The sequence below is a fragment of the Desulfosediminicola sp. genome (genome assembly GCF_048381775.1).
Lineage (GTDB): Bacteria > Desulfobacterota > Desulfobulbia > Desulfobulbales > Desulfocapsaceae > Desulfopila > Desulfopila ganghwensis.
This window is the reverse complement of sequence record NZ_JBLXGE010000001.1, coordinates 1-57183: the sequence shown is the minus strand read 5'-3', so window position 1 is coordinate 57183 and position 57183 is coordinate 1. Positions and strand designations below refer to the sequence as shown.

Genomic DNA, 57183 nt, shown 5'->3' with positions numbered 1-57183 from the left:
GTCGGTCTCATCACCATGACCGGTGTTATGAGTCGACACGTAGTGACCTTTGGAGCCCTGTTTCTCGTCCTGGCGGGTCTGGTGCCAAAAGTTGGTGCACTCATTTCGGCCATGCCTATCGCTGTTCTTGGCGGCGGTGTTATTGTTATGTTTGGCATGGTTGTCTCCGCCGGTGTGACGATGCTGAGTGAGGTGACCTGGGATAGGCGCAATATGCTGATTCTGGCGATTTCCCTTTCAATCGGTATTGGCTTGCAGGCTGTTCCGGATGCGCTGCAGCATGTACCGGCTACAGCAAAAATCCTGTTGACCTCAGGTATTTTGCCGGCTGCTGTATTGGCAATTTTTCTGAATATGGTGTTGCCTGAGAGGCTTCGTGATTAATCAGTGTTTCTGGGACATTGTAATTATACGCCTGAGTTGAGCTGAAATACGGGTTAAACGGAAAGAGGTGTATGAATAGAAAATGGCCGATGCGGTAAAAAACCGCATCGGCCATTTTTTTGGTGGAGAAGAGAACGAACTATTCAAGTTCGGCAAGTATGGCGGCAGCATCTTTTACCTGTCGCATATGCTGAAGTGACCCTTTATTTTTCACCAGCAGAATTTCACTCATGATACTGAGGGCGATCTCCCTGGGCAGGATGGAGGCGATATCAAGGCCCATCGGGGCGTAGAGTTTCGCTATTTTTTCTTTGGCAATCCCCTGCTCAAGTAGATAGTTGAAAGTGTGTCGTACTTTCTGGCGACTGCCGATCATGCCTATGTAAGGGGCGTCGGTTTTCGTAGCCGCGGCCAGAGCCAGCTTATCCAGTTCGTGGGAGCGGGTGGCGATGGTGATGAAAGTGTTGGGGGTGATGGTGAGTGCGCTGATTGCCTGGGGGATATCGTCGGTAACTATTTTATCGCCTCTGCTGAATCTCTCGCTATTGAGAAGATCGGGTCTGTCGTCTATTACTACCACTTCAAAATGCTGCTGCAGGGCGAGTTGATACAATTCCAGACCGATATGGCCGGCGCCGACGATGACCAGCTGCGGCAGGTTGCCGAAAACCCGTATGAAAAGTCTGAGTTCTCCACCACAACGCATACCAAGGTCGCCGCCGGGGCTTAGGGAATAGTGCATCTCAGTGCTTTCACCATTTTCAAGACAGCCGAGTGCTTTGGCTATAACCTGATGTTCCAGGTTGCCGCCACCTATGGTGCCGCAGGTCTCACCATTGGGCTGCACTGTCATGATAGCACCGGGCTTGCCGGGTGAGGAACCGGTGTTGGCGATTACTGTGACCAGGGCCACGGGAATATTGTTTTCAATACAGGTGGTAAGTGTCTGAATGACTTGGTGTTCCATGATGTTGTGGAAGTGCTGTGGCGTTAAGGTTGCCGGAGTGGGTTATTGTTCCTGTAACTTAGAGACTGGTGTTGCGAACTTGTAGCGCAAGAAAGGCTTCGAGCACACTACCGCCTATGCTACGGGCTTTGTCGGAGATAGTCCAGCAGTTCTTCAACTCGTCCAGGCGCGGGTCGATATCGGCAATTTTCAACCCCTTGTGTACGGTGGCTCCATCGCGAAGGATGCCCCGGACCAGCCCTGTGAATGGGGCGATAACCGGGGAGTTGCCTATTTTTGCCAGCAGTTCATCCTGGTACACGACGCTGCCGATATCTCTCATCAGCCTGAACGTGCCGGCTTGGGTGGCATACAGCACCCGCTCTTTGGAAAAACCGCCAACTTCAGCCGGAATGCTGGTGTTGGCCGTGGCGCTACCCGTGTATATAATTCGGCCCAGGTCATGTCCGCGGTTGGTCTCTATCACTGCGTGGACGTCTAGGCCAGCGGTGAAACCCGGGCCGATCCCGATGGTTATCGGTGCCATGTTGATGGTGGTACCGAGGTTTTTTTTTGCCAGGATGGCATCAACGATACAGGAGGGCTGGGTGGCAAGTGTACCGAGGCAGTCAGCGTTCGGGTCAACTAAGACCGGTACCCGGCTATTTTGCCAAATACGCTCGCAATCTGTCACTCGCTCAATACGCTCTGCCTTCACCCCTTCGACGTTATGGCTGCCAAGCTGCAGGGTTTCGCTTATGGAGACAGTGCGGCGGATTGCTGTCGGGTTGGCAACCTCCAGCACCAATAACCTGAAACCGCAGTTATGAAGACGGCAGATGGTCCCTGTGGCAATATCGCCGCCGCCCCGGACAATGATCAGTGGTGATTGGGCCATTGTCTCAGGAACTCCTGATACTCTTCGGGAGTATCGATATCAAAAAACTGGTCTGCAGAGTCGAGATCGAGCCAGGTGACCCGCCGGTTATGGTGCCGGATGATTTCCCTGCCACCTGAGTCTCCTGCCAGCCCGGCAAGCTCATCTCGCAAATCGGCCGGGAAAATAACGGGATTACCGGGGAGAGAATTAACTCTGGGCTGAATAATTGAGCCTGGATTTTCTGAAGACATTTCAACGAGACGCGATATCGTTTCATGACGTATCAGCGGCTGATCAGCCACACTGAACAGGATAGGGTTTCCCGGTGTCGTGTTGGCAAGGCCAAGGTGGATGGAATGGGCCTGCCCCGTTTCGGGTGTGTCGTTATGGCAGATGCCAACGGGAAAGTTCCGGCAGATTCCTGCGACCTCATCTTTTGCGACAATAACTGCTGTTTTGGTAAAGAGCGAGAAGGGGAACCGGGATAGAAAAGTACCAAAGAGTGTTGAACCGGCAACCGGCAGCAACAGTTTATCACACCCCATCCTTTTGGAGAGACCGGCAGCAAGTATAACCGCGTCAATGCTACGAGCCATAGATCGTTCCCTGCTGAACACTGCCTGCCGTGACCTGTACGTTTTCGATCTGAGTTTTAAGGAGATCGGTCTGCTGTTGATCTGCCCGGCTTTCGACCTTGTTGATAAACAGCTTTTCCGCTCCAACAGAATCTTTAAACAATCCCTCACTCTGGGTGATGACTCGCAGGAGATGACCAAGGCTGACCATGTCGCCCTCGGAGCCGCCGGTCAGCAGGGAAAACAGGCCAGGCCTGTGCACCAGTGAGTCGTCTATGGTTCTGCCGATGGTCTGGATGTCGAGCACTCCGACTGTGCTGCTGGTAAAGTGCGGAACAACCGGTTCGGTAGCTTGCCATCCCTTCAGGGGTTTACCGGCAGAGCCGTCGGCCTCTATCAGTACCAGGTCAAAACGATTCAGGTGATAGTAGAGCAACTCCATGGCAACACCCCGCATTTTGGCGGGATCGCTATCAGGAACTCCGGCAACATAAATGCCGGGCGGGAGCGAATCTTTATCAGCCAGGATTCCGCCGCTGAGGTCGAGCAGATCATACTGCTCTGGTCTTGGGGTGAGAATGCGGGTGCTGGTTGTTACCAGCACCCGCCAGTCGATAGCTCTCCCCTCTTCGGCGAGCCTGTACATCAGCGAGGTTTTACCTCCGGCACCGACCAGGCTGATCACTTCGCCCCGGCGGATCTTCAGGCTGCTCAGAAATGACTGGTGTTCACTCATGCTCTGTTTCTCTTTTCCTGATGTATGCCAGCAGTACATCTTCTGCCAGGATGGGCAGTTTTCTATGCCACTGGCCGGTGGCGTTGGCAATTGCATGGGCAATGGCCGGTGGCGGAGTATTGCAGACCACTTCACCGATGGACTTGGCGCCGTAAGGGCCGGTTGGCTCATGGCTCTCTTCGAATTCGACACGGATGCGGCCAAAATCTTCACGTGATGGAATTCGGTACTCCATAAAGGATGCTGTCGCCAGTCTACCTTTGGAGCTGAAGCGAACATCTTCATATAAACCCATGCCGATACCCATCACGACGCCGCCTTCCACCTGGATGCGCGCGAGATTCTCATTGAGCACCTTACCGCAGTCAACCACCGCCACGTAATCGGTGACCATCGACTCGCCGGTCTCAAGGTCAACCTCAACTTCGGCAAAACCTGCTATGAAAGGTGGTGGAGAGGTGTCGCTGCCGAAGGTGCCTTTACCGACCAGGATGTCCATGCCACCCTGGGAGCAGAGGTGGGCGGCCAGCTCGGAAATGGTCATGCTCTTGTCATCGCTGGTGAGCACCCCTCCGGCATATTCAACGCTATCTATAGTAACATTCAGTGCTTTAGCAGCTGACTCGCACATCTGGCGGACCAGGTCATGTGCGGCAAGCAGGGTGGCATGGCCGGTGACGTAGGCGCCGCTTGAGGCATAGGCACCAGGGTCATACGGGCTGGTGTCCAGGTCAAAGCTGGTGACGACCACCTGCTCCATTTCTACTTCCAGAATTTCGGCGGCGATCTGGTTGAGGACAGTATCGGAACCCTGGCCCATGTCCGAGGCGGAGTGGGAGAGGGTGAAGAAACCGTCTTCATTCAGCTTGATAAGTGCCGAGGCGGTGTCGATTCCGGAAATTCCGGAGCCCTGCATGGTGACCGACATGCCATAGCCGCGGACTTTATTCTCGCTGATTTTTACAGCCGGGTAGTTTTGGGGCCAGCCTATCAGTTCACGACCTCTTTCTATACAGCGGTGCAGGCTGCTGCTGGCCAGGGTAGCGCTCTTCTCCGGGGAGGAACCGCAAAGCTCCGGATGGGACTCGCCTTCATTCAGCAGGTTTTTCAGTCGTAACTCGGCCGGGTCTATATCCAGCTCGGCGGCCAGTTGGTTTATGGCAGACTCCAGCGCAAAAGTGCCCTGGGTTGCGCCATACCCGCGCAGTGCGCCAGCAGGTGATTTGTTGGTGTAAACAGCATGGCCGTGGTAACGGCACGATTTTGCCTTGCCGTAAAGGGGCAGGGTTTTCTGACCAACAACCCAGAATACAGTGGGGGCGTGTTCGCCGTAGGCACCGGTGTCGGAGAGGCAATAGATGTCCACTGCACGGATGGTACCGTCGCGGTCAGCACCGAGACGAACCTTGAGCTGCATGGCGTGTCGGCTGGTGGCGCAGGCAAACGTTTCCGGGCGGGTGTAGACGATTTTGGCCGGCTTGCCCGTCTTCATGGTGACGATAGCCGGAAAGAGCTCGACAGAGGCGGTCTGCTTGCCGCCAAAGCCACCACCCAGGCGGGGCTTGAGGATCTTGATCCTGCTCTTTGGGATATCGAGTATCCGGGAGAGATGCCGACGCACGTGGTAGGGAATCTGGGTTGAGCTCATGACCTGCAGACGACCGTTGACATCAAGCGAGGTGGTGGCACGGTAGGTCTCCATCATGGCATGGGCCTGGGCCTGGGTATTGTATATCTCTTCAACCACCACATCACTCGCGGCAAGTTCAGCTTCTACATCGCCCTGCTCGCTGTAATGGCTGGCGGCAATGTTGCGTGTGGCGTCATGGCCGATGGGGAAGTTGGTGTGCACCTCATAGTCGTGCACCAGGTGTTCGCTGTCGATGGCTTCGTTCAGGTCGAGCGCCGGAGTTTCAACCTGATAATCAACCTTGATCGTGGCAAGTGCCTCCATGGCAGTGGCTTCGTCCACAGCTGCAACGATGGCAACTTCGTCGCCGACATAACGTACCCGGTCATCAAGAATCCTGCGGTCGTAGGGGGAGGGCTCGGGAAATGACTGACCGGCAAGGGTGAAACGGGTTTTCGGTACATCTTCGTGGGTCAGGACACACTCGACACCGGGCATGGCCAATGCCGTGCTGGCGTCGATGCCGATAATTCTCGCCTTGGCATGGGGACTGCGCAGGATCTTGACGATCAGCGCATTGTCGTTGATATCAAGGTCACTGGTATACGCAGGCTTGCCCTTTACAAGTGCCAGGCCGTCAATTTTGGGGATTCCTTTTCCTACATACTTCATTACTTCACCCCCATATATTTTTTGATTGCCCGCATCTGGCCCTGGTAACCGGAGCAACGACAGAGGTTTCCGGCAAGATAATGGCTGATTTCTTTTTCGTCGGGGTCAACCAGTTCCCGTTTCATGGCCAGCACGGTCAGGGTAAATCCCGGGGCACAGAAGCCGCACTGCTCTGCACCTTCGGCAACCATAAAGCGACCAAACTCTTCGGCCTCAGTCTGAAGGGCCTCTATGGTGGTAATTTCTTTGCCACCGCATCGGGCTGTGAGAGTGGAACAGGAGAGAACAGGTGAGCCATCAAGCCAGACGGTACAGAGGCCGCATGAACCTGTGTCGCACCCTTCTTTCACGCTCAGATATCCGTAACGCCTCAAGGTTTCAGATAAAAATTCACCTGCAGCAAAAGTCAGGGGTACCGGTCTGCCATTGATTGTTGTTTCAAGCTGCATTCATAACCTCCATCAGGGCACGTTGTACCAGTACCGGGCAAATCGCTTTTCTGTAGTCACCGCTGCCGCGCGGATTGTCTCCAAACTTCAGCTCATCGGCGGCGAGTCGGCCGGCCTCCAGAGCACTTTCACCGGTAAGGCCGTGCTCATTCAGGTAATTCTCTGCCTTGACGGCAGAGGCTGAACGTCCGGGGCGGCAACCGACAATAATCTTGAAATGGTCGTTTTTCCGGGTAACGGCGGTGTTTAAGATGGCGTAATCGGTATGCGAGCGGCGAACAGACTGATATGCTCCCAGACTGTCGCTTTTCGGGATGACCACTTTGACCAGAATATCTTTTACTCCTTTACCCGCCAGAAAATCTTTCAGACTGATCCTGCCATGGTTATGAAAGACCAGCACCGCTTCGAGTGCCATCAGGGCCGTGATTGGATCTGAGAAAGGGTACCGACCGGCCACAGTGCCGCCTATGGTGACACCATTTCTCAACTGGATACCGACTATGTTGGCGACGCTTTTTGAAAGTACCCTGCTCGAGAGCTGTTGGATGAGAGCAGCAGTCTCCAGAGTCCTCAGGCTGGTCATGGCGCCTATTTCAATGTCCTGGCCGGTTTCGCGGACGTAGTCAAGATCCAGTCGGCTCAAGTCGATTGCCGTGGCAATCTTCCGGCCGCCAAGTCGCAGGTAGCCACAGCCGCCCAGGATGGTGGCGCCTGATTGTGTTTGCAGAATATCATAGGCCTCTTGCAGGCTTTCGGCATACACATAATTATCTATCTGAAGCATAGTGGTTCTCTTGAATTATCGATAAATTAGTGGGTAATTTTTGAGATGGCAGCATTTTTATCACTGCTCCGGGTGGGGATGATCAACATAATAAAAATAACAATTGTAGATTCATACAAAAGGATGAGCATACTCTAACTCAGGACTCTTTTCCTGCAAAAAACAAGATCTCCTCAACACGGTGCGACAATCTAAAGCATAATTAAGCAATGTGCATTGTCTTTGCGATATTATTTCCCAGTTTCAGGCATCGGTGAACGTTGATTTGTAGAGGTTCAATATTATTTTTTTTAAGAATCAGGTTTTTCATATACTGCATGGTGCAGGGGGGAGGCAGCCCTTGCCGGAAGGATAGCGCAAGGAGCCTTTTAGGGTACTCCTTTCTCTCCCTGCTATTGGTTATCGAAAAAGAAATTCATATTTGCACTAGCGGTAACGTGTTCAGCACGATTTCTTAAGAAATGTAATGCACTGGATGTATACAAGTAAATCGTCTTAGAGGAGAATAAGATGAAAACATTGATTTTCCTGTTGCTGTTGGTATTTCCGGCGTCAGTGTTCGGGCAGGGCCGGACAATTGAATACACGGTGGATGGTAAGCCCTATGAGGGATATTTCGTCAGCGCTGGCGAAAACAGCCCCTTTATCCTGCTTGTTCATGATTGGGATGGGCTTACAGAGTATGAGATCAAACGGGCTGAAATGCTGGCTGATGTGGGGTACACGGTGTTTGCTGCGGATCTCTTCGGGGCGGGGGTACGGCCCACTGAGGTAAGCGATAAACGCCAGCATACAGGTGAGCTGTACAAGGACCGGCAAAAAATGCGTTCTTTGATGAACGGGGCGATAGAGACTGCAGGGTCTCTTGGGGCAATGGTTCATAACGGAGTGGCCATGGGCTACTGTTTCGGTGGTGCGGCGGTGCTTGAACTTGTCCGTTCAGGTGCTGACATGAAGCTCTTTGTCAGCTTCCACGGTGGATTAAGTACCCCTGATGGTCAGGATTACAGCCAGGCAAAAGGTGAAATTCTGATCTTTCATGGTACCGCCGATAGTGCCATAACCATGCAGGACTTTGCCGATCTCGCTGAAGAACTCGAGAAGGCAGGGGTTTCACATGAGATGACCAGCTATTCCGGAGCCCCCCACGCCTTTACCGTTTTTGGCTCAGAAAGGTATAACGAGGATGCCGACAGAAAGTCGTGGCAAAGATTTCTGCAGGCTCTCGGCGAGGCAACGGTTCATACGAAGTAGTTCAGCAGCAATGGTGTCGCCATCGCTTGCAGTGCGCTGAAAATTACTGAAACAGCAATAAAATACCGAAGATCCCAAGCGCCAGCCCGAACCATACAGCTTTGGGCTGGCAGTATCCCTGCTTCACCGCGATCAGGATGCCAAAAAGCGGACAGGTTCCAAGCAGGGCCTGGGCGCTGCCGGCGTTGGTGAATTTTACCGCCAGCTGCTGGAGCCAGATCGCCAGGTACGTTCCAATAAATACAGCTATAACAAGATTAATAAACACCCCTCTATCGCGTAGTGCATGGATCGCCTGACATAAAGACATGGTGTTGCCGCTTGTATTTCTCCCTGCTCCTATCGATTTTCGTAACCAGAACCAGCATGTCAGGAACAGCACACCCGCGCTTAGCCGGATGAGTCCTCCTGCCAATGGCTCGATATTCTGCCCATCCAGAGCCATTCGAGACAGAACAATTCCCCCAGCCTGGCCGGTCGCGGCCAATAGACCGAAGAGAACGCCAGTCAGGCTGGTGTGGTATTGACTGGACCCGATGGAGTACCTGACTACCAGGACTACTCCAAGGGTGGTAACAGTGATACCGCTCCAGGAAAGCAGTGAGAGATATTCGGCATAGAGCAGCAGAGCCAGCACTGCGGCTATGAGGGGAGAGGTCGATTCGAGCATCAGGCCCTTTTGCGGGCCGACACGCTTCAGGCAGGCGAAGTAGGCTGTATCGCCGATGGCAATACCTATCAGCCCGCTGACAAACAGTAGTAGCCAGCCTTTTGTGGAGATGGCCCGGACGGTTTCGAAGCTGATGCTGGAAATCTCGAACAAGCTTCCCGCCAACAGTGTCAGCGACATCAGTAAAATTGCGGCAATTCCTTTCAGCAGGTTGAGATTCAGGGCACCAATCCGCTGGCCGATATCAGCATAGTAGATACTGGCAACGGCCCAGAGCAGGGCGGCTGTGAGAGCGGAGATCTCCCCTGCAAAAAGTGTAAGGTTGCTGATCATATGATATTCGTAACCGTTTCTTCGTTAAAGTCGCAGGTCGTGCTGAGTGAACCGGCATAAAGGGATGAGCCGTCAGACCAGATTATTTTTTTGCCAGTGGCAATCTTTACGTTGTTTGCCGAATCGATGAAGTCTGCCATCAGCAGGGCTTTTGCTGGCGGTCACTTTACCCTCTATGAGCGCAAAACACCAAAGGAAGTCTATGCTTGTGATTATAATATATTGAAACAACTACGTTTTAATGGTTTATCTGAGGCGGAGATCCGGGGCTGAAAAAGAGAGGGTGGGGATGCATACTTTGCTGGACAATTATGACAACAGTGGCTTTTATCGCTGGGTGATCGTGTTGGCCGGAGTGCTTGGGTTATTTGCGGCACTCGGGCTTGGACGGTTTTCTTTGGGGATGATGTTGCCCGCCATGGCCGAAGGGGTGGGGATGAGCTATTCCCAGATGGGGGTGGTGTCTACCCTGAACTTCTGCGGTTATCTGGCGGCTGTACTGGTTTGTGGCAGGTTGAACCGTCTGTTGGGCGCGCGGGTACTTATATTCCTGGCGCTATTGCTGGTAGGCGTGTCCATGGCGTTAATAAGCTGCCTGGACTCCTACATTGGCATTGTGCTGCTCTATTGCTGTACCGGGGTGGGTACAGCACTGGCTAATGTGCCGATAATGGCCTTGATATCAACCTGGTTTGAACCCGGGATGCGAGGCCGGGCAGCGGGAATTTGTGTAATGGGCAACGGACTGGGGCTGGTCTTTTCAGGTCAGCTGGTTCCACTGCTCAATGAGATGGCCTTCGGTTGGCGATCGAGTTGGCTGGTGTTGGGAGGGGTCGTGGTGGTTATCGCTGTAGTTGCCCTTTTGCTGATACGTAACAGTCCGGCTGAAAAACGAAGCACCTGGCTGGATTCTGCCAAAAATTCGAGAAAGCACCAGAACTACCGAGTTGAGAGGGCGGCCTCCGGGCAGCCACTGCATAGAAAAAAGGCTATTCTCCATTGCGGGCTGCTCTATTTCCTCTTTGGCTTCACCTACGTCATTTATGTCACTTTCATGGTGACTTTTCTGGTTGAAGAGCGCGGCTATAGTGAGTATGGAGCTGGCCAGCTCTGGGCCTTAGCCGGTTTGTTCAGCCTGGGTTCAGGACCGTTATTTGGATATTTTTCAGATAGATATGGTAGAAAATCAGCCTTAATGGTGGTGTTCGGCCTGCAGGCTTGTGCCTATCTGTTAGTTGGGTTTTCATTGCCCCCCGTAGCGATTTATGCATCACTGGTGTGTTATGCCATTGTGGCCTGGAGCGTGCCGTCTATAATGGCGGCGCTGGTGGGGGATTATGTGGGTGCAGAGGGGGCGGCAGCTGCGTTTGGTTTTGTTACCTTTATTTTTGGAATCGGGCAGATTGCCGGACCAGCCCTGGCGGGAGGTCTTGCGGAGAAGTGGGGAAGCTTTCAGCCTGCTTTTCTGGCCGCAGCTTTTTGCGTAGCTCTGGCGGGAGCTTTTTCAGCCGGATTACCAGGCAGTTCAACAGGAAAGGAGAAAGGGTAGGGACGTGTTAGCATATCGGCGACAGTGCCGATATGCATCTCATACGCGGTTTTGCTATTTTTCTTCAGAACCTTCGATGGGGCCGGGTGCGCAGAGGGCTCCCAGCTCGTTGGCCATGGTGCCGCAGTTGCCGCAGACAAATTTAGGGTCTTTACTGAGTCGGTCGATTTCGTCGTGCCTTTCTGCATACTTCAGCTCGCACATGTGTGCTTTATGATTCTCCGGGTTGGTGCAGAGATTATCTACTTTGGGCAGTCTGTCGCTCATCTGGTTGCCTCCTGACATTTTTTTCGAATGATTGTCACAATATGAATGTACCCGGCAGGAATGGATCCCGCCGGGTACTTTTTTACGAGTGTTACTTTTTGGCGAGAGCCTCGGCCATCAACTCCACGGTGTGCACACAGCGGATATTGGGGTTGGCCTTACCCATGGCACCTTTGAGCATGATCATACAGCCCGGGCAATCCATGGCAACGGTCTTGACGTTGGCATCCTTGATTGCCTCGATCTTGTCCTTGGTGATCTGTTTGGAGATCTGCGGGTGACTCAGGAACGAGTAGGTGCCGCCGAAACCGCAACAACGATCGCTGTTCTTCATCTCCTTGATCTCAAAACCTGAAGCGGAGAGCAGGGCACGTGGTTCTTTGTACACGTTGTTACCGCGCTTCAAGTGGCAGGAGTCATGGTAGGTGATCTCGCCAAGCTGGCTCATTTCGCCGAGCTTTTCAGAGGCACCAAGCACGTTTTCAAGAAAAGCTGATGCATCCAAGGTTTTGGCCGCAAGTGCTTCCGCCTTGGCTGACCATGCAGGATCATCGGCCAGACGCTCGCAGAAGTCGCGCTTGACACCCATGGTACAGGTCGGGCAGATGGAGAGAACGTAATCCAGGTTATGTTCGGAAAAAGCCTCAACGTTTTGTTTTGCCAGCTCGACACCGGTACCGGTGTCACCGGAGTAGAGCGCCGGGATACCGCAACAGTTCTGTTGTTGGGGGAAGACAACTTCCACATCCAGGGCGTTTAACACCTTGATCAGGCTGGTCCCCACTTCAGGATAGACAAAGTCCGCGCCGCAACCGACGAAGAACCCAACCTTGTATTTAGGGTTGGTGACATCCTGCTTGATATCCTTGAACATATCACGGAAAGAGGTTTCGGCCACGGAAGGCAGGTCACGCCATTCGGTGAAATCTCGATCCATGAAATGCATCGGAAGATGGCGGATTACCCGCTTCTCGGAGTTGTCACGACCCTTTTGGGTGACCGGGCGTTGCAGTTTGGAGGCGGCACGAACCATGGAGTGGAACAGGCCCCGGTTTTTCATTACTGCCTTGAAAGCCACGTTCTTGATCAATCCCATGCCGTATTCACTGGTCACCTCGTTACGCAGGTGGAGGATGATCTCTTCAAGGTCGATATTTGACGGACAAACGGCGGTACAGGAGCGACAACCGATACAGGCACGGGTGATTTCCTTGGCTTTATCCAGACCTTCGTAGAATGCGGTGAGGATGATGCCGATGGCTGAGATGTAAATGGAGCCGAACACATGGCCGCCCACGGTCTGGTAGACAGGGCAGACGTTGGCGCAGGCACCACATTGAATACAGCGCAGGGCGTCCTGACATGCTTTTGACTCGTAGAGCTTCTCACGACCACCGTCGATCAGAACGATATGCTGCTCTTTGGTCTTGTCGTCGCTTGGTACGGTGCCGCGGATCCAGGTAACGTAGGAAGTCAGCAGCTGGCCGGTGGCATTACGGGGCAGCAGGCGGGTGGCCTTGATGGCGTCTTCCATATTGCGGACCAGCTTGTGGATACCGGCAAAAACGACGTGGGTGTCCGGCATGGTAGCGCAAAGACGGGCGTTGCCCTCGTTGGTTACCAGGCCGATTCCGCCGGTGTTGGCCACCAGGAAATTGGCTCCGGTGAGGCCGATGTCGGCATCGAAGTACTCCTGGCGCAGACGCTTACGGGCGACATCTACCAGGGTTTTGATTTCAGGGTCCAGCTTCTGGCCGACCTCCTTACCAAAAAGCTGTGCCACATCTTCCTTGAACAGATGGATAGCGGGCATAACCATATGGCTGGGGCGCTGCCCGGCAAGTTGCACGATCCACTCACCGAGATCGGTCTCGGAGGCACGGATACCTGCGGCTTCGAGGGCTTTGTTCAGATGAGATTCCTCACTGACCATCGACTTGGACTTGGCGACAAGCTTGGCACCTTTCTTCTTCGCCAGGTTGACCACGTAATCGTTGGCCTCTTTTACATCCTTGGCGATAAATACTTTAGAGCCGGCAGCTTCTGCATTCTTGATGAATTCTTCGAGCAGCTCTTTACGACGTACACGTACGTCATCTTTAATCTCAGCCAGCTCCTTGCGCATACTATCGAAATCGAGGCCCCGGTAGGCATTCTCGCGAGCGATAAGGTAGGCGTCTCCAAAGAGATGAAGGGCTTTGCTCAGTTTCGGGTTGTTGATCGCGTCGTCGACGCTCTTTTTATATGATGGATTGGTGGCCATGTCAGCTCTCCCTGTTACAATCGAAAATTATATCTCTTAGATTTCCATGAGGTCGCTGGAAATTCCTTCAACCACCAGAATGTGAAGTTCTCTTGGACCGTGGCAACCAATGGTCAGCACGCGCTCAATATCGGCAGTACGGCTGGGACCAGTGACATAGGCCATAAATCTGGGCTCGTTGCCCTTGTGCATCTGGGTCATGGGTGCGACAGCTGCGAGGTTGTCCTCCAGCACGGTCTCCGGATCGACTATGACAAAGTGTTTTTCAGGCAGCGTGGTTGCAAGACGAATATCCTCCATCGTGCTTTCCAGAACCACGGTACCGGTATCCGCCATGGCAAAATTACTGAAGGTAACACCTGCACCCGGGAAATTGCCTGCATTGCGGAAACTACCTTCATGGACATCGACGCCAGTCTCTTTTAACAGACTGCCAAGGCTGTACTTTGCCGCGAGGGCAGTATCAGGAACGAGGGCTTTGCCGGTGGAGTTTGCTGCAACATAGTCGGCAACATTCTGAAGGCCTTCCAGTTGTGTTACTTCAGCACCTACCCTGCGGGCGGCTTCCATGAAGCGGGAGAGTTGAACGTTTGTGGGCATGAACCTACTCCATTGTTCGTGTTTAACTTTTACCAACTCTGGTATGTCCAGTGATGGTAGTTAGACCAGGAATCACTTCACCATGAGTGAACGAAAATTCTTGTCGTATCGGTATTGCCTGGCAGTCATGGTCCGGGGGGTTATTTCCCTGGGTGGCCAGGGGGAAAAGCCGAAGCGAAAGCACCTCTGAACACAACCTATAAACCAGGTTTTTCACTAGCCTGTATTCTTTGCAGGAAGTGTACCATGAAAACGTTATTGTGGCCACGGCACGGTAATGCAAGGGCTTAGCCGGATTGGGCTGAAGCTCGGCAGGTGAATCATGACCTGTTCCGCCCGGTAACTGTTACGATCATGATAGCAAAAAACAGTGAGGTTTGGGTATGTCTCAAATTATTGTTGGGGTAACATGCCGAAACAAAGTGAGAAAATTAAATAATAACCAGAAGAACAGGCTGGCTGGCGGGTGGTCTGATCAATAACATTCTGTCTGATTTATCGGACAGGATGTCGTTCAGCAGACCAAAAACGATCAGTAGTGTTCAGTTCAGCAGATCGGAGAGTGATTCTACAGTGAGAGGCCGTACTTTTTCAGAAGGGAGTAGAAGTGAGAGCGGGAAAGCTCAGATTTCTTTAAAATTGGCGTAATTTCACCGTTACACTGGCGAATCATTTCGCTCAGGTAGATCTTTTCAGTCATGCCTTTGAACTCTTTTAGAGGGGGTAGTGGCCGGTCAAAAATATCTTTGAAAATCTCTTGTCCAATTTTTCGGACACCGTCGTTGGCAGAGTAGGCTTCATCGCTGGTGACTTCAGAGCCGGTCATCTGCTTGATCTGGGCTTTGGCAACCTGTATCCGCAGTTCCCTGGAGAGGTGGACGCCATAGAGAGTGTTCTCCTCATCAGCGTTGACCATGGCTCGTTCCAGGATGTTGAAAAGCTCACGTACATTGCCTGGCCAGTTGTAGTTCAGCAGGGTGTTGAGGAAATCATCACCAAGCTTCTTGGGAGTCAGACCATATTCCTTTTCGAGCGTGTTCATCCGGGAGAGAATGAGCGGCTTGATATCCTCGGTACGTTTTCTCAGAGGCGGCAGGCGGATGTGCATGGTGTTGATTCTAAAGAGCAGATCGCTCCTGAACTTCCCCTGTTCCACCATCATGTCGAGATCCCTGTTTGTTGCTGCAATAAGCCGGAAGTTGGAGGTGTCCTCCTGCGGCGCACCAACGGGCCTGAAGTGCCGTTCTTGCAATACCCGCAGAAAAACTTTCTGCAGGGACAGGGGCATTTCCCCAACTTCATCAAGGAACAGGGTACCGCCATCAGCAAGTTTAACCAGCCCGGGCTGATCACTCTGGGCACCGGTGAAGGCGCCTTTGCGGTGGCCGAAAAGCGTTGATTCAACCAGCGATTCGGTAAGGGACGCGCAGTCGATAACCACAAAATTCTGGTTTGAGCGCCTGCTGTTCTGGTGAATAGTACGGGCAAAAAGTTCTTTACCCGTACCAGTTTCACCGGTGATGAGGACATTGGAGTCTGAGCGCGCGGCCTTGGAAGTGAGCTGCACGCAGGTCTTGATGCCTGGGCTGACGCCAACCACCAGGCTGAGATCGAGCTGTTGTTGCTCGCTGCGGGCATTCTTTTCCAGCCTGTATTTCAAGGCCCGGTTGAGGGTCAGGGTAATCTCGCGTACACTGGAAGGCTTCAGGATATAGTCCCAGACGCCACCCTTGATGGCGAGTTCTGCACCGTCAGGGTCACCTTTGCCCGTGAGGATTATCACCTCGGGCGGGTTGGGCAGGGCCATTATCTCCGGCAGGATGTCGAGGCCGTTGCCGTCCGGAAGATGGACATCTAAAAAGACGACATCATAGCTCTTGGTTTTCAGGAGATTCAAGCCGACTTTCAGGCTGTGGGCCATGTCGCAGCTGTGGGATTGCCTGGTGATCAGGCTCTCTATGGTCTCGCAAGCTTCTATGTCATCATCGAGTATCAGCATTTGGTTCATCGCTTACTCCTTGTCATACTTGGCGCCCAGTGCAACTTTCAGGTCCTGTTTATCGTAAGGCTTGATAATTGTTTTAATAATATTAGGCTGTTTTTTTGCCGCAATTATCGCATCTTCCCTGCCTGAGACCAGAATTATCGGGAAGTCTTCCAGAGTTTTAGCCAACTGCGTTCCGTTCATGGCCGGCATGTCGTAATCGGAGATAATAACATCTATTGCATCTTTTTGAAGCTGTGCCTGCTCAATGGCGATAATTGGGTCCTGAATAGCAATGACAGTGTGCCCCATCTCACGGAGAATCCGCGGGACACTGTTGAGCTGGTCTTCATCATCTTCCACAAAGAGGATGGTGAGATTGCCCTGATCGATCGTGATGGTGTCAGCATCTGCCGGGAAATCGTTGTCTTGGCTCTTGGGCAGGTATATCTCAAAACAAGTGCCCTCACCAGGGGCGCTGTGCACCTTTATGGCTCCCTTATGGCCCTTGATGATACCATGGACAACAGCGAGACCCAGACCGGTCCCTTCGGTAATGTCTTTGGTTGAGAAAAAGGGGTCGAAGATATTGTCAATAATTTCGGAGTCTATGCCGTGACCCGAATCGGAGATTGTCATTTTCACATATTCGCCATCCGTAATGTTCATGGTTACAGCCTGTTCAATGTCGAGGCAGACGGTTGACAGACCAATCCCGAGCGTACCGCCGACTTCCCGTAAAGCATGGAAGGCGTTGGTACAGAGATTGAGGATGACCTGGTGAATCTGGGTCGGGTCACTGTTGACCATCATTTTCTCAGAATCAATCTCCAGGTTGACCGCGATGTTTGCAGGCAGGGAGGCGTCAAGGAGGCCGAGCACCTCATGGATGATCTGGGCGATGTCCGTTGGCTGAAAACCTTCACTGGACGGTCTGCTGAAAGAGAGAATCTGCTTGACCACCCGGCTTCCCCGACGGGCAGCCCGCAACACTCTCTGTAGATCCTTTTCGGTCTGGGAGCCTGGCTCAACGTCGCCCATGGCGAGCTCGGTGGAGTTGATTATTGAGGTCAGAATGTTGTTGAAATCGTGGGCAATACCGCCAGCCAGGGTGCCGATCGCCTCCATTTTCTGGGACTGGATGAGCTGTTTTTCCAGGTTCTGTTCTTTGGTGATATTTTCAGCAGTGGATAGAATGCCGACAATTTTTCCGGCCTGATCAAGCAGCGGTACCTTGTTTACCTCAAGCCAGCCTGAAGTGCCGGAGTGATCAATAAGGTGCCTGCGCATCTTGCGGAATGGTCTGCGCTCTTTGATAACGGCCGCATCAGCCTGGGTGGACCAGTTCCCGTAGTCCTTGTCCGACACCACATCCTTGGCGGTCTTGTCGCGCATGGATTCAATACTGTCAATACCGAAAAATTCAATGAAAGTCCTGTTTGCACCGAGGTATTTTCCCTGCAGATCCTTCCATGAAACCAGCTGGGGGATTGAATCCATAAGCGTCTCAAGAAATGAAAGTTGTTCCAGCGCCTGACGCTCCATTTTGCGTCGCTCAGACATGGCTATGAGCAGGAACAGGAGTGCAGTAAAGAGCAGAAAAAAGGAGATCATGATAGTCCAGAACAGCTCTTTCGACAGCTCGTAAAAAATTTTGGGACTGTTGATGATGGTAGCGCCCTCAGGTAGCAGCGATTGATCTATATCGAGGCGGGTCATGACGTTGTAGTCGAACATATAAGAGCCGGCCTCCTCGATCATAATGGGTATGGTTTCAGCTTCCTGGCCGTGCAGTACCTGCAGAGCTATCTGCGCTGCCGTGCTACCATGTTTGGCCCCGGAAAGCATGCTGCCACCCACTACACCGTGACCTAGCAGGAAATCCCAACTGGTATAAAGCGGCACCTTGGAATGAGCATAGATCTCCTCCATTACTTCTTCAGTGGTGAAAAATCTGCCATTGACGGTCTGATACCAGGGGGTGAAAAAGAGGAATGTGTCATCAGGGAGATTTTCGACTCTTTTTACTGTTTCTTCGACAGAAAGTGAAAACCAGAATTCGACGTGCAGATCGGGATCGGAAAGCAGCATTTTATTCTCGACCTGCTTGGCGATCGCGTGACCAGTGATAGAGTCATCGCCAAAAACGATCATTCTTTTTTTGTGAGGGTGGAGTTCGCGGGCGATATCCAGGGTACCGGCCAGGTCGAAGTTTTCGATGACCCCGGTAATATTTCCCATGGCCAAGTCAACTGTTTCTATGCCGTTGACTCCACAGAAAACGATGGGAACATCGGGAAAAAGTTTATCGCGATATTCGTGGACAAAGCTGAGAGCATCGTTGTCGGAAACAAGAACAACATCAAAGATTTCGTACTTGAATTTCTCCTTATACAGGGTGTACAGCGTAGTCTTGATAATATCGTAATTGTACTTTTTGACGTCCATATATTCGATCTGCAAATCGATCATGTATTCACTTTCAGTCAGAACATTGCGAATACCCTCAAGGACGTTATCAGACCACTGGTAACCATCGTGGTAGGAGTTCAGGTAGAGAACGGTTTTTTTCTCTTTTTGCGCCATGGTTGCTGAAGGATTCAGCAGCGAACATATGACAAAGAGTAATGAAATGGCAAAGAAACGAAGCCTGAATTGCAGCATGTGTATCTAATGTATATTAGGTGATTAGTATAAGAAAACAGCCCCTTATGGTCTTTCTGTAAAAAGTCTCATAGACATCCCTGCCGTGGCACTGGTTTGAGAGCATACTAGAAATGTCCTGAAATTGATAATATAAGAAGCAACGATACTTTTTTTAGGGCAGCTGAAGCATTGTCTCCAGTTGGTTCTGAAGGAGGAGTGGAGACTTTTGGGAAAAAATCACCGGGTCCGGATATCTTCAAGACGTTTGCAGAGAAAATCGTAATTCTGATCAAGTTCGTGATGGGTTCGTGCGTGGGAAGCGGCATTGCCGCCAAGGGCCCGACGCAATTCCTGATCGGCAACAAGATGTTTAAGGTTTTGGGTGAAAAGATCCGGTTCCGATACGCTTGAAAGCAGCCCTGTCTCACTGTTTCGTATAACCTCGCCACCACCCCAGTCTTCATAAGCCACTACCGGCAACCCGCATGACTGGGCTTCGAGATACACCATACCCAGAGATTCTTCGACACCGGGAAAGGCAAAGATATCTGCTGCGCTATAGTACTGATAAAGCTCATTTCGTGGAATTTTCCCTAAAAAAGTTATGTTCTTGCCGAGTAGCTGATTGCCGGTTTTTTTGAGTTGAGCCCTGCTGTTGCCGTCTCCGGCAATGAGAAGCTGGATGTCAGCGCCCTCTTTGACCAGCTTGGCACAGGATCTGATGACTGTGGTGAGTCCATCAGTTTTTACTCCGGGGCGGAACATGGCAGCGCTCATGACAACAACTTTATCTGCGAGTTCATATTGGCTGCGAAGCCGGCTTCTGGCCTCATTGCTGAAGGTGAAGTTCCTGGTGTGCAGGCCTGGGGCGATATACGAGACCCGGTCAGGGGGAAGCAGGCGCAGCAGGTTACGGTGATCGCGTTTCTTGTTGGTAAAGATCAGGTCGGCAGCAGATAGGGTTCGCCGGTTGAGATAGAAGCCGGGCAATGTTTTAAGCTTGCGACGCCGTTTGGTAGAGTAAATTCCCTGAAATATCACATATGGTATGCCCAGCTTTTTCGCGCAGTACGGGCCAAGTAAATCCGGAGCCTTATAATAACTGTGATAGCTCAGCCAGAGATCAACAGGGGCTGTGCTTAAGGATTGCGAGACCTTCTTCTGCTCGGCAAGCAGTCTCATTAAAGCAAACGGGCGCAGATAAATCCAGCGGCACCTCAGCCGACTGGCAAGTTGACAGTTGTGGCCTGCTTTTGTGAGATAGTTGTAAAGCTCCGTTCCCGCAACAAGGTCACCGGATGGATTGGGGTGGCCCAGGGGCTTGAACGGCATATAGTACGCAATATTCATAGTCAGTTTGCAGAGGGGAAGCGGTAAGATGGAAAATGTACCAGCAGGAGACAGAAAACCAGATATTACTGGAAATTGCATGATAATTCCAGGCATGATCATGTTTACAGATCGTGCCTGTAGTGTATGATGGAGCGAAAATCGCCAGAATTCCTATTTAAACCGGATTTGTTGGCAGAAGTTCAATTCTGCCTGTGAGATAGATGCAAACAGAAGCCCCCCGACTCGATATTCTTATTTACGCCCATGATGGCCGCGGACTTGGCCATGTCAGCAGAAGTGCGGCCATTGGTATGGCCATCCGGCGCTTGTATCCTGAACTGAAGGTGCTGCTGGTGACAGGAGCATCACTGACCCAGGATCTGATAGGTGACCGTCATCTCGATTGGTTGAAGCTCCCCTCATATGCCACGGAAGTCGTGGATGGAGTATCGCGGGGGATTGCCGGATCAAGCGGATTTGAGGATAGCGAGCTGGGTACGCTGAGGTCGAGACAGCTATTGCAGGTTGTGGAGTTGTATCGTCCAAAGGTGGTCCTGGCAGACCATACTCCTCAAGGCAAGCACAGGGAGCTGCTACCGGCGATGCAGCACAGTTCCGTTAAGATCGGTGGCAAAACCCGCTGGGTACTCGGTGTGCGTGGAGTTGTGGGCGGCGTGGCCCAGGCAGGTTCAGAAACGGCCCGAGCCACATTTGAGGTCTATTATCAAAACCTTTTGTGGTATGGGGATAGTGGAGTGCTCGGTCAGGATCATCTGCGGTTGCTTGAAAATTTTTACAAAGTCGTTCCCAATGAATGCGGGTATGTGGCACGGCTTCGGGAAGTGTCGGCAAACACGGCGGCGGACGCCAGGGCTTCAGGGCTGGCTGCGACGGTATCTATTCCGTGGCTGGGTGAAAATACCGGACATTTCGCCAGGCAACTTGCTCAGGCCATAAACACACTGGGTGATGAGCACGGTGCCTGGAATATTTTTTGCGATCCCCAGATTCGTTCTGTTTTCAGTTCCATCCCGCGTTGCCAGGTCTTTTCTTTTTCGGGAGCAGCTTATGTGAACTCGTTAAAAGCCTCGCGTGCAGCTGTGATTTTCGGAGGCTACAATTCTGTTGTGGACGCACTTTCTCTTGGCATTCCGGCGCTGGTAATCATGCGGGAGATGGCGGACAGGGAGCAGCAGATTCATCTGGAGCGACTAAGTGGCAGCGTCGGGGAAAAGTTGCAGGCCCTTGATGAATCCCGGGCGACAACAGCGCTCCTGCAAAACACTCTCAAGCGCATCTTCCAGTTATCCAACCCCAAAAAAGCCAGCCGCCCTGGGATTATTCCCGAGGGAGTTGCTACTAATGGACTGACTCAATTTCGTACTGCCATTAACCTGAATGGTGCTGAAAATGCGGCTATGAACCTGAAGCAACTGGTAAAAGAGCAGGCACTCCGGTAATAAACCGCGGAGTGATGTAATCGCCTGCCTCCGGGTTGTGATGTTTATAGCGTGTTTCTCCAGGTGTACTTCTGCATAAATGCCTCCCACAGGGCAAGGTTAGATCATATCTATTAGAAATATATCGATGTACTACCTGAGGTCTGATTCTGCCCTGGCTTTCTGATTACAACTCGCATCAGCTTAAGATATGTGAGGGTACGGGAGAAAGGAATCAGGAGTGAGACTTAATCAGAGTCAGCTTGGGCTATATTTGCATTAGGATGTAATATCAATATGTTAAGCTTTTTGTGTATTGCCTCGACACAGACCGTCCGTACGCCAGCCATCTCCCGCCTCACTCCTCACCAGCCCATTTGATTTTCAAGGAAAAATAACCTGTTTGCTTGCAACATTTTGTCAGGCATTATATACATTTAATGATGACCACGTGTAATCTGCATAAATTCGGCACGATTCACACCATGTGAATTCAGGAGAAACGGCGCTGTGGTCACTCATCTTTAACTGTAAAATCGATATTGCCTGCCATGCGGAAAGCAGAGACAGCGCATTTTGCGCAAACACGTCTACGCAGATGAGTAGTTGTGTGCAATTTTTCTATCTTGGACCGTTGTTCTGAAATGTATCGAATAACCGGAAGGTTGTATTGATGATAAACGCTGGCTGACCATACATTTCACAGATGGTCTTGAGATGAAGTTTCGTTTTCCAAGGCAATCTGTCGATAGCAGAAATATGCAAGGCATGATGGAGAAAATGCCTCAAAGCAATCAGGTAGTTATGGAGGTAGAAGGGGTGATGTACATGTTCCCTTATACTAATATCAAGTATATCCGGGTGTCACCCTGTCCGGATGTGTTGCCGGAGGTGGCTATTCAGGGTGTGCAGCTTTCAGGAGAGTAATGTCATAGAGGTATAAACGTTTGCCAAGGAGGAGAAAGGGATGCGAAAAGCAATCTGGACTGGATACGTAAGCTCTGCATTACTGGTACTGGGGATGGCGACCACCGGGTACGCCAATGGTGATTCGCCGATGAGTGAGCTTGATGAACTGCGCAGGATTATTGAGCGCCAGCAGGCCCAGCTGGACAATCAGGCCATGGAGATCAATAAACTGAAAGAAAGGTACGGTGAAGATCTCGACAACCCGGTTTGGGTCAAATCGACCAAAGCCGATGTCAACGTAGAGCTGTATGGCCAGGTAAACCGGGCCATACTGTGGGCAGACAATGATGATGTCAGTGAGACCTATTTTGTCGATAACGATAACTCTTCATCCCGCATGGGCTTAAAGGCCGAAGTTTTTCTACCGGAAGAAAACAAGGTTGGCGCCAAGATTGAGTATGAATTCCAATCCAATGCCTCAAACAACGTAAGCCAGTTTGACACCTACGATGCCAGTACAGATCTTACCTTGCGCCACGCAGATCTGTACTGGGAAAATAAACAATACGGAAAGCTCTATCTGGGCCGCAGCTCCACTTCAACTGATGGTATTGCAGAGATTGATCTTTCCGGCACTTCTGTTGTCGGTTATTCGGATGTCCAGGCCATCGCAGGCGGTGTCTACTTCTCGGACGGTACTTCTGTAGATGAGGATAATGATCCCCGTGTGAAGTCGGTTTATGCCAACTTTGATGGCGGCCGCCAGGACAGGATTCGCTACGATACTCCCCATTGGCATGGTCTTTACCTGAGCGGTTCCGCTTTTTCGGGCGACGGTTATGATGCCGGTATCTGGTACTCAAGAGATTATGACGGCACCAAGGTGGCAGCAGGATTCGGTTGGTTGAAATCCGGTGATACCGGTGATACAGGTAATCTTCTCACCAGCTATGATGAGCAATATGCTGGTTCAGCCTCCATACTGTTTGACTTTGGTTTTAACGTGACCCTGGCGTACGGGACCCGTGATTTTGATGGGGGTGGTGACGATGCCGATTTCTATTATGGCAAGCTCGGTTACAAGACCGATATCTTCGATTTTGGCAAGACCGCCTTCGCGGTCGATTATGGGTATAACGAGGATGTTAATGGCACTATAGCTGGTGACGAGGCATCTACCTGGGCACTCATGGCAGTTCAGAATGTGCCGGCATGGTCAACAGAATTTTACCTGATGTTCAGGCAGTATGATCTCGACACAGATGCCGAAGATTATGAAAACGTTAACACTGTATTTACTGGTGCGAGGTTGAAATTCTAATGATGAAAACAGCAAAATGCAGAATCGCTTCTCTATTCACCCTGTTTGTCTGTTTAGCTTTCATCTCCTCCTGTGGTGGTAATGAATTCGTCTATCAGGATAGCAATGAGATGAAACCGGGCTCGGGCCTGATCTCAGGGGAGGATGGAGTTTTCACAGTCTATTCCGGTACGCTCGGCATAGACCGCGAAAAAGATAACGATTCCGCAAAATGATTCGGATGTCTGAAAACCCTGTTTAATCAGGTGAATTCTCTGGTTGAACAGGGCGGAATCCTGTCACAGGTGACCGTTATAATTGGATGATCTGCATATTTTCCTGTATTGAAATTTTCCGGATGGTATCATGAAAACAGTCGCAATTGTTTTGGGATGTTATTGCTGCTTTTTCAGTAGAGGCTCCAGGCAGTCATGCAACATGAAGCCTGTTGAAGCCGCAACCCGATTGCGGTGGGCATAAAACCTTATCAGTATGGGTTGCCCTGGAATAATCGTTTTGGGGGACCTCGTTTTGCTTCAGGGTGAAGTCCCGTAACTATTTTATGAGGGGATATATGCGTACATTACTTGTTCTATGCTCCATTGTATTTCTGCTTGGTGGCTGCTCGACCATGGAGGTACAGCATTCGACAAATTCTTCTGAAAAGTTGTCATCTTTGACCAGCTTTGCCTGGATTGATTCCGTGGAAGATGGTGGCCGGGTACGTACACCGAAGCCGGAGGTCGACCGGTTCGTCCGGCAGGCTGTTGAACGGGAACTTGTGGTAAAGGGCTATAGCAGGGCTGAGCCGGATTCTGCGGATTTTCTGATTTCCTGGTTCGGCAAGTTGGATGAGAAGATTCAGCATCAGGATATCAGTCATTTCTATCGCTCCTATGGTTATGGCAGTGCACTTGCGGCGGCCTTGCCTGAAACGGTAGAAGAAGGTTCGATCCAAAAAAGTTACAAGGAAGGTACCCTGGTAATTGATATTGTTGACAGGGAATCCGGCAACCTCATATGGCGCGGCTCGGCAACCGACACCATAGTCCGGAAAGTGGATGAGCGGGAAGCAGGCATGATTATCAACAAAGCCGTTCGCGAGATCATGAATGGCTTCCCCCGCCGTTAAAAAAATCAGGTAGTGCCGAGGTGATTGCATAAAAAGCGCCCACAATCGGGAGATCATGCCCGGCTGAAGGTGCTATTTGGCAATTGAGTGGTGAATTCCGTTTAATGTGATTGTATGAAAACGACTATTCAGACCCATTGGAAAGAGAATATGGCCTTCGACTCAAAAGTCGGGCCCCATAGTGTTATAACAGACGCTCCCGTAGAGGCTGGTGGTGGTGACACTGCAGCCAGCCCTAAAAAACTGATGATGGTGTCCCTTGCCGGATGTACCGGGGTCGATGTGGTTGAAATACTCAAGAAGATGCGAGTGGATTTCGAAGACCTGGTGATAACCGTCGAGGCAGAACTGACAGATGAGGTGCCGTCAGTCTACTCTGCCATGCATATTATTTATGAGTTCAAAGGCCAGAATCTGCCGGAGGATAAACTCAAGCGGGCCGTGGAGCTTTCCCAGGAGAAATATTGCGGGGTCTCCATGATGTATAAAAAGATCATGGATATCACCTGGGAGATCAGGCAGGCGTAAGTCTCAGTTTTCAGCTCAACCTGAAAGCGGGCTGTGTGAACAGAAGGTTCACACAGCCCGCTTTTTTTTAACAGATGCCTTCCAGGTGTAATGTTACTTCCAACCTCTCAGGCCCTATTCCCCCTCAAATTCACAGAACGTATGTACTTTTACTCCTGCGTCCCTGAGTTTGGCACTGCCGCCAAGATCAGGCAGGTCGATAATGGCACCAGCCTCAATGATTTCCACACCGAGTTTTTTTAGCAGTTTGGCGGCAGCGAGCATGGTGCCGCCGGTGGCGATCAGGTCATCGATAAGCAGTACCTTGTCGCCTTTGTTCAGCCAGTCAGGCTGAATTTCAATTTCCGCTTCACCATATTCAAGTTCATATGCTTCCGAAATGGTTTTACCAGGGAGTTTGCCTTTCTTGCGTACCGGGATGAAGCCGGCATTAAGTTCATAGGCGAGCGGTGCACCGATGATAAAGCCACGGGCATCGATTCCAACCACAGCGTCTATTTGGGTTGTGAAATAACGGTGAACAAAGAGATCTATGGTTTTGCGGAAAACCAGTTTGTCCTCAAGAAGAGAGCTGATGTCCCGGAAAATTACGCCTTCTATAGGCCAGTCGGGAATAGAGCGGATGTGTCGGGTCAGGTCGAATGTTTGCTGTTCCATAATGTCGAATCGCCAGGTATTTCATGGGAATGTAGAGCAATTACATAATCTTCTGCAGCTTGAGCCGAAAAACGAGGCGTGAAACCCTGCCGTCTCTGCTGCATGTAATCGCTTTCTTTGGGAATAAGATAATGTACTTAAGACAAAAATGATCTGCAATCTTTCTCTGTAACAGTTCTATGCCGTATTGACGGCGTGTGTCTGGCAACGAATGCTATGGGCTCGGCATAACTGTTCGAAGAGTGAACAACGTGTTGCTTTTTAATATAGTCAGCAAGCTCCGTGCATGTTGACGAAATATTCGGGTTAGACGAACGTATTTTGATTGCGCTATACTTTGAATGGATGTCGAGCACAGGTAATATTTACGGATAAACCGGCAAAAGCGACGGAGGGAGCCACATGAATGTCTTCGAATTTGCAATGCAGATGGAAAAGGATGGAGAGGCATATTACCGTGAACTGGCTGCAAAAGCAGATGATCCTGGTCTGAAAAAAATTTTTACCGGTTTGGCCGACGACGAAGTGAAACATTATGAGATCTTGAAAAAAATGCATGAAAAAGCAAAGGTCTCAAAAGAAGAGAGCAATATTCTGGAGTCGGCGAGAAACATTTTTCAGGAGATGAAAGATCGGGGCACAGTCAGCATCGGCAAGGAGCTGACTCAGCCTTCAGCCTACCAGAAGGCGCTGAAAGCTGAAGAGGAGTCTTTTACCTTTTACGAGAGAAAGGCTGAAGAAAGTACAGACCCGGTCGAGAAGAAAAACCTGCTCACCTTTGCACGGGAAGAACGCAGGCACTACAAGCTTATCGAGAATATAATCGAGTTTGTTTCACGACCGGAAGCATGGCTTGAGAATGCAGAGTTTGCCCGTTTAGAAGAGTATTAGCCAGGAGTACTTCTTTCTCAGGAGATCATGGATTCAAACTCCTGCATGGTGAGGGGTCTGCCCAGCTTCTGGGCAAGGCCGCGCACCTGTTGGAGTTGTTCGGCAATTGCATCCGGACCGAGGTGTGAGTAGCCACGATTCTCCAGCTCGTGTGCCAGGGCGTGGCTCCCGCTTTTTGCACCGTACAGGAGTTTTCTGCTGCCACCTACCCTTTCCGGTGCGAATGGTTCATAGGTCTTTGGGTTTTTTTGCAGTCCCATGAGATGCAATCCCGTTTCACAGGTAAAGATGTCCTTGCCGAGTAATGGGCGGTGGGGATCGATCTGGAGGGCCATCAGCTCAGCCACAAACTCTGCCAGCGGTCGTAGCCTGGCCAGGTCAAACCTGTTTTGCCAACCAGTTAATTCCAGATATCCGGCCACCTCTTCCAGCCGGGCACAGCCGCATCGTTCCCCCAGCCCTAACACTGTAACATCAAGCCAGTCGGCACCAGCTTCCGCCGCGGAGATGGCATTGGCTGTTGCCATGCCGAAATCATTGTGGGTATGTACCCCGATCTCAATGGCGCAGAGTCCTGCCCGTAATTCTTCTACAAGACTTCGTATAGTGGTTGGTGATGCACTGCCGATGGTGTCGGCCAGCCTGATCCGGAAAGCGCCGGCGCTCTCAGCCTGTTGAGCAAGCTGGGTGAGAAAAAACCTATTTGCTCTGGTGGCGTCTTCAAAACCCACAGCAACTCTCATCCCCAGTGACTTGGCCAGTGCAATGCTGCTGGTCATGGTATCGAGCGCCCATGTCCTGTCTTTGCCCAGTTTGTCTTGCAGGTGGAGATCGGAGGCGGGTATGGAAAGTGAGATTATATCAGCACCTATTTCTGCGGCCAGTCTGATATCTTCTATCTTGCATCGACTCCATACAGAATAGTTCAAGCCGGGTAACTCATCTTGGCAGTGACTGATGAGCTCCGGTAAGCATAGAGTAAGTTCAGAGGCTATCCCGAGCTCCGCTTCGTCCACACCGAGTTGTGCGAGCTCGGATAAAATTCGTTTTTTCTCGTTGATAGAGAACATGACGCCAGGGGTCTGTTCACCTTCTCGTAATGTTGTGTCTATGATATTACACTTTTGTAGCATATCGTCCTCAAAAACAGTTTTTCCCATGTGAGAAAAACTAAAGCAAGTTCAATGCCAGTACGAGTTTTGTAGAGGAGTTGCCGACAAGAGAAAATAGAATGCAACTGCTAATGATAATTATTATTGCACAAGATTTTGATTCCCGATATAGTAGTCGCCAATAGTATGCAGAAGGTGTTGTCCTGTTGAGCAAAAGAGAAACAGATAGGCTGGAAGCAGTTGATTTAGAGAAGCTGGAGGTCGAAAAAGTGCTGGAATATCCTGGGCGGGTTTACAGGTTTTATAGAGATGGTTTCCTGGGCATGACCCTTGGAAAGACGTTATGGAAAATTATAATCATCAAGCTGGTGGTGATGTTTGCTGTACTCAAGCTGTTCTTTTTCCCAAACTATCTCAAAACAAATTTTACAACAGATCAAGATCGGGCAGATTACGTAATTGATAGAATTACTATCCCGGCAAAAGTTCAATAATTACGGAGGAAATTTTTATGGGGGAGATTGATCTCGTCATGGTGAATTGGGCTCGGGCCCAGTTTGCGCTGACTGCAATGTATCACTGGATCTTCGTACCGCTGACGCTGGGGTTATCGTTTCTCTGCGCGTTTTTTGAAACTCTTTATGTCCGCACAGGTAAGGAAGAGTGGAAGAGCATAACCAAATTCTGGATGACCCTGTTCGGCATTAACTTTGCCATCGGTGTCGCGACCGGTATTATTCTCGAATTTGAGTTTGGCACCAACTGGTCCAATTATTCCTGGATGGTCGGTGATATCTTCGGCGCTCCGCTTGCCATTGAAGGTATCTTTGCATTCTTTTTGGAAGCGACCTTTTTTGCTGTGATGTTTTTTGGTTGGGACAGGGTCTCAAAGCGCTTTCACCTCTTTTCAACCTGGATGGTGGCAGTTGGTTCGAATCTCTCGGCGCTATGGATTCTGGTTGCCAACGGCTGGATGCAGTTTCCTACCGGCATGGCTTTTAATCCGGATACTGCCCGTTTTGAGATGCAGAACTTCTGGGAAGTGTTGTTTTCCCCTGTAGCTATTTCAAAGTTTACCCATACAACAAGTTCAAGTTTTATTGTTGGGTCGATGTTTGTGATAACCATCTCGTCATTTTACCTGCTGAAAAAACGTCATGTGGAAATGGCGAAAAAATCTATTCTTGTAGCTTCAGTTTTCGGTCTGATCTCGACCGTTTATGTTGCCTTTAATGGCGATGAGTCCGCGTACACCAATGCCTCTACCCAGCCAATGAAGCTTGCGGCCTACGAAGGCCTCTGGGATGGTGAGCAGAATGCAGGCATTGTCGCTTTAGGTCTTTTAAACAGGGACAAACAACCAGGTGATGAACTTGAGGCGTTCAGTTTTGAGATGAAGATCCCCGGCGTTCTCAGCCTGCTTGCCAATCGTGAGTTTGACTCCTTTGTGCCCGGCATCAACGATCTGGTTTATGGCAATGAAGAACATGGCATAATGAGTACCGCCGAGAAAATGGAGCGCGGCAAGCTTGCTATTACTGATTTGAAGGCATACAAGGATGCCAGAAAAGCGATGGATGATGTGGCTGCCGAAGCGGCATTGGAAAAGTTCAACGCTAATCAGGATTTCCTTGGTTACGGATACCTGGAAAAGCCTGAAGACGTGGTCCCGCCGGTCCCACTGACCTTCTACTCGTTTCATACTATGGTCTTCCTCGGCACTCTCTTTGGTCTGATGTTTGTCCTGAATCTCTATTTCTCCATGAAGGGAACCTTAGAGGACAAGCGTTGGCTGCAACTGGCTGGTGTGCCGATGTTCTTCCTGGCTATGATCGCGTCACAGTCTGGTTGGATTGTGGCGGAAGTTGGCCGACAGCCCTGGGCAATTCAGGACCTGTTGCCGGTGCATGTCGCTACAACCAATATCTCTGCAGGTAATGTACAGACAACGTTCTTTATGTTTCTCACTGTCTTTACTGCCCTGTTGATTGCTGAGGTTACAATTATGCTGAAACAGATCAAAAAAGGACCGGAGGGCATTTAACATGATTGGTAGCCTTGATTTAGAAATCCTGCAGCAGCTCTGGTGGATACTGGTCTCTGTTGTAGGCGCACTTTTTCTCTTTCTCACCTTTGTCCAGGGTGGTCAGTCACTGCTGTGGCAGATTGCAAAGGACGAAACAGAGAAGTCCCTGGTGATAAACTCCCTGGGCATGAAATGGGAACTGACGTTTACCACCCTGGTGCTCTTTGGTGGCGCACTTTTTGCCGCTTTCCCGAAATTTTATGCCACCAGTTTCGGCGGCGCATACTGGGTGTGGGTACTGATTCTCTTCACCTTTATTTTTCAGGCGGTAAGCTACGAGTTTCGTAAAAAACCCGGCAATATCTTTGGTGCCAAAACGTACGAACTGTTTCTGTTTATAAACGGTTCTGTGGGCATCCTGTTGATTGGTGCGGCAGTCGGAACGTTTTTTACCGGCTCCAATTTTTACCTGGATGATTTTAACCGGGTGAGCTGGGCGACTCCATACAGAGGACTTGAGGCGGCATTTTCTCTTTTCAACCTCTCCATGGGTCTTTTCCTGGTCTTCAATGCCAGGGTGCTCGGTTCCATGTATCTGGTAAATAACATCGACTTTGGAGGAATGCCTGAGTTTGAGGCACGGGTTCGCAAGTCATGTTTGACCAGTCTGCTCTGTGCGCTGCCTTTTCTGCTCTACATACTGGGTGGATTGCTGCTGATGGATGGCTTTCAGGTGAATGAAATCGGACAGGTGAGTATGGAGGCTAATAAATATCTCGGTAACCTGCTGGCAATGCCTGTGGTTCTCGGTCTTCTGCTTGTCGGTTTGGTACTGGTCGTTTTCGGAGTCTATAAAACCGCTTTCAGCCAGTCGACAAAAGGTATCTGGTTTGGCGGTCTCGGTACGGTCCTGGTCGGTTTGGCGATATTCTTTACTGCAGCTTTCAACGGTACTCCGTTTTATCCGTCCAAGGTCGATCTGCAGTCAAGCCTGTCCATTTACAATGCGTCTTCCAGCCATTTTACGCTCACAGCAATGACCTATGTGGCAATGGGAATTCCCTTTGTTCTCGGTTATATCGCGTATGTATGGCGTCTGATGAATGCACGTCAGCTCACAGTGTCTGATGTTACAGATAAAAAAGCGTATTGAGACACGAACATTTCAGGAGGTATCCTCATGATAGCAGGATTGCTTATAGGTTGGGTCGTCGTTATTACCCTGTCGTACAGGGGGATTGTCTACGCCCTTGATAAGACTAATCAGCTCTAAGGTTGCCCTTGATTTCTTGAGAAGAGTTGTCCCATCATCTCATGAGAAATCCGGGCTAAGGCCGATATGATACAAGAAAAGCCGCACCTGATTTTTGGGGGCGGCTTTTTTGATTTGGGCCTGTCAGCTGATTTCAGCCAGGCGGTTACGCCGAATATCTTGCAAAAGAAAAGGTAGTTTGTTTAGATAAACGAGGCCTGACAACTAATAGTCCTTTTTTTTCGAATCAACTGAATATCTCCTGCTTGAACATAGCGACCTGTTCCAGCTTCATTCCGGTGAAGGGGTGACAGTATTTGAAAGTAGCACTGTTCATTGCCTCAGAGCATTATGGTGGTGCGGAAAAAGCGTTTGTCGAGTTGGTAAACGCAATGGCTCAGCACCACGATGTCGCGGCTATTATCATACGGGGTAATAAGATCGGGCAGATGCTTTCTGAGTCGGTCAAAGTTTATACCCTGAAATCGAATCCCACCAGGTACAATCCACTCCTCATATTTGAACTGTATATACTCCTCGGTTGGCTTGATCCTGACATTATCCACACCCATGCCGCCAAGGCCACAGAACTTGTCTTCAGGGTGAACATGCTGCTTGGCAAAAAGCATCTCGCCACAAAGCATAATGATCGAAAAGGCAGGGTGTTTAATAAAATGCAGTGGGTAACCACCGTCTCGGAAAAGGCGGCAAGCTCGATACATCTTGGAAAAAAAGGCAGAGTATGGACCATTTATAATGGTGTCGAAGAGGGAAAAATTCTATCCGGTAGTCTTCCTGAAAAATTTACCGTCGTTGCTGTGGGCAGGCTGGACAAGATCAAGGGCTTTGCCGAACTTATCAGGCAGGTTTCCTCACTATCTTTTCCCTTGGTGCTGAAAATTATTGGTGAAGGTCAGGAATATGATTCGCTCAGGGCTTTGATTGTCGAGCTCGGTGCTGAGGGGCGGGTAGAATTGCTGGGCTTTCGTAATGATGTCCATCAGCAGATACATGATGCCCATGTGGTGGTTGTATCGTCTTTCAGTGAAGGAGGGCCCAAAGTACTGATTGAGTCACTTTTTTACGGAAGAGTTTTTATCTCCACCCCGGTCGGCGCAGTTCCGGAAGTTTTGCCGGAGCGGTTTATTGTTACCCAGGAACGACTCGGGGCTAAACTGGAGGATGTCTATAACAATTATCAGCAGTATGAGGCCGAATTTGCCAGGATCGCGGCGGAGAAGAAACCCCTTTTTCTCATGACAAAGATCATCAAACAGTATGACGATCTCTATCATTATTTAGTCGGGCAGGTTTAAGGCTGATCATTGAATAAGGCTTGTATCCAACGAATAGACCTGGGCATAGAATTTGGCATCAAACCTTTTGGAAAACCTGTACGGCACAATAATCTCATCAGGTTCCAGATCTACAGGAGTGGCTGAACCAGAGAGAAATTCGATGGGGTTACGTCGTTGCCACACCACCAGCACAGTCTCCTCTGGGGTATATTTTTGTAGTGGAATCGATGGGGTGATAAGAGTGGCATCTTCCATGAAAAGTCGTAAGTTCCCGCCTATGAATTTGTCTTCAGTGAGTACAAGTAACCGCTGGCCCTCAGGTGATTGGTGGTTAAGTTTCTCACTGATTGCCTTGAACGGATAATTTTCCCTGTGTGGTTTCGAGTCAAAATCTACGAGTACAACACGCAAGGGGATGATCAGCATGACTATCAGGCACAGCACAGAACCGGTTCCGGTGTAGATACGAATTGAGCGCGGTCGAACCTGGGGGAGATCGGTAAGCATAAATGCCAGGAGTGGCAGGATAAACAGGAATGGTTGCAGCCATCGTTCTTTAATATTGGTTGATTGACTTATCAGGACAATAGCAAAGATAGCGAGAAAGGTGGTCGCTATATAAATTGCAAGCAGTCGTGCTGCAGGGGTTAAAGGCTGCAGTTTGAATTGTTTGCGAAAGAGAGCAAGGTAGAAAACAAGGAAAACGGCGATAAAGGCGAGATAGGATAACACCAGTTCAACGGAACCATGGAGAATGTCTGCCAGGTAGCTTCCTCCCTGGTCTACGTTCATGCGGGTAATGGTCTCACTGGTTGCCAGATCCATATGGGTGAGAAACCACACTATGTGGGGGAGGGTGAGGATTATTGCCACCGCAATTGAGAGGCACAACTTTTTATTGAAAATCCTCCTCCGGTAATCGGGCACCATAAGGGTGGCCACCAGCAGGGCCAATACGACAATTACAAAATTGTATTTAGCTAATAAGCCGCAAGCACCACTCACCCCGAACAGCAGGTAACCTGCAAGGGTTTGTTTCTTTGCTGCATAAAAGTAGAAATAGAAGAATGCCGCTGTGGAAGCAGTCAATAATACAGTATGAATCTGGTCTATCTGTGCTTCCCATACCAATTGGGGCAGAAAGAGCAGACCTACGGCGGAAAGTGAAGCTTTTGCCCTATTTTCCGTCAGTAAAAGAGCGGTGGCGTAAGTGAAAATGTAAATGGAGAACAGGGTAAGGTTTTTCAATAAGGCAATTGCAAAAACGTTTTTCCCAAATATTCCAAAGAAGATCATCTGCAGCCAGGTATAGAGCGGAGGCTGCGCGTTATAGCCGAGAGCAAAATATTGAGTGAGCATGACCTGCTCACTCTCGTCAACCGTCACACCGTTGGTGGTAATAAGCCGGACAAGTATCTGCAGGATAAAGTATGTCGCGATAACGTACGGAAACCGATGAACAAAGAGATTGCTGGCCCTGGTTAGCATGATGTGGCTCCGGAAGTTTCTGTATCTTTATGCCCGAAGGCGATCTTTTTGGTGAAATAGTTATAAAAAAATATGATCGCGGTGGTAATCACCTTGGCGATAACTGGCTGGTGTGCAAGCGGTGTAAAGGTCGTAAAGAGGTAAATAAATACTGTCCCGAGACCAAGACCTAAGAGAGAGAAGACGAGGGATAGAATAAATGATCTCTTAAGGCTGTTACTGCGATTGAAGACATAGCTTTTCTGCAGGAAAAAATTTGTAATCAATCCAGCTGAGGCGCTGAAAACGTTCGCTACAACAGGTGACGTAATCTGAACCAGGCCGGCGTAGATTAGAAAATCTACACCGGTGGCAATGACGGATGTGCCAAAAAACTTTAGAATTCTCATGGCTTGTCGTCGCGAATTGAGTAGCTGTTTATGTCTCTTCGTTCCTTGTTGTGGACAATCAGCTCCGCGACGAGACCGGCAATGTATATCTGGGTGCCGATTCCGGTGAGAAAAATGGATATTGTAAAAAGTGGGCTGGTTCCGATTGATTCACCGAAAATCCAACGACCGAAAAACAGGTAAGAAAAAATAGCAAGGCCGCTGAAAAAGAAGGCAGAACCGGCCCAGCCGAAAAGGTGCATTGGCCGGTGCAGATAATTGGTGAGAAACACTACGGTGAGAAGGTCAAAAAATCCCCGGGCGTATCGCTCGAAGCCAAATTTGGAAGAGCCATATTTGCGTTCATGATGCAGCACCGGGATTTCCTTTACCTTGAACCCTTTTTTGTGGGCAAGAAAGGGCACAAAGCGGTGAAGTTCACCATAAAGATGTAACTCACGAGTTAACTGCCGGGTGTAACATTTAAATCCACAGTTATAGTCGTTGAGCTTTAATCCGCTCATTTTCGAGACAAAATAATTGAAGACTTTTGAGGGGATGGTCTTTTCTTTGGGGTCTTTTCTGTTGACCTTCCAGCCGGTGACCAGATCGTTGCCTGCTTCAATTTCTTTCAGAAAGTTCGGGATTTCTGCCGGGTCATCCTGGAGATCAGAATCAAGGGTGAATATTATTTCCCCCTTGGCATTCTCGAAACCCACTTGCAGGGCGGAAGATTTGCCAAAATTCTTTCTCAGATTAATGACTTTTACTTTAGGGTCATTGTCGCGAAACCCGTTGATTACATCGGGGCTGCAATCAGTGCTGCCATCGTTGATAAAAAGGATCTCATATTCTCTATCTACATCAGCCATTACCTCTGTGATGCGGCTATAGAGCTCTGGCAGGGATTCTTCTTCGTTATAAACTGGAAGTATAAATGATATCATTTGATTGCCGGATTTTCGCCAGGTGGCAGTTAATTCATTTTGGGACATCCTGAAGTCCAGGGACGCTTAGAGCCCATCTCTTAGGCAAGACAAAGTAATTGAAAATTTATACTTCATAGAATTACTGAATTTCTATTGGCAGACATGGAGGCAATTACAAAATAGACTCACTGAGTCACCACTTTGTCTTCCGTCGTTGCTATGAAGAATATGAGTATTTTGCCCTACGGCGCTGCATTCTAGTGTGCAGTATGTAAGAGTTCAAGAAATTTTGTCAGAGTAAAAAAAATGAGCCATTGGTCACTCGATAAATGTGTCCGGTATGGAAAGCAGTGAAACCAGTGATGGTGAGTGTATTAAAAGAATCGCGCAAAATCTGCCACCTCCTCCCTGGGCGTGCGGTATAAATTCACCGGGGCCGTTTCATCCTTATAGCCTAGAGCCATGCCGCAAAGCAGAATCATGTTGTCGGGATAGTTAAGGTACTGTCGTACGATGTCCGGGTGTTCTGCGAGTGCGGCCTGGGGGCAGGTGGCAAGACCTTCCTCAACTGCCACGAGCATGAGTGATTGCAGAAACATGCCGTAATCAAGATATGATCCGGCGGCCAGGACAGCATCCATGAAAAACAGGAGCATCACCGGGGCATCAAAAGCCCGGTAGTTTGCTGCCCATTGCTCTTTACGTCTTTGCATATCATGACGCTCTATCTCCAGGGCTGAGTAGAGTTGCATGCCGCAATTGGTGCGTCGCCTGCTGTAGGGAGGAACCCATTCTTCAGGGTAATAGTTGTAATCCTTTTGGGAAGGTTTTCCCTGCCAGAAGGCCTTCTCCAGTTGTGTCTGCAATTCCTGCTTTTTTTCACCTGTAACAACAGCTACCTGCCATGGCTGGGTGTTGGCCCCTGATGGAGCGTGCCTGGCCAGTTCAAGCAGCCGTTCTATCTTTTCACGTTCAACTGGTTTCGGCAGATAACAGCGAGTTGAAGATCTCTTTAAAAGTGTTTCAGAAACTTTCATTTCCCACCTCTGATTGTGTGTGAATCTGGCCTCAATTTGGAAGTAATTATCTATCTGTATTGCCATAAAAAGATGTTGAGGCACAAGAGCTATTTTCACAAAGCTATTCCATCGCTGATCTTTCACCGTTGTCGGTACAGTTTTCCTGTAAATCATCATTTTTGCGAATGAATATCCAGTATTGACCTGCGAAATTATGTTTAATCTGTTAGGTTGCTAAGTAATATTAAGTTATATCAGTATGTTGAATATAATGATGGCTTGAGGGAGGGGAGTATGTCGAAGTGGCAGGAGTTGGTGGGGAGTGAAAATGTACCGGTGAAAGAAAAAACCTGGCTCAGTCGGCGCCGGAAGAAGGCCGGAATTTATCGGGAACAAAAGGAGGGTGAGTACATCGGAGTTGCGCTTTCAGGTGGAGGCATACGATCGGCGACCTTTAATCTCGGTCTGCTCCAGGCGATGAATAGGTCGGGTTTCTTGAAATATGTCGATTACCTTTCTACGGTTTCCGGGGGCGGTTATATTGGTTCCTGTCTGACCTGGCTGAAGATAGTGGGGCGGGACATCTTTCCATTTGGTAACAGCAGAAAAGATTATAGCGGCACAGGGGGCAAGGTGCTTGCCTGGTTGCGCTGCCATGGCCAATATCTGACGCCTGGGGACGGCTTAACCGTCTGGGCGTTGATAGCTGCCTGCATAACAGGAGTTGCCGTCAATCTTCTAATTGTGATTCCGGTATTTCTGGCCCTGTTCTATTGGTTGACCATAAACTCGATCAGTTGCACACCAATTTTTACAGGGGTGGTGATCTCCCTCAACAAGGGGCTGGCATTACCTGATGGGTTTTTTCTGATATTTTGCCTGTCTCTCGTATCGTTCTTCGCTTATCTGGTGATTACCCTTGCCTATGTGGTGTCAACCAGATGCCGAAAATTCTGCCACGAAGTTGTGCAACGCTGGTTTCGGGTCTGGATGGGCATTTGGTTGATGATCGCTGTTATTGCTCTTATTGTCGGCACTATCCCCATTGCTCATAACTCTATCAGGGAGTTTGTCGGGTCTGACTGGTTGAAGGCGACTCTTTCCTCAATTTCATTAAGTGGTCTGATTTCATTTGGTGCGGGCCTAATTGGCAGGACAGAGCAAAATGAAACTCGTGGTGTACGCTCCCTGCTGATGGGGATTGGTTTGAGTCTGATTGTTTACGGCATATTCCTCTATATGTATCAGTTAGTTATAGAGTTGTCGTGCTCGACTGCAGCTAGCTATCTGATTTATGCAGGAATGGGGATATCACTGTTTCTGGCGATATTTGCCGATATTAACCATGTTTCCATGCACAGGTTTTATAGAAACCGGCTGAGAGAGGCATATATGCCGTATGATTTCAGCCCCAATGGTGGAGATACTGGTAAGGCGAGTATGCAGCGGATAAATGCAACAGCAAGAGATGCAGACTATTGCTACCTCAGCACTATTCAGCAGGCTGAAACAGATACGCCATATCATATCATCAATACCAATCTTCAGACAGTTGGCTCAGGCAACCCCAAGCTCAAGCGAAGAGGGGGGGAAAATTTTGTTCTGAGTCCATATTATTGCGGCTCGGACAATACTGACTGGCTCGAAACAGAGCGTTATGCCGGAGGTGAGACGGACCTGGCAACGGCAATGGCCATTTCAGGTGCTGCAGTTGACCCCAATACCTATGCGACCCGTTCCCGTCCCCTGTCATTTTTGATGACGCTGTTCAACGTCAGGCTTGGTTACTGGGCCAGGAATCCAAAAGTGAAGGACAAATGTTATAAACCCTTGAGGGCGCCGGCCTGGTACTATTATATCTTTCGGGAGATGCTGGGAGTCGGCCTTAACGAGAATTGCCATCAGGTACACCTCTCAGACGGAGGCCACTTCGAAAACCTTGCGGTATATGAACTTATCCGCAGGCGTTGCAGGTTGATTGTTGCTTCTGATGCTGGTTGTGACCCTGCATTCAGTTTTAGTGATTTAGCGAAGTTGATTGAACTGGTGCGGGTTGATTTTGGTGCCGAACTTTCATTGTGCACAGACCTTTTACAACCGGCTGAGGCGACAGGTATTTCGAAGCTGCCGTATGCGATTGGCACCATAAAATATATTAATGGTGAAGAGGGAAGCTTTATCTATGTGAAGTCAACTCTGGTCAAAGAGCTCAGTGAAGATATCTATGGATATAAACGAAAAGACGGCTCATTTCCGGACCAGACCACAAATGATCAGTTTTTTGATGAGCAACAGTTCGAAGCTTATCGTGAGCTGGGCTTTTCCATAGGCATGATGTTGTTTGGAGACGAGCCGATGACTGAGGAGGGACTGCAAAGTATGCCTGCCGTGTTACGGGCGAGACAGGCCGAACGCTCCTGAAGGTTCTTTGCGGGTATTGAAGACCAGGCAATCACGGTAAGCATGAGTATCTCAGACGTTCAGGCATGGTCAGGCCCGAAGCAGTATAGAGCCTGACCAGCAGTGAGAGAGGCATAATGATCATCGGGATACAGGCCCGGTGGTTGTTGCGCCATGCGGTTAATCGTGATTCCTGGTCATTACTTTTGAAACCTCGTCACAATATGAGACAAGCTCCTCAGACTGTTGAACAGGGTAGTCGTAATCCTCTTCGGAGTCTGGCTGCAGGCCTTCTGGAACAGTACCGAGTTGTTTGAGCACGTAGGTTCTGGTTTCATCCAATGTCGGTAGTTGAGATACCCGTTTTCCCTGCTGCATGACAGGATTGATCAATTTTTCACCAGAATGCAGTTCATGGGCGAGGCACATGGTGTCGCCAGTCATGGTACCGTCATCACCATAGTTGCGGAAGACCTGTTTTCTGCCAGCCCAGGTAGATTTATTCTGGGCAAGTTTTCTGCGTCCCTGGCCCGCGTACTCGACAAGTTTATAGGCACAATCCAGGTATGGAACATCCGCTGAGGTGGTCATTTTGGTACCAATGCCGAAGCCGTCTACTGCAGCGGCTTCGTCCCTAAAGCGTTGAAGCGCATATTCATCCAGGTTACCGCTGGCAAATATTGCGACATCATGCAGGCCACCATCATCGAGAATTTTTCGTACCTGCCTGGAGAGTTTGATCATATCACCACTGTCGAGTCGCACCCCCTTGATCTTGATATTTCTATTAGCGAGATCCCTGGCCAGATCTACAGCTTTGTGTGCGCCCCGAATGGTGTCGTAGGTATCGAGAAGCAGCACGGTATTGTCGGGATGGCTGACCGCGAAATCAGAAAATGCTTTACGCTCGGAAAGGTGAGCCTGAATGAACGAGTGGGCCATTGTGCCGTATACCGGGATGGAAAATGTCATGCCGGCGGCGACGGTTGCTGTGCCGGTGAAGCCGGCGATATAACTGGCTCGAGCCGCAAGAAGACCGGCCTCAGCTCCGTGGGCTCTGCGAAGCCCGTAATCGATGAGCGTACTTTCCGGCATGATCTGTTTCATGCGAATCGCTTTTGAGGCGATCAGGGTCTGAAATTGCAGAATATTGATGATACGGGTTTCGACAAGTTGTGCCACCGGCAATGGGGCGGTGATGCGAAGAATTGGTTCATCGGTAAAAAACAGAGTTCCCTCCGCCATTGCATCCACGGAGCCGCTGAACTCAAAATCCCTTATACGATTGAGAAAATTCTCGTTAAAGCGGCCATCACGACGCAAAAAATCGATATCAGCTTCGCTGAAATGAACAGTCTCCAGATACTCAACAACCTGTTCCAGGCCACTGGCAACGAAAAATTTACGCTCGGAAGGGAGCTTGCGAACGAAAAACTCAAACACAGCCTCGTCTTCCATACCATGATCGTAATACGCCTGCATCATGGTCAGCTGATAAAAGTCGGTGAGCAGCGGGGAGATAGTTTGCATATTGTTACAGCCTGACAGTTGTATGTTAAAGGTTATTGATAGTTAGCTGGGTCGCACCAGAGGAGATCAGCTCGGCAACAGCCCGGTCACCATCACCCGGGTTCACGTCGACAGCTTTAATGGCGTCCATGAGCAGTACCACCTCAAATGCGGCTGCGAGCAGGTCTTTGCCAGAGGCAAGCACGCAGTAATCGGTGGCAACGCCGCAGATAAAGACCCGCTTGATAGCTGCTTGCTGCAATTTGCCGGCGAGGGGAGTTTCATCCATTGCCGAGTATGCTTCTTTGCCGATATTAGTGCCTTTTTCTATATAGATGGTGTTGTCGGTAAGCTGCAGATCCGGGTGGAATTGCACTCCCCATGTTCCGACCACACAATGAGGTGGCCAGGGACCACCCTGGTCCTTGAAGGAGATATGTTCAGCCGGATGATAATCTCTGCTGGCAAATATAGCAGCACCAGCATCGGCGAATTTCTTAATATAACTGTTTATTGTCGGGATAATACTATCTCCATCGGTAATGGCCAGACTGCCGCCGGGGAGAAAGTCATTCTGGATATCAACAATGAGGAGCGCATCCTGCTCTGGATTTAATGAGTTCATCGTCTGAATGTATTTGAAATACTGCCCACCTAATGATGTTGGACAAGATTGACGAGGCTTGGTTGGCTGGGAAGCCAAAAGTTATCAAGTATCTGAATACAATCTATAGTTTGGTAACTGCTGTGTCAATGAAAGGATAAATAGTGAGTGTTATCAACTAACTGCTTGACCAGGCCGAGGGGCAAGCAGGATAGAAAAACATATGCAGCCGGCCTCATAGCTACAGGCGGCGGCTGCATATGTAAAAGACAGATCAGGAGGGCTGGGCCGAATGGTTCTCCCAAAGGGTTATGATTGAACAGGCCGTGAGGAGAGTCCGCTCAAGGAGGCTATCCCGCAACATATACTCACGATCACTGTGATCGAGGTCGCCGATTGGCCCAAGGCCGTCGATCACCGGGGTTTTCACTCCAGCTATGATATTGGCGTCGGAGACACCACTTCTCAATTCCTCTTTCAGGGGAAGACCAAGCTGTTGAGCTTCTTTATAAATTGCAGTGTAGAGCATTTTGTTGGCAGCACTCTGTTCCATCGGATCACGCCTCGAAGTGACTGTCAGTTCTGCGTGTGTTTCTGGTGTAGTGCACTCATTGGTTATACTGTTGAGTGCAGCATGGCAGTGCCTGGCATCTGCTGCTGTGAGAAATCGGGTGTCTATCTGGGCAGAGGCTTTCTCGGCAATGGTGTTGGGCCCTAAGCCACCAGCCACCACACCTACATTTACCACAAGTTGTCGCCCGGGGTCGTTTAACTGCTCCATGGCGATGGTTTTCCGGGCGAGTTCGAGGATGGCACTGGCTTTGTCCTTGCCAGCAAAGGCAGCATGGCCGGCTTTGCCTTGAACGCTCAGTGAATAACCTGTTTTGCCTTTGCGCCCGGTCACTATTTCACCGCCAAGGCCGCCACATTCAAAGACCATGGCCAACAAACTCCTGGCCCCTTCATCGGCAATGAGTTGGCGGGAGGAAGGGGAACCGATTTCCTCATCGGAATTGCAGAGCAGCGTAATGGGAAGAGAAGGCAAGAGCCCCATCTTGTAAAGCGCCTTCAAGGCAAATATGGCAACCACCAGACCGCCTTTCATGTCGATCACACCGGGCCCGAAGACTTTACCGTTTTCTTCCTTAAACCAATTGAAATGGCTGTCTGGTGGAAACACGGTATCCATGTGACCCACCAGCAGAATAGGCTTGGTACCCGGGCAGCAGGCAGGGCTCCGAAACAACAGATTGTTGCCGTATTCGCTCGATTCGTAGCGTTCTAAATCCATCGGCAGAGTTGAGAGTTCTCGGCTGATGATTTGACCAACTACATCAACGCCAGCCTTATCCCGGCTGTAACTTGACTGCAGGACCAGTTCCCGCAACAACCGGAACAGGTCCTGCTCACTGTTTTTTAAAAACTCGGCAATCTGGCTACGCATCGCTATTTCATCTTGAAGGCAAAATTATCCTGCTGATAGACATCCGGATCAGCGTCCGGGTAACTGACCTCTTCTCCGCTCCAGGGTTTCTTCAGCACATACTGGCCTTCATTACCGCTGACAACGTTGGAACGATGCAATGGGATTTTGCCGCCGGCGGTGGCGATATAGCGTGGTATGGCATCACCCGAGATATTGCCGTACATCGATTCCACAAGATCACGGCCGACTTCCAGAGGTACCCTGAAATGCTTGAATTGCGGGTTTCGGTAGCTGCAGTTGAAAAGGTAGTACGGGCGAACATATGCTTCCTGCACTGTCTCGCACAATTTCCACATCTTGACCCGGGTATCGTTGATTCCTTTCAGCAGCACTGCCTGGTTGAGAACGGTGAAGGTGCGCTTGGAAATCTGCCGGAAGACATTTCGGGATACCGGGGTGATTTCCTGTGGGGTATTAATCTGGGTAACGACCCTGATCGGTTTCTTGTCGTTGCTGGCCTCCAGGATGTCGAGCAGCCCTTCATCGACGCGCATTGGTGCGGTAACCGGAATACGGGTGCCAAGTCGCTTGGCCTTGATATGGTCGATACTGTCGAGCTCGCCAAGCAGCCATTCAAGCAGCGAATTTGGCAGTAAAAAGGCGTCACCGCCGGTGATCAGGATGTCGCGGATACGATCATTTTTACGGATGTAGTCAAGAGCTTCACCATATGCCTCTTTGGAGTAGACCTTGTCTTTTTTACCAATGTGGGCAAGACGCAGGCAGTGGGTGCAGTACATCGCGCACATGTTGGTTGCCTTGATGGTCACTACCCTCGGGTAAAACTGGTCGACCAGGCGGGCCGGGGAGTGGTCGGCCGCGACGGGCGGTATTTCAATTCCCGCATTTTGAATCATCTCTCCCGTGGGTACTGATTGCAGCATAATCGGGTCGTTGATGGCGCCCGGCATAATGAGGCTGGTGTAATACGGGGTGAGGCGCATGCGGTAGGTCTTAGTGACATTGGCAATGGACTCAAGCACATCTGCTGGCAAGTCGATCAGTTTGGCCAGGGTTTCGACAGAGTCGATGGCGTAACGGATCTGGCCGTTGAACGAGTTCCAGTCGTCATCGCTCATCCCGAGCTCGGACTGAATCTTTTTCCTGTTCTCCTCTATTGTTTCCCAGAGTTCGATACCACTTGGCGCTTCCGTATCTTTTTTGGCAAGGTACTCTTCAACCCTGCTGTTGGCAGTGCTGGCGATAGGCAGAGCCTGGGTGAGGCGACCGCCGACGGAGACCATGTGCTCGTCAATTTCCTCATGCTTTCTGGCCAGTTGCTCCAACTGGTCAATGGGTATGCCGAAGTCTGCGGGGGAAGCTCCGGTGTTCTCCTGCAATTCAAGCAGCTTGCTGAACAGATCGACAATCGGCGCAGTGAGTTGCTGGCTTTGCGCGTTTTCAAGTAGATTTGCAATTTCAATTTTGTCGGCCGCTTCAACCGTGCCTTCTGCCTTGCCGCTCAGGGTCTCAAGTAATTCTTTGGTGTAGCTGTCAAATGATGCGGATACGGACTCTGTCATGATCTCTGCTTCAGTTGTACTTGGTGCGTTCATTGTGGTTTATGCTCCTTATTGTGCGTCCTGAATTGTTTGCTGGATAAAGCCGACTCCCTGGCAGAGTCCTTCAGCGACATCTTCCTGGCAACGGGCGACTGAGACCACCCTGGCTAAAAAGGTTCCGGGTGACACAAGAAAGTTGGTGCCGATATGTTCGAGTATTACGAAATCCTTGAGCAGTTCTTTGCGGGCAATTTTTTTGAAGGTTTCCCGTTCGTAAGGGTTTTGCGGGATGTAGCCCTTGGTGTGTTGGGTTGAAGTGATTTTGTAGTTATAGGTGCCCCAGTGGATTCCACGGTGGTTGCCATTCATTTCGCGGGTGGTGGGCGGGAAGCGGTTTTCGGTGACGGCAAAGTACTCAAGCTCCGGCAACATTGGCGAGCCTTCCGGCAGCGACTGCTCCAGGGTGAAGCAGAATTCGAGAGTCGTGCCCTGTTTTCTGGCGTTAATTTCCAGAAAGTGGATCTGGCCTTCTCTGTCGATCAGGTAATCGCAGCCGAAAATCCCACGATATCCTGCCTTTCCCAGGACTTTACCCACTGCGATAGTAAGCTCCCGTAGCTCCTGTTTTTGCTCGTCAGTTGCTGCCGAGGGAAAGCTTGAACCCACAAACCTGTTACCGTCAATGATGGATTGATCTGCAATTCCTGCTATATAGACATCTTCTTCATTGGCTACAACGGCGAGAACGGTGGGGTCAAGATCGTGGGGCAGATAGCGGGTGACCACATATTCGCACTCTTCTTCGGTAAATTTTTCCATCACCTCTTGCTGGCAAAAAGTGATGGCGGAGTTGGCACCACCGGCTGAGTAGGCAGCGCTTACAAAGATTCCTGCCGGCCACTCCTGCCAAAGGGCGGCTGTAGTCTCAAGTAATTCCTGCCGGCTTGTACAGTTGAAACCTTCGATCAGCGGGACGACATCCTGCAGCATTTGCCGTTGGACAACTTTGTTGTTGTACATTTTGGCAATGTGTTTGTCGGGCCCGAGAATTGAAACACCCTCAATAGAGTCGAGATCCATTTCAACCAGACTTTCATAGAGGTTGACATAGAGCTGATTCTGGTTCTGAAGAATGGTTTCGATCAGCGCTTTGACAGAAGGAGAACTTGAGACTGCACCCATGAACGTTGAGGATTTTAACCGGCAGCTTTTACGTGGCGGGTTACCATTGCCGCTGAAGTTATGATTCTGGATCATATCTTCGTTGGCCACCGGGTTTATCACCATGATGTTCAGGTAGTTATATTGAATGCAGACGTCCGGGACGATAGCGATAAACTGAATGTTCTTTTTGTTCAACCGCCGTTCAAGACACTCGCGAACGAAATAGTTGAGGCTATAATTCTTCAGGTCACCGACATAGAGAAAGTAATATGTATCCGGATTGTAGTTGAAGTTGGAGAACAGAATGTCCGAGCCAGGGGCTTTAACTGTTGAACCGGATGAGTGGAGCGTTTGTAGAAACATGGCTGTTTTTCCTATCGTTATTTGTCAGTTTTAAAACATCAGCAGCATGCGTCGATTGAAGATTGTCTATTGTCGACAAATTTGTAGTTCAGTTACAATTAATGGTGTTCCTGTAGACAATCTATTAGCATATCAGTTATTTTTTGCGGATCTCAGGCTTGCGCAGTTCCGCGATTTTGGTACCTGTTTCGGTATAATGATCCCGGATGGTTTCTTCAATACGGTGGGGATCACCAGATTTCAGGCTTGTGACGATGCGAAGGTGGCGCTCGCCAATTTCTGTGGGCGTGTAGAGCTTACTCCAGAATTTATAGAAGAGGATATGGAGCTTCTGGCTCAAGCGCTCTGTGTAGTCAATGAGCTGGATATTCTTATTTTTGCTGATAAGGAGGCTGTGGAAGGTGTCGCCGACGTTAACCACCATTTTTCGATTATCCTTGAGAGCATATTTTTCCATGAGTTTGGTCATGCCTTCAAGCTCTTCTATCTCATCCTCAGAGAACTGCTTCCTGGTGATCATGATGGCGTAGCCTTCAAGGATTCCACGGGTAGTATAGGCGTCGATAATTTCCTTGGGCGAAAGGTGGGTTATGAAGTTGCCGACCTGGGGACGATATTCAATAATGCCGTTGGTTATGAGTTCTTTAAGCGCTTCCCGGATCGGTGCCCTGCTTATGCCCATTTCAGCGGCGAGCCAACTCTCTTTTATTTGATCACCAGGTGAGAGATCACCGTCGAGAACAAGGTCATAAATATATTCAGTTACTTGATCTTTGTATGTTCGCTTGAGAATGGGCATAGTTTTTTGGGAGAGTAAAAAAGATCTGGTCGATTGTCGACAATCCAGGCTATACCATGCACTCATTTATGATTGCAAGAAAAAAGAGATGAATTTAGAGAGGAGTACTTGTGCTCTTTGAAAATGCGGCGGATAGGTGCCGCTTGCAGGGGTACAGCTTGAACTCTTTGAGTGGAGGTCTACCCGCAACCAGTTGCAGTGATTGCCTGCTGTGACGTGGAGAGCGTTCCAAAGATCTAACGAAGCCTTGGATTTCAAGGCATACAGACCAAGCTGAGCGTTTATTGAATAATAAATTCATCTTGACATCGCTTACTGGCGATTGCAAGGGCGGTGGATAAAAAAAGCTGAACAGCCCAATCTTCATGACACCCGGCACAACAGGGATGCCATGAAGACTGAATGCTATCGCTTACTCGTTACGACCAAACTCTGTACGCATCATACGCTTGTTGAGTTTGCCAACACTGGTCTTTGGCAATTCTTCCACCACATGGATTGTATCGGGGACCGCATATTTGGGGATTACTCCTTCGGCGGCGGCTTCTTTCATAAACCCTTTCAGGCTTTCCTGGTCCGCCGCACCCGCCATCTCGGGCTTGAGTTTAACGATGAGTAATGGTCGCTCTCCCCATTTGGTATCAGGGATACCGATAGCAGCGGATTCAAGTACTGCAGGGTGTTTGCTGATGCAATTCTCAAGATCCAGGGATGATATCCACTCACCGCCTGTCTTGATGACATCCTTGATCCTGTCGGTAACCTGAAGGTAGCCGTGCTTGTCGATATGACCGACGTCACCGCTATGCATCCAGCCATTAACCCAGAGTTCCGAGGATTTTTCGGGAGCCTTGAAGTAATCGTTGGTAAGCCAGGGGGCACGAAAGACAACTTCTCCCACGGACATGCCATCGTGGGCTTGCGGAGTTCCCTCTACATCGACGACCTCAAATTCAACTAAGGGAATGGGTAGCCCGGTTTTGACTACGATATCAAGCATATCGTCATCATCCATTTGGTCGAGCATCATTGTCTTCGGTGTGGAAAGGCTGATAACCGGACACGTTTCAGACATACCGTAGCCAGTGTAGACAGTGATACCAAGCTCATTGGCAGCCTTTGCCTGGCCGGCAGACAGTTTTGAACCACCGATAATGACTTTCCAGTTTGAGAGATCAACCGTTTTGGCGGCGGGGCTGGTTACGATCATCTGCAGCACCGTCGGTACGCAATGTGATGCGCTGACACCCTCGGTGGCCAGAAGTTTCAACAGAACCTCCGGCTCGTACTTGCCAGGATAGACCTGTTTGGCTCCCAGCAGTGTTGCAACATATGGGATACCCCAGGCATGCACATGAAACATGGGGGTGAGCGGCATGTAGACGTCGTTTGAGCGAAATCGGCCTATGGTCTCGTAGCTTGAAAGGCCGATGGTGAGGGACAGGGTGTGCAGAACAAGCTGACGGTGCGTGAAATGAACGCCCTTGGGATCACCGGTAGTGCCGGTTGTATAAAAGGTCGTTGCCTTGGTGTTTTCGTCAAAATCCGGAAAGTTGTATTCAGGGGAAGCCTCACTGAGCAGCTCGTCGTAATCTCCGTAAATCTCAAGAGAACTCTCAGGGTATGAGGGGTTTTCGGCGATGACGATAATTTTTTCCACGTCAACGAGATGTTCTCTGATTTCGTTGATAAGGGGTAGGAAATCAGAATTGATGATAACCAGCTTGGCCTCGGCATGATTAATGGTATAGACCAGTTGCCTGGTTGAGAGCCGCCAATTTACCATCTGCATAACGCAGCCCATCATGGGGATAGCGAAAAAGCATTCCAGGAAACGATTACTGTCGTAATCGAAAACAGCAACAGTGTCTCCATGGGTCATGCCGGCTTGGGTGAGTGTTGAAGCGAGCCGTTTAATGCGATTTTCAAGATCGCGGTAGGTGTATCTGAGTTTGTCCCGGTAAACAATTTCCTGATCCGGGGCCTGGACAAGGGCGGTTTTGAGCAACTGCTTAATGAGTAAAGGGTACGCGTAACTTTCACCTGGCTGATAGTCCTGAACCATACTCGATCTCCTCGGGGATCTATTGTTGCATGATAAGTGTACTGCCTCCTGAACGTCGAAAATACCTCTTGGCTGAAATGCATGGGTTGTGTGATTGCGAACAGGCTCAAAGTACCAGATTAGACTTGAAGGAGCAATTGAATTTACGTTTACGTCAGCTGTGACGGTGTGGCCTGTGTACATCCGGCAACGGCCTTCGATGTGAAGGGAAACGTGATGTAGTAAAAAATGGTAATCGTAAATGAGCCAATTGGAGTTGTTGAATAGTAGGATCTGCTTTAATGTACCTGTAAATAAAGAGGATTCAGGGCTTTGAATATAAAGAAACACCCGATGAGGTTAAAGGTAGATGCTTGATAGTGAAGAGATTCAACCGGAGTCAACAATGGACTATGCCCGGGCGGCTGAAATCTACCAGGCTATTTCTCAAAACATACAGAGTATAGTCAGGGGCAAGGAACAGACGGTAAAATTATTGCTGGCCGCCTTTTTCTCCAGTGGTCATGTTCTGCTCGAAGATGTTCCTGGTACCGGAAAAACTACCCTGGCGAAAACCCTGGCCAAATCCGTGGCGACGATGTTCAGTCGCTTGCAGTTCACCCCCGACCTGCTACCCTCGGATATCGTTGGTGTCTCTTTGTATCGGCAGCATAGCGGGGAGTTTGAGTTTGTACGCGGCCCGGTCTTTACTAACATCCTGCTGGCGGACGAGATCAACAGGGCCAGTCCCCGAACGCAATCCGCGCTCCTTGAAGCGATGGAGGAGCGCCAGGTCACCGTTGAGGGTCGAAAGTACCCGCTTACCAGACTCTTTTTTGTTATAGCAACCCAAAACCCGGTTGAGTCACATGGTACCTATCCGTTGCCCGAGTCCCAGATGGACAGGTTTATGATCGAGCTCTCACCAGGGTATCTGGATCGCGACTCAGAGGCGATGGTGTTGAACGATCAGTTTTCTTCGCACCCTCTCGAGAGTGTGCGGCCGGTTGCCACCGAGCAGGATGTGGTGGAGATGGCCGCCGCCTTGAAATCAATACGCATCACTGAAGAGCTTCGTTATTATGTTGTCGATCTGGTGAGTGCCACCCGAAGCTCTGAAAATGTGGTTGTTGGTGCCAGTGTAAGGGCATCCATCGCCCTGTTGAGAATATCGCAGGCCCTGGCTCTCTTCGCCGGGCGTGAGTTTGTGGTACCGGGAGATATTATCGAGGCGGCACCATATGTCCTTGGCCATCGGCTTCAGCTCACCTCCCAGGCCCGATTTTCCGGCGTGACCAGAACGGCAGTGGTCAATACAATCCTCCAGAATGTTGCTATGCCAAAATGAGCCCGCGATTGTACAGGCTGTATTGCCGCTTGACCAAAATCAAGCGGAAAGTTTCACGGAAAGTAAGTCATACCGGTAGAGTGTTGATTGTTTTTGCCGCCCTCTGCGTCCTCTTTGGCCTGAACACACGGCAGACCATGATGTACCAGTTAGCTTCACTGTCTGTCATGTTGCTGTTACTGGCATTTCCGCTTGCATTGCGTTTTGATATCAGGCTGCGGGTTCGCAGGATACTTCCCGAAACTTGTACCGCAGGAGAAAAGCTTACCTACCTGCTCGATCTGCAAAACCAGGACTCAGCAACCTCCAATGGTCTCTTTTTCACAGAATTTTCCAGCACAGATTTCCCGACGTATCAGGAATTTTCAACGTTGCGGGAAGATGGCGAGACCCGGAGAAATTATTTTGACCGAAAGTTTGGCTACTATCGCTGGCTCTGGTTGCTGAAACAAAAGGCTGGTGCCAGATTCGTCACTTCATCTCTCCCACCACTGCAGCCGGATGAGCATACCCAGGCAGAGGTCTCATTCACTCCTCTCCGCAGAGGATATGTGCAACTTGGCGGCTACTCTATTTATCGGCTGGAGCCCCTGGGCCTGATGAAAAAAGAATTGTTTTTCAAAGATGGGGCGAAGCTCCTGGTGTTACCGAAGAGGTATTCCGTGCTTCAGACAGAGCAGAGTGGAATGCAGTCACAGCTCCTGGCCGGAACCGGTTCAGGGGGAAGGCATGGCTCCTCGGGAGAATTTGTCACGCTGAGGGAATACAATTCCGGCGATCCATTGAAACATATTGATTGGAAGGCAACAGCACGGACAGGTGAACCGGTTGTCCGCCAGTTTCAGGACGAACATTTCTCATTGAGCGGGTTGATGCTCGATATCTATCCGCTGCCGGAAGAACGGGCTCTGTTTGAAGAGGCCGTATCCGTGGCCGCTTCGATCATTACCGCCGAAAGCAGGGGGGCTTGCGGCGTGGGCCTGTTATGTGCCGGCACAACGTGTATATCTGCTGATTCATCAGGCCGGAGTGGTGGAAGTAGTCTGGGTGAAAAACAGAAAATGCTGGAGTTTCTTGCCTGTGTTCAGCCGGCAGAGTCAGTGCAGTTTTCAGAGATTGTCGACAATATAACCTATAATGCAGATTATCTCGGCAGCCTGATTGTCATCCTGGTAAGCCTTGATGAAAAGCGTCGGGATTTGCTCAATCGTTTAAGAGCATTGGGAAGACCTTGTGAGGTGGTTCTCGTTACGGCTGATCCTGACAAGAGCAGGGATGTCATAGAGGAGCATGCGCTGCATCCTGTTCGCTTGTTTGATATACGCGAAAAATCGAAAGTGGTTGACCTGACATGAAGGTACCCTCACCTCTCATAGCGGCCACTGCTCTTTTCTGGGCGGTGGAGAGCAATAACCTGCTGATTGGTTTCTTGCTTGCCGCACTGATTGCCGGGTCGTCTGTCATGCCGCGGCGTCTGCATTTTTCTGATAACGATTTTATACGTATTTCAGATCTTACTTCTGTAATTTTTCTGCTTACAGCGGCACTTATCCTGCTTAATGTGGATAAGGTTCTGTTTTTGAAAACACTTGTTATATGGCAGCCCCTGATTCTTGCACCTGTTCTTCTTGCCCAGTTGTATACCGGCAGGCAGCAGATAGTCATAGGCACAGGGCTCGGGGGCGGTAAAAAGAAGGGTTACAAGCATGAGCCGCTGGATTTCAGGCATTTTTACCTCGGTGGTTGCCTGTTTGCAGCGGCAATGGCCAATAGTCGGGGGATCTATTTCTATCCTTTTGCCGGTGCACTCAGTTTCTGGTTATTGCTGGTGAATCGTAGCCGGGCATTTTCTGTGGTGAGTTTTAGCGCGATTTTTGTCTGTGCGCTCTCGCTCGGTTATCTGGGCATGAAAGGCGCGGAAGATCTGCATCATTACCTGCGGCAAAAAGCACGAATGTATATGCAGGACTATTTCGCCGCCAAGTTTACCGACCCGTACCAATCTCACCTGAGTTATGGAAATATCGGGAGGCTCAAAGGCTCCAGCAAAATTGTGATGTGGGTGGATTCTCCGGATATTAAACTTAAACTGCTGAAACAGGCCACATATGAAACGTATGGCAAGCAGGCATGGCACAGCAGCAACCAGTTTGAGCACCTGATGCCACGCGGCATTTTCTGGCACCTGATGGCAGCCCCTTATGACTCGGGCAAACTTGCCACCATTGAGTTTTATCTACCGAAAGAGAAAGGGTTATTGCCCTATCCTTATGGTAGCTACAAAATGCGGGCGCCTGACATCTATGAGGCGGAGCAGAAGCGGGATGGCACGACCCGTATTCTTGATGCGCCTCCTCTGGTAACCTATGGAATTTTCTACGATCAGAAGATTAGCAGAAAGTCGGATGAGATGTTGCAAAAGCATCTTCTTGTGTCAGGGGAGCAAAAAGAGCTGCTGGAATCAATCGCTTCTGAGTTTGCCCTGGAGGGGGCCTCGGTGAGTGATCGTCTGGAGCAGGTGCGCACTTTTCTGGCAACAGGTTTTACGTATTCGCTCGATGTGGAGCGGCAGAGCTGGCAAACATTTGCTAAAGATCCGCTTGAGACCTTTTTGCTGAAGACAAAATCGGGGCATTGTGAATTGTACGCTACTGCCGCGACACTTCTGCTGCGACAGCTTGGTGTTCCAAGCCGTTATGTGACAGGTTTTGCCATCAGCGAGAAAGAACGGTTCGGAGAACGTTATGTGGTTCGAGAGCGCCACGCCCACGCATGGAGTGAGGCCCTCGTCGGCAACAGGTGGGTCGTGGTCGACACTACACCTGCCGACTGGCTCGGCTTAGAGCTTGAAAACCGCTCCAGTTTCGAGTGGCTGGGAGATCTCTGGGCTCTCTTAAAACTCAAATATGACCAGTTCAGGATACACAGCGAGTTCGATTATCGATATACACTCTCGGCTATAATCGTCTTTCTCTCACTGATCTTGATTTACCGGATTTACAGACGGATCAATGTGCGTAAAGTCAGTCAGGGTGCAGTCATCGTGCGCAAGGAGTTCCCGTCTCAGCCGACACCGTTGGCAAAAATTGAGCAGACACTGGCCAAGTCAGGCCTGCCCAGAAAAAGTGGCGAACCTTTTTTAAGTTGGGCACGCCGGATAGATGCAATCGGTAATGACGAACTCTCTGGCTTACGCGAGATATTCCGGTTGCATTTGAAGATGCGCTTCGATCCGGGTGGAGTCAATGCAGCCGAGTTGGCTCAATTCGAGGATCTCGTTGAACGTTGGCTTGTTCATTATCAACAGAAGGTTGGTTCAGAGCTTACTTAACCAGAATGTTGGTAAAGAATAAAATATTCAGCTCACTGGTTGAGGCTGATAAAGGTGTGTCCGGCTGTTGTTATTGGTCTGCGAATTTCTTTTTGAGAAAATATCTGCACTGGCCCTCTGGATAATCTTCTATTTTACCGAAGATCTTATAGCCGATACCGGTATAGAAATCTGGTGCCTGAAAGCTGAAGGTATCCAGATGAACGCCGGTGCAGCCTTTTTGCCGGGCAATCTTCTCGGCTTTTTCAATGAGTTGTCTACCGAACCCTTTGTTTCGAAGCCCGGAGGAGAGCCAGATGATCTCTATATGCATCCATTCCCAGGCTATACGGCCGACAAGTCCCCCGCATATTTCCCCCTGCTGCTTGATCGTGAGCAGGACTGGCATGATTTCTGAGTCATCACAGAACGTGCTGTTGAAGCCGATGAGTTGAGAGCGCAGACTGTTTGCGATTCGGGCCTGCTGGTATTTATCAAGATGGCAACAATCAATGATTTTCGGCATAATTATACCATGTTCCGCTAATCATTTTTCAGGGTGGCAAGGGCTAACCCTGAGGCGATGAAGAGTGAGCCGAATGCTTTTCCCCAGGTTCTGCCGTTCAGTAAAGCCAGAGCTTTACGGCCGATAGAATTGGAAAGATGCGCATAACAGAGAAGGCAGCTAAAGGAACATGACATGAGCGATGACACCAGAACCAGGAATTGTGATGCCAGAGGCTCTGCCGGGTTAATGAATTGTGGGAAAAGTGCGGAGGTGAAGGCGATCGCTTTCGGATTGGTCAGAGCCACAAGCACGCCTTGGGTGTACAGACGAAAGTTATTTTTTTCCAGACGCGCAGCAGACGTTGGGGTACTGGGGGCAAGGGTGATTCCCTTCTGCCAGTATTTTATTCCGAGATAGATCAGATAGAGAGCGCCAAAGGTTTTGACCAGGGTGAAGCCAAGGTTGGAATAAAGAATTATGGTGCTCAGCCCAATCACTGAACAGAGAGACATCATAAACAAGCCACTGATATTGCCAAGGATTGTCAGGATAGCACGGTTTGGGCCATACTGTAAGGCATTGGCTGTTACTACCAGAGTGGCAGAACCCGGGCTAAGTGTAGCAACAAGGGTAATAGACAGAAACAACAGCCAACTTTCAATGGTCATGGTGGATTATCCTTTAAAATTTTCATGGTAAGCCAAATCAGCTTATAGAAATTGGCTGCTTTTGCAAAGCTCTTTTGAGCTGGTGTTGAATGGTTGAAGCCCATGGTTGGCTCGAGGTGATGACGCAATCGTTTCCGGCAACGGCATGGGTCTGTAAAAGTATCTGCAGAACTTGGCTCTTCATCGGCTAGGTCTGGTCTGACCTTTTGAAATCGCGGCGATACGATTTCTGATATCCTTCAACGTTCAGTTCGAATTTCCCGGTGATGCAATCCGAACTGAAAATTTCAAGATCCCAGTGACCTATCATGCAGGTAATAGCGGGAGGGTGGTTATGGCTACGTTTCGTGTACTCTTGTCACCGCTTCGTGCACGGAATTCATATAGCCTGCAGCCTGCGCCCCTCTTCTTAGCCCCAAGATGAAAAATGAGTTTTGCCAGTAATGTTTTTTTTTCACCACCAAGATACGGGGAAAACAGTGCAAGATTAGGGCGTACCCCATACGCGGAGGTAAAACCATCATCCTCTGCTCATTGAGGATGGGGTGCGCCATACGAATAAAGAGCCCTCCGTCGTGGAGGCTGCGGTGAATGAACAATTCATCGCAGCTCCAAACCAGAACTTGAAGAGTATGGCGATGAGTACTGCCAGAAAATATGAGAACCTTTTATTGAGAGCAGAAATAAGAGCGTATTGCGCACTTGTTATTGTCATATGAAATCTAAAGACCAGATCAAGACTGTTAATAGGTCAAATCGTCCTTTGGAAGTATCAAATGACAAACGTACTAAAAATCTACGCCTAACTCAAACAAGTATTAGCGGCATGTAGGTAGTGCAAAGAATATGTTGGACGAGGAAGGGAGTGGATACTGTTTGAGAACAATTCCTGAAAAGAGTGCGAGGCAGCTTGACATTAGGTCCATCATTACAAAGGGTATCTCCTGAAAACGATTGTAATAGTTATGCAGGGGAATGAACCCGAATATCCAGAATGAGTGAGGTTCGCAAAATAGAATGAAAAAATACAATGTATATTTAAATGGTGAATGGCTGGAGGGCGAGCAACAAATCCAGGTATTGAACCCGGCAACCGGTGAAGTTTTTGCTGAAGTGGCAAGTGTGGGACGTGATGCTGCTAAAAAGGCAATAGATGACGCACATGAAGCCTTTGATCAGTGGAAACGTCTGACAGCTAAGGTGCGGGGCAACTATCTGAAGGCAATTGCTTCTGCACTCGAAAGTCGTGCCGATGAGATGGCGGAAATCATCACAATGGAGAATGGTAAGCCGCTCACCCAGGCCAAGGGTGAGGTTGCAATGACTGTGGATCATCTGCTGTGGTTTGCAGAAGAAGGCCGCAGGGCTTACGGCAGGGTCGTTCCACAGCAGATGGATGGCAAACGGCATATGGTGATCAAGCAGCCGGTCGGCGTGGTTGGGGCAATTGCTCCCTGGAACTTCCCACTGGTCCTGGCGATAAGGAAAGTGGCACCGGCGCTTGTGGCTGGTTGCCCCGTGCTGTTAAAGCCAGCAAGTGCCACGCCTCTCTCGGCATGTTTATTCGCAGAATGTGTTGAGGAGGCTGGTGTGCCAAAAGGCGTTTTTCAGGTAGTCGTGGGGAATGCTTCGGAAATCGGCAATGAAATGCTTGAAAATCCACTCTGTAGAAAAATAAGTTTTACCGGTTCAACAGAGGTTGGCCGCAAGCTTATTGCCGGTGCAGCGCGTACATGCACTGAGTTATCTCTGGAACTTGGAGGTAATGCACCCCTGATCGTTTTTGAGGATGCGGACTTCGAGCAGGCCCTGGAAGGTATCATGATAGCCAAATTCAGAAATAACGGGCAGTCATGTATCGCCGCCAACCGTATCTATATCCAGCGGCCGGTTTTTGAAAAATACAAGGATGCGCTGGTGGAGCGTATTAGCAGTCTCAAAGTCGGAGAGGGGCTTGAAGACGCAGTTGAAATCGGCCCTTTGGTTGATGAACAAGCTCTGTCGCAGGTGTTGGAAATGATCGATGAGGCGGTGCGCGGCGGAGCGATTGTCCTTGCGGGTGGCAAGAGACTAGGCGACCAAGGTGCCTTTCTCGCCCCGACATTGTTGATCGATGTACCGGATGGGGCCTTATGTCGTCAGGAGGAGATCTTTGCCCCTGCAGCTGTTCTTTATCCCTTTGATAACGAGGAAGAGGTGATTCGTGCAGCGAACGACACGGAGTTTGGTCTTGCGGCGTATGTCTTTACCACTGATCTCAATCGTGCATTCAGAGTAAGTGAAGCTTTAGAGGCTGGCACTGTGGGCGTGAATGATCCGGCACCTTCTACCAGCAACTGCCCTTTTGGTGGTTTCAAGCAGAGTGGCTGGGGCAGGGAGCTTGGCAGTGAAGGTATTGAGGCATACCAGGAGACCAAGCATATATCCCTGGGTGGAGTGTTCTAGCGGCAGACATGAATTTAGCATGTGCAGGGAATTGAAAACCATGACTACCAATATACGGTGATGATTTCCTGGATTCTAATTACAAGTATGGCATAAACAAAAAGCCCCGATCAGAAATAATCTGATCGGGGCTTTTTGTATAAAGAATCGGCGGCGACCTACTCTCCCACACAGTCTCCCATGCAGTACCATCGGCGATAGATAAGCGACCGCAGGGAGACTTCGAGAGCTGATCCTGAGAAGGTCACGGGTTGGGATGGTGCTGCTGGTAAGGAGACGTGAGCCCGGTAATATGGCTATATACCGGGCTCGCAAGCGACGCAGCGAGCGGCGCCATCTCGACTCGACCGAAGGGGTGAACTTTTCAGGAAACTTCCGTGTTCGTGATGGGAACGGGTGGAGCCTCTTCGCTATGACTGTAGAAAAACATTTTGGCCGTGAACAGATAGGGGGAGGGGAGAAGTGAGAAGTGTTTAAGAACGCTTTACGTTTTACCTCTGGCTTCTGACTTCTACCCTCAGACCAGTGCTCAATCGCAATTTACACAACAAAAAGCCCCGACCAGAAATAATCTGATCGGGGCTTTTGTATAAAGAATCGGCGGCGACCTACTCTCCCACACAGTCTCCCATGCAGTACCATCGGCGCTGAAGAGCTGATCCTGAGAAGGTCACGGGTTGGGATGGTGCTGCTGGTAAGGAGACGTGAGCCCGGTAATATGGCTATAT

At 49.9% G+C, this 57183-nt stretch carries 51 protein-coding genes (1 of these 51 only partly in view); 20 read left to right on the top strand and 31 right to left on the bottom strand.

Annotated features, from left to right (window positions below; translation table 11 throughout):
- Window positions 1-384, top strand: the final stretch of a protein-coding gene (locus tag ACN5NT_RS00255) for a uracil-xanthine permease family protein (RefSeq protein WP_136798664.1). The gene continues 936 nt to the left of window position 1, outside the view; only the last 384 of its 1320 coding nucleotides appear in the window; its start codon lies beyond the left edge, outside the window; the stop codon is at window positions 382-384.
- Window positions 385-523: 139 nt separating this feature from the next.
- Here the strand turns inward: ACN5NT_RS00255 and ACN5NT_RS00250 are convergent, their stop codons facing one another.
- Genes ACN5NT_RS00250 through ACN5NT_RS00220 form a run of 7 tightly spaced genes read right to left on the bottom strand, consistent with a single transcriptional unit; the run spans window position 524 to window position 7059 of the window.
- Complete coding sequence (locus ACN5NT_RS00250; protein WP_419174059.1) at window positions 524-1351, bottom strand: XdhC family protein; 828 nt, start codon at window positions 1349-1351, stop codon at window positions 524-526.
- A 58-nt stretch (window positions 1352-1409) separates the two neighbouring features.
- Window positions 1410-2228: a selenium-dependent molybdenum cofactor biosynthesis protein YqeB gene (gene yqeB, locus ACN5NT_RS00245; RefSeq protein WP_419174058.1), complete on the bottom strand. Its 819-nt coding sequence runs from the start codon at window positions 2226-2228 to the stop codon at window positions 1410-1412.
- On the bottom strand, window positions 2210-2806 hold the full coding sequence (locus ACN5NT_RS00240) for a nucleotidyltransferase family protein (protein ID WP_419174057.1): 597 nt from the start codon (window positions 2804-2806) through the stop codon (window positions 2210-2212). Before ACN5NT_RS00240 ends, yqeB begins: the two co-directional genes overlap by 19 nt.
- The gene (gene yqeC, locus ACN5NT_RS00235; RefSeq protein WP_419174056.1) at window positions 2796-3521 is read right to left on the bottom strand and encodes a selenium cofactor biosynthesis protein YqeC; all 726 of its coding nucleotides are present in this window, start codon (window positions 3519-3521) and stop codon (window positions 2796-2798) included. The genes ACN5NT_RS00240 and yqeC overlap by 11 nt, the downstream gene beginning before the upstream one ends.
- Window positions 3514-5823 (bottom strand): xanthine dehydrogenase family protein molybdopterin-binding subunit, encoded by a 2310-nt coding sequence (locus ACN5NT_RS00230; protein WP_419174055.1) that lies wholly within the window; start codon window positions 5821-5823, stop codon window positions 3514-3516. The genes yqeC and ACN5NT_RS00230 overlap by 8 nt, the downstream gene beginning before the upstream one ends.
- Window positions 5823-6272, bottom strand: coding sequence for a (2Fe-2S)-binding protein (locus tag ACN5NT_RS00225; protein WP_419174054.1), 450 nt, complete (start codon window positions 6270-6272; stop codon window positions 5823-5825). Before ACN5NT_RS00225 ends, ACN5NT_RS00230 begins: the two co-directional genes overlap by 1 nt.
- Complete coding sequence (locus ACN5NT_RS00220) at window positions 6262-7059, bottom strand: FAD binding domain-containing protein (protein ID WP_419174053.1); 798 nt, start codon at window positions 7057-7059, stop codon at window positions 6262-6264. Before ACN5NT_RS00220 ends, ACN5NT_RS00225 begins: the two co-directional genes overlap by 11 nt.
- A 510-nt stretch (window positions 7060-7569) precedes the next feature.
- Between ACN5NT_RS00220 and ACN5NT_RS00215 the strand changes: the two genes are divergently transcribed.
- Entirely contained in the window at window positions 7570-8313 is a 744-nt protein-coding gene (locus ACN5NT_RS00215; protein ID WP_419174052.1) for a dienelactone hydrolase family protein, read from the top strand.
- A gap of 43 nt (window positions 8314-8356) precedes the next feature.
- On the opposite strand, the gene ACN5NT_RS00210 is transcribed toward ACN5NT_RS00215, so the two are convergent.
- Together ACN5NT_RS00210 and ACN5NT_RS00205 are read right to left on the bottom strand one after the other, a co-directional pair.
- Window positions 8357-9316: an EamA family transporter gene (locus tag ACN5NT_RS00210; protein WP_419174051.1), complete on the bottom strand. Its 960-nt coding sequence runs from the start codon at window positions 9314-9316 to the stop codon at window positions 8357-8359.
- Window positions 9313-9456 (bottom strand): hypothetical protein, encoded by a 144-nt coding sequence (locus ACN5NT_RS00205; RefSeq protein WP_153305560.1) that lies wholly within the window; start codon window positions 9454-9456, stop codon window positions 9313-9315. The genes ACN5NT_RS00210 and ACN5NT_RS00205 overlap by 4 nt, the downstream gene beginning before the upstream one ends.
- 149 nt (window positions 9457-9605) lie before the next feature.
- Between ACN5NT_RS00205 and ACN5NT_RS00200 the strand changes: the two genes are divergently transcribed.
- A complete protein-coding gene (locus ACN5NT_RS00200) occupies window positions 9606-10865 on the top strand; it encodes an MFS transporter (RefSeq protein WP_419174050.1) in 1260 nt (419 codons plus the stop codon).
- Between the two features lie 54 nt (window positions 10866-10919).
- On the opposite strand, the gene ACN5NT_RS00195 is transcribed toward ACN5NT_RS00200, so the two are convergent.
- From ACN5NT_RS00195 to ACN5NT_RS00170, 6 genes are all read right to left on the bottom strand, one after another.
- Entirely contained in the window at window positions 10920-11132 is a 213-nt protein-coding gene (locus ACN5NT_RS00195; RefSeq protein WP_136798654.1) for a hypothetical protein, read from the bottom strand.
- 91 nt (window positions 11133-11223) lie between these two features.
- Window positions 11224-13395, bottom strand: a complete 2172-nt coding sequence (ldhH, locus tag ACN5NT_RS00190) for an L-lactate dehydrogenase (quinone) large subunit LdhH (RefSeq protein ID WP_136798653.1) — start codon at window positions 13393-13395, stop codon at window positions 11224-11226.
- A gap of 36 nt (window positions 13396-13431) precedes the next feature.
- The gene (locus ACN5NT_RS00185) at window positions 13432-13995 is read right to left on the bottom strand and encodes a LutC/YkgG family protein (RefSeq protein WP_136798652.1); all 564 of its coding nucleotides are present in this window, start codon (window positions 13993-13995) and stop codon (window positions 13432-13434) included.
- Between the two features lie 568 nt (window positions 13996-14563).
- On the bottom strand, window positions 14564-16003 hold the full coding sequence (locus tag ACN5NT_RS00180) for a sigma-54-dependent transcriptional regulator (RefSeq protein WP_419174049.1): 1440 nt from the start codon (window positions 16001-16003) through the stop codon (window positions 14564-14566).
- A gap of 3 nt (window positions 16004-16006) precedes the next feature.
- A complete protein-coding gene (locus ACN5NT_RS00175; RefSeq protein ID WP_419174048.1) occupies window positions 16007-18643 on the bottom strand; it encodes an ABC transporter substrate binding protein in 2637 nt (878 codons plus the stop codon).
- 219 nt (window positions 18644-18862) lie between these two features.
- Window positions 18863-19975, bottom strand: coding sequence for a glycosyltransferase family 4 protein (locus ACN5NT_RS00170; RefSeq protein ID WP_419174047.1), 1113 nt, complete (start codon window positions 19973-19975; stop codon window positions 18863-18865).
- 203 nt (window positions 19976-20178) lie between these two features.
- Between ACN5NT_RS00170 and ACN5NT_RS00165 the strand changes: the two genes are divergently transcribed.
- The 6 genes from ACN5NT_RS00165 (at window position 20179) to ACN5NT_RS00140 (ending at window position 25265) form a co-directional block, all read left to right on the top strand.
- Window positions 20179-21417: a hypothetical protein gene (locus tag ACN5NT_RS00165; RefSeq protein ID WP_419174046.1), complete on the top strand. Its 1239-nt coding sequence runs from the start codon at window positions 20179-20181 to the stop codon at window positions 21415-21417.
- 696 nt (window positions 21418-22113) lie between these two features.
- Entirely contained in the window at window positions 22114-22323 is a 210-nt protein-coding gene (locus tag ACN5NT_RS00160; protein WP_419174045.1) for a hypothetical protein, read from the top strand.
- 40 nt (window positions 22324-22363) lie between these two features.
- Complete coding sequence (locus tag ACN5NT_RS00155) at window positions 22364-23626, top strand: porin (RefSeq protein ID WP_136798646.1); 1263 nt, start codon at window positions 22364-22366, stop codon at window positions 23624-23626.
- Entirely contained in the window at window positions 23626-23841 is a 216-nt protein-coding gene (locus ACN5NT_RS00150) for a hypothetical protein (protein WP_136798645.1), read from the top strand. The genes ACN5NT_RS00155 and ACN5NT_RS00150 overlap by 1 nt, the downstream gene beginning before the upstream one ends.
- A gap of 338 nt (window positions 23842-24179) precedes the next feature.
- Complete coding sequence (locus tag ACN5NT_RS00145; RefSeq protein ID WP_167495830.1) at window positions 24180-24737, top strand: DUF4136 domain-containing protein; 558 nt, start codon at window positions 24180-24182, stop codon at window positions 24735-24737.
- A 114-nt stretch (window positions 24738-24851) separates the two neighbouring features.
- Entirely contained in the window at window positions 24852-25265 is a 414-nt protein-coding gene (locus ACN5NT_RS00140) for an OsmC family protein (RefSeq protein WP_136798643.1), read from the top strand.
- A gap of 114 nt (window positions 25266-25379) precedes the next feature.
- Here ACN5NT_RS00140 and ACN5NT_RS00135 read toward each other — a convergent pair whose 3' ends face one another.
- Window positions 25380-25922 carry an adenine phosphoribosyltransferase gene (locus tag ACN5NT_RS00135; protein ID WP_136798642.1) on the bottom strand — a complete coding sequence of 181 codons (543 nt, stop codon included), beginning with the start codon at window positions 25920-25922 and terminating at the stop codon, window positions 25380-25382.
- Window positions 25923-26324: 402 nt separating this feature from the next.
- On the opposite strand from ACN5NT_RS00135, the gene ACN5NT_RS00130 reads away from it, so the two are divergent.
- On the top strand, window positions 26325-26813 hold the full coding sequence (locus ACN5NT_RS00130) for a ferritin-like domain-containing protein (protein WP_419174044.1): 489 nt from the start codon (window positions 26325-26327) through the stop codon (window positions 26811-26813).
- Between the two features lie 17 nt (window positions 26814-26830).
- Here ACN5NT_RS00130 and ACN5NT_RS00125 read toward each other — a convergent pair whose 3' ends face one another.
- Window positions 26831-27946 carry a LeuA family protein gene (locus ACN5NT_RS00125; RefSeq protein ID WP_419174043.1) on the bottom strand — a complete coding sequence of 372 codons (1116 nt, stop codon included), beginning with the start codon at window positions 27944-27946 and terminating at the stop codon, window positions 26831-26833.
- 185 nt (window positions 27947-28131) lie between these two features.
- Between ACN5NT_RS00125 and ACN5NT_RS00120 the strand changes: the two genes are divergently transcribed.
- The 4 genes from ACN5NT_RS00120 to ACN5NT_RS00105 all read left to right on the top strand — a co-directional run bounded on the left by ACN5NT_RS00120 (window position 28132) and on the right by ACN5NT_RS00105 (window position 32519).
- Window positions 28132-28419 (top strand): DUF4492 domain-containing protein, encoded by a 288-nt coding sequence (locus ACN5NT_RS00120; protein WP_419174042.1) that lies wholly within the window; start codon window positions 28132-28134, stop codon window positions 28417-28419.
- A 17-nt stretch (window positions 28420-28436) separates the two neighbouring features.
- Window positions 28437-29969 (top strand): cytochrome ubiquinol oxidase subunit I, encoded by a 1533-nt coding sequence (locus ACN5NT_RS00115; protein WP_419174041.1) that lies wholly within the window; start codon window positions 28437-28439, stop codon window positions 29967-29969.
- Window position 29970: 1 nt separating this feature from the next.
- On the top strand, window positions 29971-31104 hold the full coding sequence (cydB, locus tag ACN5NT_RS00110) for a cytochrome d ubiquinol oxidase subunit II (RefSeq protein ID WP_419174040.1): 1134 nt from the start codon (window positions 29971-29973) through the stop codon (window positions 31102-31104).
- A gap of 416 nt (window positions 31105-31520) precedes the next feature.
- Window positions 31521-32519 carry a glycosyltransferase gene (locus tag ACN5NT_RS00105; protein WP_419174039.1) on the top strand — a complete coding sequence of 333 codons (999 nt, stop codon included), beginning with the start codon at window positions 31521-31523 and terminating at the stop codon, window positions 32517-32519.
- Between the two features lie 6 nt (window positions 32520-32525).
- On the opposite strand, the gene ACN5NT_RS00100 is transcribed toward ACN5NT_RS00105, so the two are convergent.
- From ACN5NT_RS00100 to ACN5NT_RS00085, 4 genes are all read right to left on the bottom strand, one after another.
- Window positions 32526-33989, bottom strand: coding sequence for an ArnT family glycosyltransferase (locus ACN5NT_RS00100; protein WP_419174038.1), 1464 nt, complete (start codon window positions 33987-33989; stop codon window positions 32526-32528).
- The gene (locus ACN5NT_RS00095; protein ID WP_419174037.1) at window positions 33983-34378 is read right to left on the bottom strand and encodes a GtrA family protein; all 396 of its coding nucleotides are present in this window, start codon (window positions 34376-34378) and stop codon (window positions 33983-33985) included. Before ACN5NT_RS00095 ends, ACN5NT_RS00100 begins: the two co-directional genes overlap by 7 nt.
- Window positions 34375-35352, bottom strand: coding sequence for a glycosyltransferase family 2 protein (locus ACN5NT_RS00090; RefSeq protein ID WP_419174036.1), 978 nt, complete (start codon window positions 35350-35352; stop codon window positions 34375-34377). The genes ACN5NT_RS00095 and ACN5NT_RS00090 overlap by 4 nt, the downstream gene beginning before the upstream one ends.
- Before the next feature lie 308 nt (window positions 35353-35660).
- Window positions 35661-36323 carry a nitroreductase gene (locus ACN5NT_RS00085; protein WP_136798633.1) on the bottom strand — a complete coding sequence of 221 codons (663 nt, stop codon included), beginning with the start codon at window positions 36321-36323 and terminating at the stop codon, window positions 35661-35663.
- 276 nt (window positions 36324-36599) lie between these two features.
- On the opposite strand from ACN5NT_RS00085, the gene ACN5NT_RS00080 reads away from it, so the two are divergent.
- A complete protein-coding gene (locus tag ACN5NT_RS00080) occupies window positions 36600-38726 on the top strand; it encodes a hypothetical protein (protein ID WP_419174035.1) in 2127 nt (708 codons plus the stop codon).
- 159 nt (window positions 38727-38885) lie between these two features.
- Here ACN5NT_RS00080 and ACN5NT_RS00075 read toward each other — a convergent pair whose 3' ends face one another.
- From ACN5NT_RS00075 to ACN5NT_RS00045, 7 genes are all read right to left on the bottom strand, one after another.
- Window positions 38886-40235, bottom strand: coding sequence for a nicotinate phosphoribosyltransferase (locus tag ACN5NT_RS00075; protein ID WP_419174034.1), 1350 nt, complete (start codon window positions 40233-40235; stop codon window positions 38886-38888).
- 25 nt (window positions 40236-40260) lie between these two features.
- Window positions 40261-40839 (bottom strand): isochorismatase family protein, encoded by a 579-nt coding sequence (locus ACN5NT_RS00070; RefSeq protein WP_419174033.1) that lies wholly within the window; start codon window positions 40837-40839, stop codon window positions 40261-40263.
- 253 nt (window positions 40840-41092) lie between these two features.
- The gene (locus ACN5NT_RS00065) at window positions 41093-42262 is read right to left on the bottom strand and encodes a M20 family metallopeptidase (RefSeq protein WP_419174032.1); all 1170 of its coding nucleotides are present in this window, start codon (window positions 42260-42262) and stop codon (window positions 41093-41095) included.
- A gap of 2 nt (window positions 42263-42264) precedes the next feature.
- Complete coding sequence (locus tag ACN5NT_RS00060; protein WP_419174031.1) at window positions 42265-43860, bottom strand: KamA family radical SAM protein; 1596 nt, start codon at window positions 43858-43860, stop codon at window positions 42265-42267.
- A 15-nt stretch (window positions 43861-43875) separates the two neighbouring features.
- Window positions 43876-45333, bottom strand: coding sequence for an ATP-grasp domain-containing protein (locus tag ACN5NT_RS00055; protein WP_136798628.1), 1458 nt, complete (start codon window positions 45331-45333; stop codon window positions 43876-43878).
- A 136-nt stretch (window positions 45334-45469) separates the two neighbouring features.
- Window positions 45470-46198, bottom strand: a complete 729-nt coding sequence (locus tag ACN5NT_RS00050; protein WP_419174030.1) for a GntR family transcriptional regulator — start codon at window positions 46196-46198, stop codon at window positions 45470-45472.
- Between the two features lie 346 nt (window positions 46199-46544).
- Complete coding sequence (locus ACN5NT_RS00045; protein ID WP_419174029.1) at window positions 46545-48197, bottom strand: fatty acid--CoA ligase; 1653 nt, start codon at window positions 48195-48197, stop codon at window positions 46545-46547.
- A 349-nt stretch (window positions 48198-48546) separates the two neighbouring features.
- Between ACN5NT_RS00045 and ACN5NT_RS00040 the strand changes: the two genes are divergently transcribed.
- From ACN5NT_RS00040 to ACN5NT_RS00030, 3 genes are read left to right on the top strand one after another with little or no spacing between them, the layout of a single operon-like run.
- Window positions 48547-49524, top strand: a complete 978-nt coding sequence (locus tag ACN5NT_RS00040) for an AAA family ATPase (protein WP_419174028.1) — start codon at window positions 48547-48549, stop codon at window positions 49522-49524.
- Window positions 49521-50879, top strand: coding sequence for a DUF58 domain-containing protein (locus tag ACN5NT_RS00035; protein WP_419174027.1), 1359 nt, complete (start codon window positions 49521-49523; stop codon window positions 50877-50879). Before ACN5NT_RS00040 ends, ACN5NT_RS00035 begins: the two co-directional genes overlap by 4 nt.
- Window positions 50876-52855 (top strand): DUF4129 domain-containing transglutaminase family protein, encoded by a 1980-nt coding sequence (locus ACN5NT_RS00030; protein ID WP_419174026.1) that lies wholly within the window; start codon window positions 50876-50878, stop codon window positions 52853-52855. The genes ACN5NT_RS00035 and ACN5NT_RS00030 overlap by 4 nt, the downstream gene beginning before the upstream one ends.
- 70 nt (window positions 52856-52925) lie before the next feature.
- Here ACN5NT_RS00030 and ACN5NT_RS00025 read toward each other — a convergent pair whose 3' ends face one another.
- Both ACN5NT_RS00025 and ACN5NT_RS00020 read right to left on the bottom strand, forming a co-directional pair.
- The gene (locus ACN5NT_RS00025) at window positions 52926-53360 is read right to left on the bottom strand and encodes a GNAT family N-acetyltransferase (protein WP_419174025.1); all 435 of its coding nucleotides are present in this window, start codon (window positions 53358-53360) and stop codon (window positions 52926-52928) included.
- 17 nt (window positions 53361-53377) lie between these two features.
- Window positions 53378-54010, bottom strand: coding sequence for a LysE family translocator (locus ACN5NT_RS00020; protein ID WP_136798622.1), 633 nt, complete (start codon window positions 54008-54010; stop codon window positions 53378-53380).
- A 1017-nt stretch (window positions 54011-55027) separates the two neighbouring features.
- Here ACN5NT_RS00020 and ACN5NT_RS00015 point away from each other — a divergent pair.
- The gene (locus tag ACN5NT_RS00015; RefSeq protein WP_419174024.1) at window positions 55028-56455 is read left to right on the top strand and encodes an NAD-dependent succinate-semialdehyde dehydrogenase; all 1428 of its coding nucleotides are present in this window, start codon (window positions 55028-55030) and stop codon (window positions 56453-56455) included.
- A 256-nt stretch (window positions 56456-56711) separates the two neighbouring features.
- Window positions 56712-56921, top strand: coding sequence for a hypothetical protein (locus tag ACN5NT_RS00010; RefSeq protein ID WP_419174023.1), 210 nt, complete (start codon window positions 56712-56714; stop codon window positions 56919-56921).
- Between the two features lie 74 nt (window positions 56922-56995).
- On the opposite strand, the gene ACN5NT_RS00005 is transcribed toward ACN5NT_RS00010, so the two are convergent.
- Window positions 56996-57183: hypothetical protein (locus tag ACN5NT_RS00005; protein WP_419174022.1), on the bottom strand; the 188-nt coding region annotated here is incomplete at its 5' end.

Excerpts from the sequence above, each read along its gene's own strand:
- ACN5NT_RS00250 (WP_419174059.1), bottom strand. The coding sequence starts at position 1,351 with ATGGAACACCAAGTCATTCAGACACTTACCACCTGTATTGAAAACAAT.
- yqeB (WP_419174058.1), bottom strand. The coding sequence starts at position 2,228 with ATGGCCCAATCACCACTGATCATTGTCCGGGGCGGCGGCGATATTGCC.
- ACN5NT_RS00240 (WP_419174057.1), bottom strand. The coding sequence starts at position 2,806 with ATGGCTCGTAGCATTGACGCGGTTATACTTGCTGCCGGTCTCTCCAAA.
- yqeC (WP_419174056.1), bottom strand. The coding sequence starts at position 3,521 with ATGAGTGAACACCAGTCATTTCTGAGCAGCCTGAAGATCCGCCGGGGC.
- ACN5NT_RS00230 (WP_419174055.1), bottom strand. The coding sequence starts at position 5,823 with ATGAAGTATGTAGGAAAAGGAATCCCCAAAATTGACGGCCTGGCACTT.
- ACN5NT_RS00225 (WP_419174054.1), bottom strand. The coding sequence starts at position 6,272 with ATGCAGCTTGAAACAACAATCAATGGCAGACCGGTACCCCTGACTTTT.
- ACN5NT_RS00220 (WP_419174053.1), bottom strand. The coding sequence starts at position 7,059 with ATGCTTCAGATAGATAATTATGTGTATGCCGAAAGCCTGCAAGAGGCC.
- ACN5NT_RS00215 (WP_419174052.1), top strand. The coding sequence starts at position 7,570 with ATGAAAACATTGATTTTCCTGTTGCTGTTGGTATTTCCGGCGTCAGTG.
- ACN5NT_RS00210 (WP_419174051.1), bottom strand. The coding sequence starts at position 9,316 with ATGATCAGCAACCTTACACTTTTTGCAGGGGAGATCTCCGCTCTCACA.
- ACN5NT_RS00205 (WP_153305560.1), bottom strand. The coding sequence starts at position 9,456 with ATGGCAGACTTCATCGATTCGGCAAACAACGTAAAGATTGCCACTGGC.
- ACN5NT_RS00200 (WP_419174050.1), top strand. The coding sequence starts at position 9,606 with ATGCATACTTTGCTGGACAATTATGACAACAGTGGCTTTTATCGCTGG.
- ACN5NT_RS00195 (WP_136798654.1), bottom strand. The coding sequence starts at position 11,132 with ATGAGCGACAGACTGCCCAAAGTAGATAATCTCTGCACCAACCCGGAG.
- ldhH (WP_136798653.1), bottom strand. The coding sequence starts at position 13,395 with ATGGCCACCAATCCATCATATAAAAAGAGCGTCGACGACGCGATCAAC.
- ACN5NT_RS00185 (WP_136798652.1), bottom strand. The coding sequence starts at position 13,995 with ATGCCCACAAACGTTCAACTCTCCCGCTTCATGGAAGCCGCCCGCAGG.
- ACN5NT_RS00180 (WP_419174049.1), bottom strand. The coding sequence starts at position 16,003 with ATGAACCAAATGCTGATACTCGATGATGACATAGAAGCTTGCGAGACC.
- ACN5NT_RS00175 (WP_419174048.1), bottom strand. The coding sequence starts at position 18,643 with ATGCTGCAATTCAGGCTTCGTTTCTTTGCCATTTCATTACTCTTTGTC.
- ACN5NT_RS00170 (WP_419174047.1), bottom strand. The coding sequence starts at position 19,975 with ATGAATATTGCGTACTATATGCCGTTCAAGCCCCTGGGCCACCCCAAT.
- ACN5NT_RS00165 (WP_419174046.1), top strand. The coding sequence starts at position 20,179 with ATGCAAACAGAAGCCCCCCGACTCGATATTCTTATTTACGCCCATGAT.
- ACN5NT_RS00160 (WP_419174045.1), top strand. The coding sequence starts at position 22,114 with ATGAAGTTTCGTTTTCCAAGGCAATCTGTCGATAGCAGAAATATGCAA.
- ACN5NT_RS00155 (WP_136798646.1), top strand. The coding sequence starts at position 22,364 with ATGCGAAAAGCAATCTGGACTGGATACGTAAGCTCTGCATTACTGGTA.
- ACN5NT_RS00150 (WP_136798645.1), top strand. The coding sequence starts at position 23,626 with ATGATGAAAACAGCAAAATGCAGAATCGCTTCTCTATTCACCCTGTTT.
- ACN5NT_RS00145 (WP_167495830.1), top strand. The coding sequence starts at position 24,180 with ATGCGTACATTACTTGTTCTATGCTCCATTGTATTTCTGCTTGGTGGC.
- ACN5NT_RS00140 (WP_136798643.1), top strand. The coding sequence starts at position 24,852 with ATGAAAACGACTATTCAGACCCATTGGAAAGAGAATATGGCCTTCGAC.
- ACN5NT_RS00135 (WP_136798642.1), bottom strand. The coding sequence starts at position 25,922 with ATGGAACAGCAAACATTCGACCTGACCCGACACATCCGCTCTATTCCC.
- ACN5NT_RS00130 (WP_419174044.1), top strand. The coding sequence starts at position 26,325 with ATGAATGTCTTCGAATTTGCAATGCAGATGGAAAAGGATGGAGAGGCA.
- ACN5NT_RS00125 (WP_419174043.1), bottom strand. The coding sequence starts at position 27,946 with ATGCTACAAAAGTGTAATATCATAGACACAACATTACGAGAAGGTGAA.
- ACN5NT_RS00115 (WP_419174041.1), top strand. The coding sequence starts at position 28,437 with ATGGGGGAGATTGATCTCGTCATGGTGAATTGGGCTCGGGCCCAGTTT.
- cydB (WP_419174040.1), top strand. The coding sequence starts at position 29,971 with ATGATTGGTAGCCTTGATTTAGAAATCCTGCAGCAGCTCTGGTGGATA.
- ACN5NT_RS00100 (WP_419174038.1), bottom strand. The coding sequence starts at position 33,989 with ATGCTAACCAGGGCCAGCAATCTCTTTGTTCATCGGTTTCCGTACGTT.
- ACN5NT_RS00095 (WP_419174037.1), bottom strand. The coding sequence starts at position 34,378 with ATGAGAATTCTAAAGTTTTTTGGCACATCCGTCATTGCCACCGGTGTA.
- ACN5NT_RS00090 (WP_419174036.1), bottom strand. The coding sequence starts at position 35,352 with ATGTCCCAAAATGAATTAACTGCCACCTGGCGAAAATCCGGCAATCAA.
- ACN5NT_RS00085 (WP_136798633.1), bottom strand. The coding sequence starts at position 36,323 with ATGAAAGTTTCTGAAACACTTTTAAAGAGATCTTCAACTCGCTGTTAT.
- ACN5NT_RS00080 (WP_419174035.1), top strand. The coding sequence starts at position 36,600 with ATGTCGAAGTGGCAGGAGTTGGTGGGGAGTGAAAATGTACCGGTGAAA.
- ACN5NT_RS00075 (WP_419174034.1), bottom strand. The coding sequence starts at position 40,235 with ATGCAAACTATCTCCCCGCTGCTCACCGACTTTTATCAGCTGACCATG.
- ACN5NT_RS00070 (WP_419174033.1), bottom strand. The coding sequence starts at position 40,839 with ATGAACTCATTAAATCCAGAGCAGGATGCGCTCCTCATTGTTGATATC.
- ACN5NT_RS00065 (WP_419174032.1), bottom strand. The coding sequence starts at position 42,262 with ATGCGTAGCCAGATTGCCGAGTTTTTAAAAAACAGTGAGCAGGACCTG.
- ACN5NT_RS00060 (WP_419174031.1), bottom strand. The coding sequence starts at position 43,860 with ATGAACGCACCAAGTACAACTGAAGCAGAGATCATGACAGAGTCCGTA.
- ACN5NT_RS00055 (WP_136798628.1), bottom strand. The coding sequence starts at position 45,333 with ATGTTTCTACAAACGCTCCACTCATCCGGTTCAACAGTTAAAGCCCCT.
- ACN5NT_RS00050 (WP_419174030.1), bottom strand. The coding sequence starts at position 46,198 with ATGAGTGCATGGTATAGCCTGGATTGTCGACAATCGACCAGATCTTTT.
- ACN5NT_RS00045 (WP_419174029.1), bottom strand. The coding sequence starts at position 48,197 with ATGGTTCAGGACTATCAGCCAGGTGAAAGTTACGCGTACCCTTTACTC.
- ACN5NT_RS00040 (WP_419174028.1), top strand. The coding sequence starts at position 48,547 with ATGCTTGATAGTGAAGAGATTCAACCGGAGTCAACAATGGACTATGCC.
- ACN5NT_RS00035 (WP_419174027.1), top strand. The coding sequence starts at position 49,521 with ATGAGCCCGCGATTGTACAGGCTGTATTGCCGCTTGACCAAAATCAAG.
- ACN5NT_RS00030 (WP_419174026.1), top strand. The coding sequence starts at position 50,876 with ATGAAGGTACCCTCACCTCTCATAGCGGCCACTGCTCTTTTCTGGGCG.
- ACN5NT_RS00025 (WP_419174025.1), bottom strand. The coding sequence starts at position 53,360 with ATGCCGAAAATCATTGATTGTTGCCATCTTGATAAATACCAGCAGGCC.
- ACN5NT_RS00020 (WP_136798622.1), bottom strand. The coding sequence starts at position 54,010 with ATGACCATTGAAAGTTGGCTGTTGTTTCTGTCTATTACCCTTGTTGCT.
- ACN5NT_RS00015 (WP_419174024.1), top strand. The coding sequence starts at position 55,028 with ATGAAAAAATACAATGTATATTTAAATGGTGAATGGCTGGAGGGCGAG.
- ACN5NT_RS00010 (WP_419174023.1), top strand. The coding sequence starts at position 56,712 with ATGGTGCTGCTGGTAAGGAGACGTGAGCCCGGTAATATGGCTATATAC.